The organism is Streptomyces sp. NPDC024687 (assembly GCF_055559055.1).
The window spans coordinates 1-54,556 of record NZ_JBVHLJ010000019.1; the positions used below are offsets into that span (position 1 = coordinate 1).

The 54,556-nt window shown below is 69.1% G+C and carries 55 protein-coding genes, 1 tRNA gene and 4 pseudogenes (1 of these 60 cut by a window edge); 26 read left to right on the top strand and 34 right to left on the bottom strand.

All coding sequences use genetic code 11. From position 1 onward, the window contains the following. A pseudogene (locus ACZ39I_RS40505) lies at positions 1-429 on the top strand (glycosyltransferase family 2 protein); the annotation flags it as partial. A gap of 386 nt (positions 430-815) precedes the next feature. On the opposite strand, the gene ACZ39I_RS40510 reads toward ACZ39I_RS40505, so the two are convergent. Continuing rightward, positions 816-1,937, bottom strand: a complete 1,122-nt coding sequence (locus ACZ39I_RS40510) for an FAD-dependent oxidoreductase (protein WP_467250599.1) — start codon at positions 1,935-1,937, stop codon at positions 816-818. 53 nt (positions 1,938-1,990) lie between these two features. On the opposite strand from ACZ39I_RS40510, the gene ACZ39I_RS40515 reads away from it, so the two are divergent. The 3 genes from ACZ39I_RS40515 (at position 1,991) to ACZ39I_RS40525 (ending at position 4,798) form a co-directional block, all read left to right on the top strand. After that, on the top strand, positions 1,991-2,683 hold the full coding sequence (locus tag ACZ39I_RS40515) for a TetR/AcrR family transcriptional regulator (protein WP_467250601.1): 693 nt from the start codon (positions 1,991-1,993) through the stop codon (positions 2,681-2,683). A 221-nt stretch (positions 2,684-2,904) separates the two neighbouring features. Beyond that, positions 2,905-3,357: a peptidoglycan-binding domain-containing protein gene (locus ACZ39I_RS40520; RefSeq protein ID WP_467250603.1), complete on the top strand. Its 453-nt coding sequence runs from the start codon at positions 2,905-2,907 to the stop codon at positions 3,355-3,357. A 541-nt stretch (positions 3,358-3,898) separates the two neighbouring features. Continuing rightward, the gene (locus ACZ39I_RS40525) at positions 3,899-4,798 is read left to right on the top strand and encodes a hypothetical protein (protein WP_467250605.1); all 900 of its coding nucleotides are present in this window, start codon (positions 3,899-3,901) and stop codon (positions 4,796-4,798) included. Between the two features lie 103 nt (positions 4,799-4,901). Here ACZ39I_RS40525 and ACZ39I_RS40530 read toward each other — a convergent pair whose 3' ends face one another. Both ACZ39I_RS40530 and ACZ39I_RS40535 read right to left on the bottom strand, forming a co-directional pair. Beyond that, on the bottom strand, positions 4,902-5,282 hold the full coding sequence (locus tag ACZ39I_RS40530; RefSeq protein WP_467250607.1) for a VOC family protein: 381 nt from the start codon (positions 5,280-5,282) through the stop codon (positions 4,902-4,904). Positions 5,283-5,297: 15 nt separating this feature from the next. Further along, the gene (locus ACZ39I_RS40535; RefSeq protein WP_467250609.1) at positions 5,298-6,116 is read right to left on the bottom strand and encodes an SAM-dependent methyltransferase; all 819 of its coding nucleotides are present in this window, start codon (positions 6,114-6,116) and stop codon (positions 5,298-5,300) included. 352 nt (positions 6,117-6,468) lie between these two features. On the opposite strand from ACZ39I_RS40535, the gene ACZ39I_RS40540 reads away from it, so the two are divergent. After that, entirely contained in the window at positions 6,469-6,624 is a 156-nt protein-coding gene (locus ACZ39I_RS40540) for a DUF6131 family protein (RefSeq protein WP_467250611.1), read from the top strand. 576 nt (positions 6,625-7,200) lie between these two features. Here ACZ39I_RS40540 and ACZ39I_RS40545 read toward each other — a convergent pair. After that, complete coding sequence (locus tag ACZ39I_RS40545) at positions 7,201-8,211, bottom strand: ArsR/SmtB family transcription factor (RefSeq protein WP_467250613.1); 1,011 nt, start codon at positions 8,209-8,211, stop codon at positions 7,201-7,203. 124 nt (positions 8,212-8,335) lie between these two features. Here ACZ39I_RS40545 and ACZ39I_RS40550 point away from each other — a divergent pair, with 124 nt between their 5' ends. After that, a complete protein-coding gene (locus ACZ39I_RS40550; protein ID WP_467250615.1) occupies positions 8,336-9,295 on the top strand; it encodes a LysR family transcriptional regulator in 960 nt (319 codons plus the stop codon). Between the two features lie 483 nt (positions 9,296-9,778). Here ACZ39I_RS40550 and ACZ39I_RS40555 read toward each other — a convergent pair whose 3' ends face one another. Both ACZ39I_RS40555 and ACZ39I_RS40560 read right to left on the bottom strand, forming a co-directional pair. Further along, positions 9,779-9,982, bottom strand: coding sequence for a cold-shock protein (locus ACZ39I_RS40555; protein WP_007379522.1), 204 nt, complete (start codon positions 9,980-9,982; stop codon positions 9,779-9,781). 250 nt (positions 9,983-10,232) lie between these two features. After that, entirely contained in the window at positions 10,233-10,586 is a 354-nt protein-coding gene (locus ACZ39I_RS40560; protein ID WP_467250616.1) for a VOC family protein, read from the bottom strand. A gap of 420 nt (positions 10,587-11,006) precedes the next feature. Here ACZ39I_RS40560 and ACZ39I_RS40565 point away from each other — a divergent pair, with 420 nt between their 5' ends. Both ACZ39I_RS40565 and ACZ39I_RS40570 read left to right on the top strand, forming a co-directional pair. Beyond that, entirely contained in the window at positions 11,007-11,303 is a 297-nt protein-coding gene (locus tag ACZ39I_RS40565; protein WP_467250618.1) for an STAS domain-containing protein, read from the top strand. Beyond that, positions 11,300-12,229 carry an anti-sigma factor RsbA family regulatory protein gene (locus ACZ39I_RS40570; RefSeq protein ID WP_467250620.1) on the top strand — a complete coding sequence of 310 codons (930 nt, stop codon included), beginning with the start codon at positions 11,300-11,302 and terminating at the stop codon, positions 12,227-12,229. The genes ACZ39I_RS40565 and ACZ39I_RS40570 overlap by 4 nt, the downstream gene beginning before the upstream one ends. 42 nt (positions 12,230-12,271) lie before the next feature. Here ACZ39I_RS40570 and ACZ39I_RS40575 read toward each other — a convergent pair whose 3' ends face one another. After that, on the bottom strand, positions 12,272-13,099 hold the full coding sequence (locus ACZ39I_RS40575) for an SCO6745 family protein (protein WP_467250622.1): 828 nt from the start codon (positions 13,097-13,099) through the stop codon (positions 12,272-12,274). A gap of 163 nt (positions 13,100-13,262) precedes the next feature. Between ACZ39I_RS40575 and ACZ39I_RS40580 the strand changes: the two are divergent. Together ACZ39I_RS40580 and vanX are read left to right on the top strand one after the other, a co-directional pair. After that, positions 13,263-13,907, top strand: a pseudogene (locus ACZ39I_RS40580) (lipid II:glycine glycyltransferase FemX); the annotation flags it as partial. Between the two features lie 68 nt (positions 13,908-13,975). Next, on the top strand, positions 13,976-14,539 hold the full coding sequence (vanX, locus tag ACZ39I_RS40585) for a D-Ala-D-Ala dipeptidase VanX (protein WP_467250624.1): 564 nt from the start codon (positions 13,976-13,978) through the stop codon (positions 14,537-14,539). Between the two features lie 104 nt (positions 14,540-14,643). Here the strand turns inward: vanX and ACZ39I_RS40590 are convergent, their stop codons facing one another. The 8 genes from ACZ39I_RS40590 to ACZ39I_RS40625 all read right to left on the bottom strand — a co-directional run bounded on the left by ACZ39I_RS40590 (position 14,644) and on the right by ACZ39I_RS40625 (position 22,907). Continuing rightward, positions 14,644-15,861, bottom strand: coding sequence for an acyl-CoA dehydrogenase family protein (locus ACZ39I_RS40590; RefSeq protein ID WP_467250626.1), 1,218 nt, complete (start codon positions 15,859-15,861; stop codon positions 14,644-14,646). Position 15,862: 1 nt separating this feature from the next. Further along, positions 15,863-16,825 (bottom strand): 3-hydroxyacyl-CoA dehydrogenase NAD-binding domain-containing protein, encoded by a 963-nt coding sequence (locus ACZ39I_RS40595; RefSeq protein WP_467250628.1) that lies wholly within the window; start codon positions 16,823-16,825, stop codon positions 15,863-15,865. After that, on the bottom strand, positions 16,822-17,571 hold the full coding sequence (locus ACZ39I_RS40600) for an acetoacetate decarboxylase (RefSeq protein ID WP_467250630.1): 750 nt from the start codon (positions 17,569-17,571) through the stop codon (positions 16,822-16,824). Before ACZ39I_RS40600 ends, ACZ39I_RS40595 begins: the two co-directional genes overlap by 4 nt. 5 nt (positions 17,572-17,576) lie before the next feature. Further along, positions 17,577-18,353, bottom strand: a complete 777-nt coding sequence (locus tag ACZ39I_RS40605; protein WP_467250632.1) for a crotonase/enoyl-CoA hydratase family protein — start codon at positions 18,351-18,353, stop codon at positions 17,577-17,579. A gap of 33 nt (positions 18,354-18,386) precedes the next feature. Continuing rightward, positions 18,387-19,562 carry a CaiB/BaiF CoA transferase family protein gene (locus tag ACZ39I_RS40610; protein WP_467250633.1) on the bottom strand — a complete coding sequence of 392 codons (1,176 nt, stop codon included), beginning with the start codon at positions 19,560-19,562 and terminating at the stop codon, positions 18,387-18,389. 154 nt (positions 19,563-19,716) lie between these two features. Next, positions 19,717-20,628, bottom strand: coding sequence for a LysR family transcriptional regulator (locus ACZ39I_RS40615; protein WP_467250635.1), 912 nt, complete (start codon positions 20,626-20,628; stop codon positions 19,717-19,719). Positions 20,629-20,733: 105 nt separating this feature from the next. Further along, positions 20,734-21,966, bottom strand: a complete 1,233-nt coding sequence (locus ACZ39I_RS40620; RefSeq protein ID WP_467250637.1) for a GNAT family N-acetyltransferase — start codon at positions 21,964-21,966, stop codon at positions 20,734-20,736. A 170-nt stretch (positions 21,967-22,136) separates the two neighbouring features. Continuing rightward, positions 22,137-22,907: an MBL fold metallo-hydrolase gene (locus tag ACZ39I_RS40625; RefSeq protein ID WP_467250639.1), complete on the bottom strand. Its 771-nt coding sequence runs from the start codon at positions 22,905-22,907 to the stop codon at positions 22,137-22,139. Between the two features lie 384 nt (positions 22,908-23,291). On the opposite strand from ACZ39I_RS40625, the gene ACZ39I_RS40630 reads away from it, so the two are divergent. Both ACZ39I_RS40630 and ACZ39I_RS40635 read left to right on the top strand, forming a co-directional pair. Further along, a complete protein-coding gene (locus ACZ39I_RS40630) occupies positions 23,292-23,663 on the top strand; it encodes a hypothetical protein (RefSeq protein ID WP_467250641.1) in 372 nt (123 codons plus the stop codon). A gap of 133 nt (positions 23,664-23,796) precedes the next feature. Continuing rightward, entirely contained in the window at positions 23,797-24,180 is a 384-nt protein-coding gene (locus ACZ39I_RS40635) for an MmcQ/YjbR family DNA-binding protein (protein ID WP_467250643.1), read from the top strand. 119 nt (positions 24,181-24,299) lie between these two features. Here ACZ39I_RS40635 and ACZ39I_RS40640 read toward each other — a convergent pair whose 3' ends face one another. The 3 genes from ACZ39I_RS40640 to ACZ39I_RS40650 all read right to left on the bottom strand — a co-directional run bounded on the left by ACZ39I_RS40640 (position 24,300) and on the right by ACZ39I_RS40650 (position 27,373). After that, positions 24,300-25,196, bottom strand: a complete 897-nt coding sequence (locus ACZ39I_RS40640) for an NAD-dependent protein deacetylase (protein ID WP_467250645.1) — start codon at positions 25,194-25,196, stop codon at positions 24,300-24,302. Between the two features lie 42 nt (positions 25,197-25,238). Further along, positions 25,239-25,886 carry an HAD family hydrolase gene (locus ACZ39I_RS40645; protein WP_467250647.1) on the bottom strand — a complete coding sequence of 216 codons (648 nt, stop codon included), beginning with the start codon at positions 25,884-25,886 and terminating at the stop codon, positions 25,239-25,241. 290 nt (positions 25,887-26,176) lie between these two features. After that, positions 26,177-27,373 carry an MFS transporter gene (locus tag ACZ39I_RS40650; RefSeq protein WP_467250649.1) on the bottom strand — a complete coding sequence of 399 codons (1,197 nt, stop codon included), beginning with the start codon at positions 27,371-27,373 and terminating at the stop codon, positions 26,177-26,179. A 142-nt stretch (positions 27,374-27,515) separates the two neighbouring features. On the opposite strand from ACZ39I_RS40650, the gene ACZ39I_RS40655 reads away from it, so the two are divergent. Next, positions 27,516-28,208, top strand: a complete 693-nt coding sequence (locus ACZ39I_RS40655; RefSeq protein WP_467250651.1) for a VOC family protein — start codon at positions 27,516-27,518, stop codon at positions 28,206-28,208. 130 nt (positions 28,209-28,338) lie between these two features. Here ACZ39I_RS40655 and ACZ39I_RS40660 read toward each other — a convergent pair whose 3' ends face one another. Further along, on the bottom strand, positions 28,339-29,313 hold the full coding sequence (locus ACZ39I_RS40660) for a GlxA family transcriptional regulator (protein WP_467250653.1): 975 nt from the start codon (positions 29,311-29,313) through the stop codon (positions 28,339-28,341). 135 nt (positions 29,314-29,448) lie between these two features. Here ACZ39I_RS40660 and ACZ39I_RS40665 point away from each other — a divergent pair, with 135 nt between their 5' ends. The 3 genes from ACZ39I_RS40665 to ACZ39I_RS40675 all read left to right on the top strand — a co-directional run bounded on the left by ACZ39I_RS40665 (position 29,449) and on the right by ACZ39I_RS40675 (position 31,335). Next, on the top strand, positions 29,449-30,087 hold the full coding sequence (locus tag ACZ39I_RS40665; protein ID WP_467250654.1) for an HD domain-containing protein: 639 nt from the start codon (positions 29,449-29,451) through the stop codon (positions 30,085-30,087). A 60-nt stretch (positions 30,088-30,147) separates the two neighbouring features. Continuing rightward, entirely contained in the window at positions 30,148-31,068 is a 921-nt protein-coding gene (locus ACZ39I_RS40670; RefSeq protein WP_467250656.1) for an NADP-dependent oxidoreductase, read from the top strand. A 190-nt stretch (positions 31,069-31,258) separates the two neighbouring features. Continuing rightward, positions 31,259-31,335, top strand: a tRNA-Trp gene (locus ACZ39I_RS40675). Positions 31,336-31,517: 182 nt separating this feature from the next. Here the strand turns inward: ACZ39I_RS40675 and ACZ39I_RS40680 are convergent. Continuing rightward, positions 31,518-32,435 (bottom strand): LysR family transcriptional regulator, encoded by a 918-nt coding sequence (locus tag ACZ39I_RS40680; RefSeq protein WP_467250658.1) that lies wholly within the window; start codon positions 32,433-32,435, stop codon positions 31,518-31,520. Between the two features lie 100 nt (positions 32,436-32,535). Here ACZ39I_RS40680 and ACZ39I_RS40685 point away from each other — a divergent pair, with 100 nt between their 5' ends. From ACZ39I_RS40685 to ACZ39I_RS40695, 3 genes are all read left to right on the top strand, one after another. Next, a complete protein-coding gene (locus tag ACZ39I_RS40685) occupies positions 32,536-33,558 on the top strand; it encodes an NADP-dependent oxidoreductase (protein ID WP_467250660.1) in 1,023 nt (340 codons plus the stop codon). Positions 33,559-33,756: 198 nt separating this feature from the next. After that, positions 33,757-36,312, top strand: coding sequence for a discoidin domain-containing protein (locus ACZ39I_RS40690; RefSeq protein ID WP_467250662.1), 2,556 nt, complete (start codon positions 33,757-33,759; stop codon positions 36,310-36,312). Positions 36,313-36,875: 563 nt separating this feature from the next. Further along, positions 36,876-37,121: a DUF5133 domain-containing protein gene (locus ACZ39I_RS40695; protein ID WP_467250704.1), complete on the top strand. Its 246-nt coding sequence runs from the start codon at positions 36,876-36,878 to the stop codon at positions 37,119-37,121. Between the two features lie 134 nt (positions 37,122-37,255). On the opposite strand, the gene ACZ39I_RS40700 is transcribed toward ACZ39I_RS40695, so the two are convergent. The 3 genes from ACZ39I_RS40700 to ACZ39I_RS40710 form a co-directional block, all read right to left on the bottom strand. Beyond that, on the bottom strand, positions 37,256-37,765 hold the full coding sequence (locus ACZ39I_RS40700) for an ATP-binding protein (RefSeq protein WP_467250664.1): 510 nt from the start codon (positions 37,763-37,765) through the stop codon (positions 37,256-37,258). A 276-nt stretch (positions 37,766-38,041) separates the two neighbouring features. Continuing rightward, positions 38,042-38,305, bottom strand: a complete 264-nt coding sequence (locus tag ACZ39I_RS40705; protein ID WP_467250666.1) for a GlsB/YeaQ/YmgE family stress response membrane protein — start codon at positions 38,303-38,305, stop codon at positions 38,042-38,044. A gap of 129 nt (positions 38,306-38,434) precedes the next feature. After that, positions 38,435-38,875: a TetR/AcrR family transcriptional regulator gene (locus tag ACZ39I_RS40710; RefSeq protein WP_467250668.1), complete on the bottom strand. Its 441-nt coding sequence runs from the start codon at positions 38,873-38,875 to the stop codon at positions 38,435-38,437. Between ACZ39I_RS40710 and ACZ39I_RS40715 the strand changes: the two are divergent. Then, positions 38,843-40,165, top strand: a pseudogene (locus ACZ39I_RS40715) (putative Ig domain-containing protein); the annotation flags it as partial. The gene ACZ39I_RS40710 and the pseudogene ACZ39I_RS40715 sit on opposite strands and share 33 nt — an antisense overlap. A gap of 80 nt (positions 40,166-40,245) precedes the next feature. On the opposite strand, the gene ACZ39I_RS40720 reads toward ACZ39I_RS40715, so the two are convergent. After that, on the bottom strand, positions 40,246-41,181 hold the full coding sequence (locus ACZ39I_RS40720) for a helix-turn-helix domain-containing protein (protein WP_403661140.1): 936 nt from the start codon (positions 41,179-41,181) through the stop codon (positions 40,246-40,248). 128 nt (positions 41,182-41,309) lie between these two features. On the opposite strand from ACZ39I_RS40720, the gene ACZ39I_RS40725 reads away from it, so the two are divergent. Then, positions 41,310-42,353, top strand: coding sequence for a saccharopine dehydrogenase family protein (locus tag ACZ39I_RS40725; RefSeq protein ID WP_467250670.1), 1,044 nt, complete (start codon positions 41,310-41,312; stop codon positions 42,351-42,353). Positions 42,354-42,873: 520 nt separating this feature from the next. On the opposite strand, the gene ACZ39I_RS40730 is transcribed toward ACZ39I_RS40725, so the two are convergent. The 4 genes from ACZ39I_RS40730 to ACZ39I_RS40745 all read right to left on the bottom strand — a co-directional run bounded on the left by ACZ39I_RS40730 (position 42,874) and on the right by ACZ39I_RS40745 (position 46,160). Then, positions 42,874-43,992 (bottom strand): ferritin-like domain-containing protein, encoded by a 1,119-nt coding sequence (locus ACZ39I_RS40730; protein WP_467250671.1) that lies wholly within the window; start codon positions 43,990-43,992, stop codon positions 42,874-42,876. A 271-nt stretch (positions 43,993-44,263) separates the two neighbouring features. Continuing rightward, positions 44,264-44,641 carry a fic family toxin-antitoxin system, toxin component gene (locus ACZ39I_RS40735; RefSeq protein ID WP_467250673.1) on the bottom strand — a complete coding sequence of 126 codons (378 nt, stop codon included), beginning with the start codon at positions 44,639-44,641 and terminating at the stop codon, positions 44,264-44,266. Beyond that, positions 44,641-44,880, bottom strand: coding sequence for a hypothetical protein (locus ACZ39I_RS40740; RefSeq protein WP_403661065.1), 240 nt, complete (start codon positions 44,878-44,880; stop codon positions 44,641-44,643). Before ACZ39I_RS40740 ends, ACZ39I_RS40735 begins: the two co-directional genes overlap by 1 nt. A 107-nt stretch (positions 44,881-44,987) precedes the next feature. Continuing rightward, entirely contained in the window at positions 44,988-46,160 is a 1,173-nt protein-coding gene (locus ACZ39I_RS40745; RefSeq protein WP_467250675.1) for an epoxide hydrolase family protein, read from the bottom strand. A 102-nt stretch (positions 46,161-46,262) separates the two neighbouring features. Here ACZ39I_RS40745 and ACZ39I_RS40750 point away from each other — a divergent pair, with 102 nt between their 5' ends. Continuing rightward, positions 46,263-46,832 carry a CGNR zinc finger domain-containing protein gene (locus tag ACZ39I_RS40750; protein ID WP_467250677.1) on the top strand — a complete coding sequence of 190 codons (570 nt, stop codon included), beginning with the start codon at positions 46,263-46,265 and terminating at the stop codon, positions 46,830-46,832. 651 nt (positions 46,833-47,483) lie between these two features. Then, the gene (locus ACZ39I_RS40755) at positions 47,484-48,521 is read left to right on the top strand and encodes a LacI family DNA-binding transcriptional regulator (protein WP_451476289.1); all 1,038 of its coding nucleotides are present in this window, start codon (positions 47,484-47,486) and stop codon (positions 48,519-48,521) included. Between the two features lie 21 nt (positions 48,522-48,542). Here the strand turns inward: ACZ39I_RS40755 and ACZ39I_RS40760 are convergent, their stop codons facing one another. Beyond that, positions 48,543-48,773: a class II aldolase/adducin family protein gene (locus ACZ39I_RS40760; protein ID WP_467250706.1), complete on the bottom strand. Its 231-nt coding sequence runs from the start codon at positions 48,771-48,773 to the stop codon at positions 48,543-48,545. 379 nt (positions 48,774-49,152) lie between these two features. On the opposite strand from ACZ39I_RS40760, the gene ACZ39I_RS40765 reads away from it, so the two are divergent. Both ACZ39I_RS40765 and ACZ39I_RS40770 read left to right on the top strand, forming a co-directional pair. Further along, positions 49,153-49,425: a hypothetical protein gene (locus ACZ39I_RS40765; RefSeq protein ID WP_467250679.1), complete on the top strand. Its 273-nt coding sequence runs from the start codon at positions 49,153-49,155 to the stop codon at positions 49,423-49,425. Positions 49,426-49,591: 166 nt separating this feature from the next. Next, positions 49,592-50,296 (top strand): DUF4232 domain-containing protein, encoded by a 705-nt coding sequence (locus ACZ39I_RS40770; RefSeq protein WP_467250681.1) that lies wholly within the window; start codon positions 49,592-49,594, stop codon positions 50,294-50,296. 80 nt (positions 50,297-50,376) lie between these two features. Here ACZ39I_RS40770 and ACZ39I_RS40775 read toward each other — a convergent pair whose 3' ends face one another. The 5 genes and pseudogenes from ACZ39I_RS40775 to ACZ39I_RS40795 form a co-directional block, all read right to left on the bottom strand. Continuing rightward, a complete protein-coding gene (locus tag ACZ39I_RS40775; protein WP_467250683.1) occupies positions 50,377-51,510 on the bottom strand; it encodes an alpha/beta fold hydrolase in 1,134 nt (377 codons plus the stop codon). A 29-nt stretch (positions 51,511-51,539) separates the two neighbouring features. After that, a pseudogene (gene fmdA / locus ACZ39I_RS40780) lies at positions 51,540-52,788 on the bottom strand (formamidase). A gap of 58 nt (positions 52,789-52,846) precedes the next feature. Next, the gene (locus ACZ39I_RS40785) at positions 52,847-53,128 is read right to left on the bottom strand and encodes a zinc ribbon domain-containing protein (protein WP_467250685.1); all 282 of its coding nucleotides are present in this window, start codon (positions 53,126-53,128) and stop codon (positions 52,847-52,849) included. Positions 53,129-53,230: 102 nt separating this feature from the next. Beyond that, a complete protein-coding gene (locus ACZ39I_RS40790) occupies positions 53,231-53,416 on the bottom strand; it encodes a hypothetical protein (RefSeq protein WP_467250687.1) in 186 nt (61 codons plus the stop codon). A 15-nt stretch (positions 53,417-53,431) separates the two neighbouring features. Further along, on the bottom strand, positions 53,432-54,316 hold the full coding sequence (locus ACZ39I_RS40795; protein WP_467250688.1) for a substrate-binding domain-containing protein: 885 nt from the start codon (positions 54,314-54,316) through the stop codon (positions 53,432-53,434). 109 nt (positions 54,317-54,425) lie between these two features. On the opposite strand from ACZ39I_RS40795, the gene ACZ39I_RS40800 reads away from it, so the two are divergent. Then, a protein-coding gene (locus ACZ39I_RS40800) for a MarR family winged helix-turn-helix transcriptional regulator (protein WP_467250690.1) crosses the window boundary here: on the top strand, positions 54,426-54,556 show its beginning. 310 nt of this gene lie beyond the right edge of the window; only the first 131 of its 441 coding nucleotides appear in the window; it begins with the start codon at positions 54,426-54,428; the stop codon falls past the right edge of the window.

Here is a 54,556-nt window from a genome sequence, read left to right on the forward strand (position 1 = left end):
GAGACAGCCATCGACCCCCTCACCCTGGCCGGCGGCCGGGCGATGGAAACCGGCACCCACGTGGTGTGGGCAAGCGCCCAACTCCTCGGCGTGGGACGCAGGGCGAGAGTGACACGCAGCGACGACGCCACGCGCAGTGCCGCTCCGGACCTCGGTCTCGGCGCGGGCCTGGGTGTCGGCTTCGGCTCGGTCAGGGTCGGAAACCCGCCCCACCTGGTGATCCCGGCCTGGGCCGGGGCGGCCGGCCAACTCCGCCTCTCCGTCCGCCCACCGGGCCAGGCCACACTCCCGCACCGCCTCTACCTGCGCACCACATCGGCCCCGCCCCTGCGCCGGGCAGCCCGCACGGTCCTCCACCGTCTGCCCCCGGACGTACGGCGCCGGGCGAAGAAGCTGGCGCGCAGGGCGGATCCCTGGAGCGGCGCCTGAGAAGAGGCGAAGGGGGGAGGAGAGCAGGCATTCCGGCCCTCGCTCCGATCTCTCCTCACCAGTGCCGGCACCAGGCGACGTTCGCATTGTCTGGTGCCCGGCCGAGGTGGCTGTGCACTGCGCAGGGACGTGAGCGATGAGTTTCGGCGGCGGATCGGGTCTGCCCCGGCATGACTCGGATCAGCGCTGACATCTCGGTCTCGAGGCTCGACTGCACACCCCGCTGGCGCGCGAGGTCCCCGGAGCACAACTGCTGGTCCTTGAGGAGGCCGCCACCGCGATTCCGGACGCGGCGATCGGTGAGGTCACCGAGGCGATGCTCACGCTCGCACAGAGAAGGGCGGGTGGTACCGCGCGGGCCATGCCTCCGCTCTCGCGCCGGGCGGTCAGGACGGCTGGACCTGGTCGAAGAGGGCGACGGCTTCGGCGGGGTCCGGGCTCACCAGGCGTTCCAGACCGGCAGCCGTGATCTTCGCCCACCTGCCGGCCCGAGCCCACATCTGTTCCTCGAAGGCGCGGACGGCCTCGTCCAGATCTCCGGATCCGGCGGCGGCGATGGATTCGGCGAGTTCGGCTCCTTCGAGCATCGCGAGGTTGGCGCCCGCCCCCAAGGGGGGCATCAGGTGCGCGGCGTCGCCCAGGAGCGTCACCCCGGGCACGTGGGTCCAGGTGTGGGACACGGGCAGGACGTGGATGGGGCGGTGGACGAACGCGGTGCCGTGGCGGAGGAGGTCGAGGACGGGGGCGGCCCAGCCGTCGAACAATGCCAGCAGGCTCGATCGCGCCGCCTCGACGTCGTCCAGGTCGAGGTTCGTGTGCCAGTCCAGCGGCGCGCGGAACTTGGCATACACCTTGACGTGGCCGCCGCTGTTGCGCTGCGCGGTGAGGCTTCGGTTCACGCCGTACACAGACAGGGAACCGTCACCGATCAGCCGGGCGAGGTCAGGGTGGCGGTTGTCGACGTCGTCGAGGGAGGTCTCGATCGACGTGACGCCGGTGTAGTGGGGCGTCACCGGCGAGACCGCCGGGCGGACCCGGGACCAGGCACCGTCCGCGCCGACCACGAGGTCGAACGTCTCCTGTCGTCCGTCCGCCAAGTGGACCCGTACGCCATCCCGAGTCCCCGGCACCACCTGCGTCACGCCCAGGCCCCACCGGACGTCGAGAGGGCCGAGCAGCAGGTCACGCAGTTGCCCGCGGTCGATCTCGGGATTGGCCAGGTCATCGGGGCGGGGCCGCCAGTCGCGCAGGACGGTCCCGTCGGTGTCCAGGATGCGCATGGCCTGCCCCTCGGGGCGAGACAGTGCCTGGAACTCCGCCAGCACCCCCGCCTTGTCCAGCGCGAGCTGACCCAGCCCCTCATGCAGGTCCAACGTGCCGCCCGGGGGACGGGCGTCGGGGGAGGGGGCGCGCTCGAGGACGGTGACGGGGTGGTCGTGGCGGTGCAGGACGCGAGCGAAGGTCAGGCCGGCAGGGCCGCACCCGACCACTGCGATGCGATGTCTCATGTCGATACACTGTATTGGTTCTGTACGGTGCATCGCAACGGTACGGTGTGAGCATGACTGTGTGGGACCGGCCGGAGCCGCTGCCTCGCCCTGTGCCGCTCGACCGAGAGCGGATCGTCGCCGCCGCCATTGCGCTGGCCGACGAGGGAGGGCTGGAGGCCGTGTCGTTGCGCAAGGTTGCGGCCCGTCTGGATGCCGGCCCGATGCGGCTGTACCGATACATCTCCACCAAGGAGGAGCTGTTCGACCTCATGGTGGACGAGGTCCAGGCCGAGATTCTCCCCGGGGAGCAGCCCGGTGACTGGCGGGAGGCGCTGCGCGCCCTCGCCCATCGCACCAGGCAGGCCGCTCTCCGTCATGAATGGCTGGCCGACCTGCTCGGCGGCCGCCCGGCCCTGGGCCCGAACGGCCTCGCCGTGACCGAGGCCACGCTGGCCGCCCTCGACGGCCTCGCTGATGTCGACACCGTCATGCGCGCCGTGGAAACCGTCAGCGCCTACTTCATCGGCGCGATCAGGCGCGAGATCGCGAACCTGCGGGCCGAGCGCGCCACGGGCCTGTCCAAGCGTGACTGGCAGCGCGCCCACGGCCCGCGCGTGGCGAGCATGTTGGCCACGGGCCGCTTCCCGGCGCTGGCCAAGGCTGTGTACGACGGCACGGACGTGGACGCCGAGACATCCTTCGCAACCGGCCTGGACTGGGTCCTCGACGCCGTGGCCACCAAACTCACCACGCCGTCGGTATAACGCTTTGTTTCACGTGGACGTTGGCCGGAATTCAACTGGACTCTTTCTGGCGGAGTCTTCTGCGCAGGTGACTGCGATATGGCCTGAAGCTGGTCATACGAAAAAGTGGAGCGCATTTTCACGAGATTTGGGCGCCCGATCCTGGCACGCTTGCGGCGGCGCAGGCAGCAGGTAGGAGCTGTCGCGCCGGCGCATTCATTGTCGATCGGAAAGAGGAACCCATGCGAACTTCTCTGACCAGGGCACTTGTTGTCGCGAGCGCCGTCGTCGGCATGGCCGCCGGAGGACTTGCGGGTGCCAGTGCGAGTGTGGCGGCTCCCCAGCACGCCACCAAGCCTGCGGTCAGCAGCCCGCGTGCCTCGATCCTCGCGGTGAACAACCTCGGTCTGAACACGGCCCGGGCCAAGAACTGGCAGAACTGCCTGAACGCCTGGGGCTTCAACGCCGGTACCGAGGACGGCCAGCTGGGCACCAACAGCTGGAAGGCCGCACAGAGGATGCTCAACGCCTGGGGCTTCAACGCCGGCACTGTCGACGGGGTCGTCGGATCCAACACGATCACGGCGCTGCAGAAGTTCTTGAACGACGTCGGAGAAAACGCCGGAACTCCCGACGGAATCGCCGGACCGCAGACCAGGGCGGCGTTCTGGAATTACAACGCCACCGGTTGCTGAGCCGATCCCGCATATCGCTTCGGGCTGGTCCATCGGGGAATTCCCTGATCGACCAGCCCGGAACGTGACCGGTCAGGGCCGGCCGCAATGCAGGGGCGCGGCCTCTCCGGCGAAGTCCACTTCCACCGGTAAGCACGGTAAGCCCTACGCGTCCTGCTCGGAGACGCCCGCTCCGGGTTCGGAGACGGATGTTCCGGCGTCCGCGAAGCCGGCGCAGCCTTACATGCCGGGCTCCGAAACGGACGTCCTCGCCACAGCCAAGCCCGCCATGACCGCCGCGCCGGAGCAGCCGTGGGGCCGAATCGACGGCGTGGGAATCGCGCCCGGAGACCGGGATCCGAGCGCACGACGCCGACACCAGGGGTTGGCTGAAACATCAACTCATCACACCTGAAACGCAGTTGTCGTACAGCCCTCTGGTTGGCAGACTCACCTCGCCGACCAAATTATGCGGACATGTGTGCGAATCCGTGCGCCGAAACATCACGTCGGCGAACCGGAATCACGTGACCAGACAGGGGGAACATCCTTGAATCTCAGCATGCCCAGACGCGTCCTGGCCCGTGCCACCGCCACCCTCGGGCTGGCGCTGGCCATGGCCACCGGTACCACCGGCCTGCTCTCCGGCACCGACGCGCACGCCCTGCCGGTCGCCCAGGGCTCCTTCAGCTTCAGCGGCGACGAGGGCGACTACATCAGCGGCGGCCAGTCCTACGCCTACACGACGGCGTCCCAGGACCGCATGAACGTATCCGGCAACACCGACAACAGGGTGGTCTCCGTCTCCGTCGACGGAGCGAACGGCGACTGGTGGTACCTGGACCTCGCGGCGCCGACCGGCAAGACCCTGACACCCGGGACGTACACGGGAGCCACCCGCTACCCGTTCAACGACGCGACCGAGCCGGGCCTGTCGCTCAGCGGCAACGGCCGTGGCTGCAACCAGCTCACCGGCACCTTCACCATCTCCGCGGTGGAGTTCGGCCCCCAGGGCTATGTGAAGAAGCTCGACGCCGACTTCGTGCAGCACTGCGAGGGAGGCACCCCGGCCGCGCGCGGCGAGATCCACATCGAGAACCCGGCCCCGCCGGCCGAACTCGGCCTCGACCTCGACATCGCCCTGAACGGCACCGCGAGCTCCCTCAACGGCAAGGCCACCTTCAACGGCACGGTGAGCTGCAACAAGCCGGTACAGGTGACCGTGGCGGGCGACGTCACGCAGGTGAAGAAGCGGGACCTCATCCGTGGTTCCTTCTCCACGTCGGTGTCCTGCACCCCGGGCGCCCCGGTCGCCTGGACCGGTACGGCCGTACCCACCGGCTCGGTCCCCTTCCAGAAGGGGGACGTCGAGGTCGAGGGCCGTGCGACGGCGACGGACCCGGACTACGACCGGCCGTTGACGGTCAGCGAGACAGTGGCGGTCCGCCTCACCCGGGTCTGACCCTCGCGTCGTAACGCACAGCCAGTCAGTCAGCCACAGCCACACCGCCCGGCCCGGGCGGTGTGGCTGAAGGCAACACCGATCGTCTGCCGCAGACCGTGTGCTACGGCCAGACGGTGGCCTGCGCCTCGAAGACCTCGGGATCACTGTCCACGGGCACCACGCAGACCAGATGCCCACCGGGTACGCGAAGCACGTGACACTCCAGCCACTGTGAGATCTGCTCCGCACCCAGGCCGATCAGGCGCGCGGTTTCCGCCTCGACGTCGTCGGTCTCGATGTCCAGATGCATCCGAGGCGCGTCGTCGACGGCCTGCACGGAGGTGATCAGTCCCGGCAGAGCCTCATGGAGCGTGGTGAACTGCGGCGCCGGTGGAAACGGCTTGGCGACGACGCCGAGAGCCGCCGACCAGAACTCTGCCGCCCGGGCGGCCTCGGCTTCGGGCGTGTCGATGATGACCGCGTATACACGACTTCTGTGCACGTACAGGACCTTCCCTCAGGGTTTGCGGGCGAGGGCGGCGGCGATGAGGTGTTCCCAGACGGTGAGTTGCCGTTCTCCGCTGTTGTTCCAGGGGGTCTCGGTCTGGTCCGGGCGCCACAGGGGCGCCGGGACGATACCGGGGTCGAGGATCTCCAGGCCGTCGAGGAGAGAAGCGATCTCCGCATCGGTGCGCCACCGGCCGCGGCCGAACGTCTGCTGCAGGACCTTCTCGGCCTCCTGCGTCTCCGGGTTGTTGCCGGAACGGAAGTGGCTGACGAAGAAATAACTTCCCGACGGCACGCTCTCGCGCCAGTAACGCACAATGCCCGCCGGGCCCTCGTCGTCGTTGACGTGATGAAGGATGGCGCTGAACATGACAGCAACGGGCCGGGTGAAGTCGATCATGTCCCGGGTGTCGGGGTGCGTGCGGATGGCCTCGGGGTCGCGTACGTCCACCGCGACGACCCGGGTCCGGTCGTCCTTCTCCAGCAGCGCACGGCCGTGGACCAGGACCTGGGGGTCGATGTCGACGTAGACGACCCGGGTGTCGGGGTCGTGCCGCTGCGCGACCTGGTGGACGTTGTCGGCGGTGGGCAGGCCGCTGCCCAGGTCGATGAACTGCCGGATGTCGGTGGTTCGCACGATCTCCCCGACCGCGCGGGTCAGGGCCGCGCGGTTGGCGAAGGCGATGGCCACCGAGCCGGGCAGGTCCCGTTTGAACACGTCGCCGATCTCTCGGTCCACGGCGTAGTTGTCCTTGCCACCCAGCAGGTAGTCGTAGACACGGGCGATGCTGGGCCTGGACGGGTCGATGGAGGAGCCTTCGTACGTCATGCCGGCCATTTTTCCCTGCAACGGCCCCTGCTGACCACGGTTTTCGGATCCTGGACCGACTCCCGTGCGGGCGGCCAGGTCTTCGTGCCATGGGGGAACGGGGGGCGTGCGCGCGGTCGCGGTGATCCGGGGCGATGTGCCGCGGCGCGTGCGGCTTGACGTGGCCGGGTAGAGCGCTCGGCGGCCCGGGTCCGCGCCGGACAGGCTGCCGGCGTGCGCCATCACAGGGTGTAGTGCGACGGCGGTCCGGCCGGCACGGCGCTTGCCGACTTCTCGGTTACCGGGGGTGGGTGATGTTGCCGCTTCGGGGCATTCGGGAGGTAACACGTCAGCCAACACCAGGAGGAACGTCATGATCGCCCTCGGCATCATCCTGCTTGTCGTCGGTTTCCTCACCGGCATATCGATCCTGTGGACCATCGGCATCATCCTGGCCGTTCTGGGTGCCATTTTCTGGGTCCTGGGGTCCATGGGGCACGCGGTCGCCGGCCGACGTCACTACTGGTGACCGGGTCTGACCTCGGACGGCGTCTGACTCAAGGCCTGCCTGTCAAGAGAAAGGCTTTCTCAGCTGAACAGCCTCGGCGGCTGGGCCGACCAAGGCGCAAACCCCCTGATGCCCGGGCCGGCCGCCCGGGCATCAGGGGGTTTTGTGTACGGACAGCGCCTACTGATAGCAGGGATTCCCGCACCGGACGGTGACGGTGCCGATGTGTCCGCCTGTGGCGACCGGGACTGCCGTGACCGCTGAGATTGCTGGGACCGCTGGGACCTTGCTGGTTTCCCACGGCATCGGCACCGCCATGGCGGGCGCACCAAGGGCACCCAGGGCGGTCGCTGCCAGGAACGCCACGGTGATCACACGCTTGCGCAGGTTCATGTGTTCCCCCTTGAGACTGCTCTTGTTTCCACCCGCTAGCGCGCCGTGATCGTCACCCGCTGAGTCGGTGTCGACCCTGCAGCCAGGACCGAGCAGCAGCCGAGCACCAACAGTGCGATCAGCGCTGCCTTCACGGCACGCCCCATGTGGATCCCCCCGTAGTTCAACGGTTGCGAAGACAGTGCCACGCACCCGTACGAGCCGCTATGTTTTCGATCCCCTTCGAAACGTCGTCCCCGTGCCCGCGAGCAGGTTGAGAGCCAGCGAAGTCGCCGTGTGCTCGACGTGCTTGCCGTCGCGCCTGCTGACTACGAGTCCCGCCCCGCGCAGGACACCTATCTGGTAACTCGCGCTGGCCGGTGCGAGTTCGAGGGCCTGCGCCACCTCGGTGGTCGTCCGTGTGGAATGGCCTGCCACGTCGACGAGAACCGCACTCCTGGTCCGGCCGAGCAGTCGCTCCAGCCGTTCCTCGCCGGCACGGGCGAGGTCGAGCGGCTGCTTCCTGACGGGGTAGACAAGGACGGGATCGAGACCGGGATCGGCAAGCGCCGTGGGCCTGCCCCAGCAGAAGTACGACGGTACGAGCATCAGCCCCCGCCCCTCCAGCCGCAGCTCCCGGTCGACGGGATAGTCGACGTCCAGATACGGCGGGTTCCACTGGGCGAAGGGGCGCAGGCCCTCAAGGAGGCCGGCGGTGCCTCCGTCCACGACCGCGCGGGTGCGGACCGACACGTCGTCACCCACGGCCGAACGGACATGCCGCCAGTAGGGCTCCAGCAGTGCCCGGAACGAGGCCCGCAGCGCCTCGGAGACCAGCTTGAGCGAGGAACCGGGTCGTTCATGGGGGCCATGCATCCAGCTCGGTACCGGTCGCGAGCCGGCGAAGCGGCTCAGTTCCGCAGTCAATCGGTCGCGGGGCGTTGCCCGTAGCCTTTCGAGCCCCGCGTCCAGGCACTCGCCGGTGACCGGGGGCGTCAGGAAGTCGGGGATGTAGCCGGAGGCCGGGATGACGGTGCGCAGGGTGCCCAGTGCATGAGAGGCCCGACGGTCGCGCGCCAGCCGCTGACCTGTCTCCCGGCGCCAGTGCCCGAACTCCACGACCCCCTGACGCGTCTGGAGACGGCAGACCGCGCACATCAACTCCCACAGGGAATCGGGCTGTTGAGCTACCCGGATGTTCTCTAGATCGCGCCAGCCGAAGTGGATACGAAGCAAGTGACTCCTCGAGAAGGGCGCTGCGGGCACAACCGCCGTCGCCCATCGATCCTGATGGAGTGGGCCCGGCGGGGAAAGACGAGCGCGAGAAGAGGATGACCGCCTTGTCGATAACCTTTCAGCTATGAGTGCCGGTGGCGGATCCAGTCGTAGGCGAGAGCCGAGCCTCCATCAACTCCGACTCTTTCTGATCCTGTCCCAGGAGCTTCACTTCGGGCGCGCGGCAGCGCGGGTCTACGTCTCTCAGCCCGCCTTCAGCCAGCAGATCAGGTCACTGGAACAGCGGCTCGGCGTCGTACTCGTCGAGCGCGGCAACCGGAACGTGCGGCTCACCGCGGTCGGCCAGTCCATCGCCGAGGAAGCCAGGACCGTGGTGGCCGCCATGACCCGACTGCGACAGGCGGCCGACCGGCATGCCGGCACGGCGCGTGGGCTCCTGAGGATCGGCAGCCTCGGGGCCGAGGCCGCCATGCCCTACGCGCAGGCCGCCCTCGCCCACCTCCGCGGTCACCACCCCGACCTGGAGATCGAGGTCCGCAACCTGACCTTCGTCGAGATGTTCAGCACCCTGCTCAGCGGGGAGGTCGACGCCGCCTTCCTCCGCGGTCCGCTGCCCGGCGGGATCCAGTCCCTGCACCTGGCGTCCGAGACACGGGTGGTCTGTCTGTCCGACGACGACCCGCTCGCCGACCGGGACATCCTCACGCTCGGCGACCTCGCCGATCGCAGGGTCGTCGACATGCCTCCGGAAGTGCCCCGCTCGTGGTGGAACCACCTGACGGTCAATCCCCGCCCCGACGGCACCAGGGTCCGCTTCGGGCCTGTCGTCAGAGACACCGAGGCCATGGTTCTTGCGGTCACCCAGGGCAGCGCCATCACCTTCCTGCCCGCCGCGGCCCGGCGTCTGTACCCGCGCGCCGGCATCACCTACGTCGACTGCCCGGAGCTGGGCCTCTCGACGTCCGAACTCGCCTGGCTTCCCGACAACCGCGACGAACCGTCCGTCTCCGCCTTGCGCGAGGCGGCCCGCGAGACCCTCCGGAAGACCGACAGCCCGGTCCGCGACTCCGCGTCCGACGACTGACGGGGCGGGTCCACCGGAGCGACAGCGCAGGGCATGAGGATCACGGCACGACCGGGCGAGCTGCCGCCGCGTTTCTGCAAGCGCGGGGCGACGAACGCGTGCCCGTGGTGCTGGTGCGGTTCGCCAAGGGGGACTGCTTCGTGGGCGCTTGGATCGTCCTGCGGCGGTGGGGATGGCTGCGCGCGAGTGGCGTCGGCGTGCCGGGCGCCGCTGGTGGCTGGTCCTGCCGATGCTCGTCACGGTCTGGTCCAGCAAGTCCTCGCCCCGCTCGGCCCGATGAGGGCGGCGATCGGCTCGGACTTCTGTTCGGAACCGGACCGACGGCGGCCGAGGACGCGGGGCGCATGCACGATCGCGTGACGGCGTAGCTGATGGTCGTGTCCGGTGCGACGTCGGCAAGCCCCCGGCCTGCTGACGATCGCTGCGGGCGGCAAGGCCGACATCCCGGAGTCCGGGACGCCGGGCCTTGCCGCAGCAGCTAAATCAGGCGGGACGGATGTTCTCCGCCTGCGGGCCCTTCTGGCCCTGGGTCACGTCGAACTCGACCTTCTGGCCTTCCTGCAGCTCACGGAAACCCTGGGCGGCGATGTTCGAGTAGTGGGCGAAGACGTCGGGGCCGCCGCCTTCCTGCTCGATGAAGCCGAAGCCCTTTTCGCTGTTGAACCACTTGACAGTGCCCTTGGCCATAACCGTCTCCTTCGAGGGAAACCGGGCCCGCGACCTGCGCGCCCGGAGGTGATCGCCCTGGTCCGGAGAGGCGCTGACACGCAAGAACGCCCGTGACGGCGATCACGGGCGAACAGGACTTCGGAACCACGACTGCTGAATCATGACGCTACACCCGAGAAGTGGCAGCCGCCACCGACACGGCGCGGGACTCGCCATCAGCTGAGCGAGCCGGTGCTGCTCCATGATCGCTGAACCTGACTTTGGCGGGTCAGTAGTAATGGACCAGGCACAATTCGTGCTCTTCGGGATCGGCCATCACGACGACCACACCTTCGTCGTAGTCGTGGCGTTCCCCGGTGAACCGGCCCCCGAGGGCGATGACCTGCGCGATGCCTTGGTTGATATCGTCGACCGCGACATCGAGGTGCAGGCGTACCTTGTCGTGCTTCGGCTCGGTCACGGGCTGGAAGGTGAGCCGGGGCTGCGGGTCCCCCGGGCGGCCGAGGTAGACCCAGCCGGGGCGGGACGGCACTGGCGGGCGGTCCAGCAGTGCGCTCCAGAAGCCCGCGGTCCGTTCCACGTCGAGGCAGTCGATGGTCACTCCGACCCAGCGGTTCGTCATGTCGGCAGCTCTCCTGTTCGTCGTCATTGTCGGGCGAAAGGCCGGCAGCTCGGGCTTCCTACCTTGGCGACCGCGCTGCTGGGCGAGTTTCCTGGCCCCGTCAACCGGAGTGGTCCCGTGGGTCCGGGCCGTGCGGAAGACCTCTCGCAGTGTCGCCCGGCACCTGCAGCGCGATGCGCGGCAGACCAACCGCGACCTCGCCCGCACCCTCGGCATCGCCCCCTGGATCTGTCTGGAACCAGGTACGCGCACCCCTCACCCCCTGACCGGACGCGGCCTCTCCTGCTGTCGCCGTTTACACTCCACCGGTGGGAGATACTGGGAAGCAAGACGTGGGCAAACAGGGGTGACGGCGTGGACAGTTCAGGGGAGGCGGACGCGCCGTCGGCTTCGCCGGCCCAGCCGGCGGGAGCCCTGCGCGTGCTGCCGCTGACGGACCGCCCGGGCTGGCAGGCGGCCGGCGAGGTCAGTCTGCTCACGCGCCCGGCCTGGGAACAGACGCTGCACCGCCTTGCCCGGAGCGACGAAGAGACGTGCCACTTGGAACTTTCCGCCGTTACCTTCGTCGATGTGGCCGGCGTCTCCGCCCTCGCGATGACCGCCCAGGGCCTTCCACGGGGGCGACGCATCGTGCTCGAAGAGCCGCCTGCCACCCTGCAGCGCGTACTGGACTTGTTCTGGCCGGACCTGCTCACTGTCGAGGTGATGGGGCGATGATGGAGCCCAGCACCGAACCGTTTGTTCATCCCGCTTTGTTCTACCAGGGCGAGAAGGAGTACCTGCACGGCACGGTGCCTTTCATCCGCGACGGTCTGAAGGCCGGGGAGCCGGTGGCGGTGGCCGTGCCCGGGACGAACCTCGCACTTCTCAAGAGGGCCCTGGGTGAGGACGTCGCCCAGGTGAAGTTCCTCGACATGACCGAGGCGGGGCGCAACCCGGGACGGATCATCCCCCGGGTGCTGCGCGCCTTCGCGGACTCCCATCGCCACCAGCGGGTGCGGATCATCGGCGAGCCGATCTGGGCCGGTCGCAGCACGGTGGAGTACCCGGCCTGCGTTCAGCACGAGGCACTGATCAACCCGGCATTCCAAGGGCGGGACGTCACCATCCTGTGCCCCTACGACGCCGACCGCCTCGACGAGCAGGCACTCACCGACGCCCACGCGACCCATCCCGTGATCATCTCCGGCGGCAGGGAGCGGCCCAGCACCGCCTACGCCCCCGAGCATGTGGTCGCACGCTACAACCAGCCCCTGGAGCGGCCGGCGACGGGCGAGGAACTCGACTTCCGGGCCGGCGAACTGCCGACAGTCCGGCAGTTCGCGGTCGAACAGGCCGCGCGGTGGAACCTTTCGGGTGTCCGTCTGGAGGACGTTGCCCTGGTCGTGGCCGAGCTGACCACCAACAGCGTGGTGCACGGCGGGGGATCCGGCACTCTGCGGGTGTGGGCCGAAGACGGCCATGTGGTGTGCGAGGTACGGGACAAGGGGCACCTGAACGATCCGCTGGCCGGCCGTCGCCCGCCCGCACAGGACAAGCTCGGCGGCCGGGGTCTGTTGCTCGTGCACACCCTCGCCGACCTCGTACGCATCCACACCACCCCCGACGGAACGACCGTTCGCTGCTACATCAGTCAGCACTGATCCGTTCCGCCGGGTGGTCATCGCCCCGCCGGTCGCCGCTCGTCACTGCGACCCGGCGGCCACCAGTGTCGCGGTGATGGGTTCGAGCTCGGCGACCAGCTCGTCGAGCTCGGCGGGGGACAGGGCCTCGTATGCCGGGGCGGCGAGCTCGTCGGTGAGGGCTTCGATGCGCTGCTTGGTCTCGCGGCCGGCGTCGGTGAAGCGGCCGTCGGCGTCGACGAGCCCGCGTTCGCGCAGCCCGTCCATGACCGTGGCCAGCCGTTCCTTCGGCAGGTGCTGGACGCGCCCGAAGGACTCCGGGGGATGGATGCCCATGTCCAGCGCGGAGAGAATGTGGGCCTCCGTGCCGCCGATACGTGCTCCCACCAGGGCGGCGACATGTCCGTCACCGCGGTGCTCGCGCAGCATGGTCGCCGAATGCCACAGTCGGGTGACCGGGTCGCCCGGCACCGCGAGGGTGCGCATCCCCGCGTACATCACGCGGCCTTCCATGGGCGCGCTCGTCGCGGCTTTGGTGGTCAGGTCGGCGGCGCGCACCAGGCCCGGGGAGTCGGCCAGTTCGGCGCCGAGGATCCGTCGCAACGAGGCCGCGCTGCCCCGCTCCCGCGCCGCGACGGATGCCTCCGGCGGAATCCCCTCCCACGCGCTCGGGATGTGCCGCGCGGCCTCCCCGTCGGCGAAGCTGTAGAACGCCGCGTGCACGACTTGCGCGGGCACCCGCCCCAGCGGCGCGGCACGGCTGGCGAAGTAGCCGTCCCAGTAGGTGCGGTGGCCGAGCGCGGCCAGCTCCTCATTGCACTCGTCGGCGAAGAAGGTGACCAGACAGATCGGCTCCAGGAGCTCGAACATGCGGCGGGCGCTGTGAGTCATTGCCACATCATGCCTGCGCTCACGGTCCCGTGGACCGGTACGGGCCGAGGCCCACGACCGGGGTCGGACCGATCCCCCCCCACACGCTACGGGCTCACGCATGTCCTCGGCGTATCGAAAACCGCATACGGACCGGCAACACCGCCCTGCCTTGGATGGCGGGATGTCCTACAGCGAATCAGCGGACGGCGGACCGGATGGCCGACCAGTGAGTGGAACCAGGCCCAACCGCGAGGCCGCGGGCGGGAGCCTGAGCATCGGGCCGATCAGCGCCGCCGAGCACTCGGCGTTCGTGCGAGCACAGCCGTCGGTCAGCTTCCTCCAGACCCTGGCGTGGGCCCGCGTCAAGACCGAGTGGCGGGGCGAGTCCCTCGGCTGGTACGACGGCCGGCAGCTGGTCGGCGCCGGGCTCGTCCTGCACCGCCCGGTCCCGCGGCTCGAGCGCTTCACACTGGCCTATCTGCCCGAGGGCCCGGTCGTCGACTGGACCGGTGAGATCAACGCGTGGCTCGACCCGCTGGCCGCCTATCTCAAGGCGCACGGGGCGTTCACCATCCGGCTCGGCACGCCGGTGCGCACGCACACCTGGAGCGCCGCTCAGGTCAAGGAGGGCATCGCCGATCCGGACGTCACGCGGCTCACCGAGACGTCCGGGCAGGCAGACCCGGTCGGCGTCCGCGTGACTGGTCGACTCAGGGACGCCGGCTGGCTGCCGCGGAGCCCGGAGAACGGCTTCGGAGTCGGGCATCCGCAGTTCAAGTACGAGATTCCGCTGGCCGGCAGAACCGAGGACGATCTGTTCAGGGGCACCGCAGGTCTTCCGCTCACCAAAGTGATCGACCGTCTGGTGTCACTGGCCCTGCCGGGGCAGCCGCGATGAACGAAAACTTCGCCTTCGTGGACGAGCTCGTTCCAGGAATACGCTGGGACGCCAAGTACGCCATCTGGGACAATTTCACCGGTAAACCGGTGGACGGTTACTTGGTGAACCGCATCGTCGGCACCAAGTCCCTGTGTGCGGCTCTGGAAAAGGTGCGGGACAAGGCAGAATCCCTCGGCTTGGGCCTGCTGCTCTGGGACGGCTACCGTCCACAACGCGCCGTGGACTGCTTCGTGCGCTGGTCGCAACAGCCGGAGGACGACCGGACGAAGTCGCGGCACTATCCGAACATCGAGAGGTCCGACATGTTCGAGAGGGGATACGTGGCCACCAAGTCGGGCCGCAGCCGGGGCAGTACCGTCGACGTGACGCTGTATCACCTGGACACCGGCGAACTCGCTCCCATGGGCGGGGGCCATGACCTGATGGATTCCCGCTCCCACCATGGGGCAACGGGAATCGAGCAGGCCGAAGCGCGAAACCGTGAGCACCTGCGTTCCGTCATGGAGGATTGCGGCTTCAGCGCGTACGCGTGCGAATGGTGGCATTACATACTGTAGGACGAGCCTTACCCGGACACCTACTTCGACTTTCCTATCGCGTAGAGAACGCCGATGGCCCCGGGGCCTTCAGCCCCGGGGCCATCGACCTGACGGGTCACTCCTCACACGAAGGCGCTCTGGCCGGTGATCGACTTGCCCACGATCAGGGTGTTCATCTCGCGGGTGCCCTCGAAGGAGTAGATCGCCTCGGCGTCGGCGAAGAACCGGGGGATGTCGTGGTCCAGGAGGATGCCGTTGCCGCCGAAGATCTCCCGGCTCCAGCCGACGACCTCCCGCATCCGCGAGGTGACGAACGCCTTGGCCAGGGAGGAGTGTTCGTCGCGGAAGATGCCGGCGTCCTGCAACCGGGCGAGCTGGACCAGCAAGCCCCAGGACGCGGTGATGTTGCCGAGGCTCTTGACCAGGAGGTCCTGCACGAGCTGGAAGCCGCCGATGGGGCGGCCGAACTGCTGCCGTTCCCGGGCGTAGCCGAGGGCCAGTTCGTAGGCGCCGGTCATGACACCGAGCGCCTGCCAGGCCACCCCGGCGCGGGTCGCGCGCAGGATCTCGGCGACGTCGCGGAAGGCATTGATGTTCTGCAGGCGGTTGGCCTCCGGGACGCGGACGTCGGTCAGGGTGATCTCGGCGTTCTCGACGATGCGGAAGGCGAGCTTGTTCCGGATCTTCACCGGGTCGAAGCCGGGTGTGCCCTTCTCGACGAGGAAGCCCTTGACGTGGTTGTCGTCCTCGTCCCGCGCCCACACCACGACGTAGTCGGCGAAGGTGGCGTTGCCGATCCACTTCTTGGCACCGTTCAGGACCCAGGTGTCGCCCTCGCGCCGGGCGGTGGTGCGCATGCCGCCCGCGACGTCGGAGCCGCCGAGGGGCTCGGTCATCGCGAACGCGCCGATCTTGTCCATCGCGGCCATCGCCGGCAGCCAGCGGTCGCGCTGCTCCTGGTCGCCGCCGGAGTGGACGGAGTACATGGCCAGCCCGTTGTGGACGCCGAAGAAGGTGGCGACCGAGGCGTCGGTACGGCTCATCTCCATGGCGAGCATGCCGGTCAGGAGGTTGCTCGCGGCGGGCTTGTGCTCGCCGTAGCCCTCGTAGGGCAGTCCGGCGAGGCCGCTGTCGCGGAACAGGCCGATGAGCTCCTTGGGGAACTCGCCCCTGGCCCAGTTGTCGTTCACGAGCGGCTTGACCTGGTCGCGCATGAGGGAGCGGGCACTGAGCAGGATCTTGCGCTCCTCGTCCGGGAGCAGCGACTCGTAGTGGTAGAAGTCGGCGGTCAGTTCGTCGGCGACGGGGCCGGGGGTGGTGGGCTGCGTGGTGGTGGTCATCTCAGTTCTCCTCCTTCGAGGCGGTCGTCCCGGCGCTGTCCAGCGCGTCAAGGACGGCCAGTTGCTTGCGGTCGCGCGTCTCGGCGAGTTCCGGGTACGTGGCGTAGCCGTAGGCCTTCTCCACGGCTTCGATGAGCCGTTCCCGCTGGTCTGGGGTCTGCGTGGGGCGGCCGAGGCTGTCCCCCATGTCCTGCATGGAGGCGCCGATGTGTTCCATGAGGTGCCGGTAGCCGCCTGGGCCGCCGCCCAAATGCGAGCCGAGGAACGGGCCGACCGTGGCCCAGCGCAGGCCCAGGGAGTTGGTCACGACCTTGTCGAGGTCCTCGGGAGTCACCACGCCCTGCTCGACGAGATACACCGCCTCGCGGCTGAGCGCGTTCTGCAGGCGGTTGCCGACGAAGCCGGGGATCTCCTTGCGCTCGACGACCGGGGTCCGCCCGACCGAGGCGTAGAAATCCGACGCGGCCTGTACGGCGTCCTCGCCGGTGCGTTCGCCGGGGACGACCTCGACCAGCGGGACCAGGTGCGGCGGGTTGAACGGGTGGCCGATCAGGACGCGCGCGGCGTCCTCGTCCGCCAGCTCGCCCGTGAACGCGGTCGCTGGGATCGCGGACGAGGAACTGAGCAGCAGCGCATGGGCAGGTGCCTCACGGGCCAGCACGGCGAACAGGTCCTTCTTGAACTCGACACGCTCCGGACCGTTCTCCTGTACGACGTCCACGTCCCGGACCGCGTCGGTCACGTCGGCCGCGATGTGCACCCGGTCGGCGAGGCCGGTCACGTCCAGGCCGCGGGCGGCCAGGTGCGGGGCGTACTGCGCCAGGGAGTCGGCGACGGTCTCCGCGAGGTCCTCGCGCGGGTCGCTCACGCGGACGGTCAGGCCGTACGCCGCGAACAGCGCCGTCCAGGACAGTCCGATGGTTCCGGCGCCGATGACGGCGGTCGTACGGAAGGGGCGGGTCATGAGGATGCGCCTCCCTCGAGGTAGTCGTGGACCGGCTCGACGCCCGACAGCGTCAGGTCGGTGAGGATGTGGCCGGCGGAGACGACCTCCAGCACCGGCAGGTCCGCCAGCGGGGCGAGCACGTGCTGGAAGAGCTGGAGCCGGGCCGGGCCGGTCCAGGCGCCCTTGACGGTGAGGTCGGTGATGCGGGTGCGGACCAGTTCCTGCACGCGCGGCAGGCCGTCGTAGCCGGGGATCGTCTTGAGCATGAAGGTCGGTACGGCGATCTGCGCTTCGGCCTCGCGCCGGTCCAGCTCGTGGTGCTTGTAGCCCATGGTGGCGGTGGCGACCCGCAGCGTGCCGTAGTCGAGGGTGCCGACGACCGCGCCGGAGTCGACGTACAGCGACGGGGAGCCGATGACCTTCGGGTAGGCGGCGACCTCGCGGCCGGAGGCGGTGGCCGGGAAGTTGTCGAGGTACATGGCGTGCAGGTACTCGCCCTGCTCGCCCTCGAAGCTGACGGGGATCGCCTGCCCTGCCTCGGTGTAGGGGCCGTAGCCGCTGACGTCGCCCATCTTCATGATCTCGAAGCGGACCAACGGCTCGTCGATGCGCAGCGGTTCGGGGACGACGGCCCGCAGTGCGTCGGGGTCGGTGCGGTAGACGATGTTGAGGTACTCGCGGTCGGTGAACCGGGGGACCATGGGCGCGAACGCCGGGCTGGTGAGCGGGGTCGTCAGGTGCTGTCGTACCTCCTGTGCACGCATGGCCGTCACCGCCCCGTCCAGCGCGGGGCGCGGCGCTCGGCGAAGGCGGTCATGCCCTCGCGTACGTCGTCCGAGGCCATCAGGGTCTTCATCTGCGTGCGCTGGAAGGCGAACGCCTCGGTGTCGGGGGCGCCGTCGGCGGCACGGACCACACGCTTGACGGCCGCGAGGGCCAACGGGGCGTTCTCCGCGAGGCGTTCGGCCAGCCGGAGGGCCTCCGCGACGGTCTGCCCCTGCGCGGTGACGCGGTTGGCCAGGCCCAGGTCGCCGGCGCGGCGGCCGTCGATCGGCTCACCGGTCAGCAGCAACTCCATCGCGAGGTGGTGCGGGATGCGCTTGGGCAGGCGGATCACTCCGCCGCCCGCGGCGATCAGACCGCGCTTGACCTCGGGCAGGCCGAACCGGGCGTCCTCGGCCGTGACGATCAGATCGCAGGCCAGGGCCAGTTCGAAGCCGCCGCCCATGGCGAAACCCTCCACGGCGGCGATCAGCGGCTTGGTGGGCTCGGCCTCGGTCAGGCCGCCGAACCCGCGGCCCTCGACCTCGGGTGACTCGCCGCGCAGCGCGGCCTTGAGGTCCATGCCGGCGCTGAACGTACCGCCCTCGCCGGTCAGGACGCCGGCCCGCAGGGTGGGGTCGGCCTCCAGTGCGTCGAGTGCGTCGGCCAGGGCGGAGGCGACCGCGGCGTTCACGGCGTTGCGGGCCTCGGGACGGTCGAGGGTGATCAGCAGGGTGGAGTCGATGCGTTCGGTGCGGACGACGGTGGGTGTGGGGGTGCTCATGCTGGTTCTCCTGTGGCGGCTGGCGGCTGGCGGTCAGCGGGTGGCGGCGTCGAGTTCGGCGAGGACGTCCTCGGTGTCCTGGCCCGCGACCGGCGCGAGTCGGCGGATGGAGCCGGGGGTGGCGGAGAACCGCACCGGGATGCCGATGGTGCGGACCGTGCCCTCGGTCGGGTGCTCGACGCTGTCCAGCAGATGGCCGTCGCGGACGTACGAGTCCTCGTGGGCGCGGTCCAGTTCCAGCACCGGGGCCATCGGGATGCTGTGCTTGGCGCACACCTCCGCCCACTCCCCGGTGGTCAGCGCCGGGGCGCAGGTCTCCAGGAGAGCGGCCAGGTCCTCGTGGTCGGCGCTGTCGATGGCCTCCCCGTTGACGCGCGGGTCCTCGGCGAGGTCCGGGCGCCCGGCGGCGGTGAGGAAGTCCCGGTAGTTCTGCGGGTTGTACGGCATGACGCAGGCCAGGCCGTCCTTGGTGCGCACCGCCTTGTGGCCCTTGAGCATCGACAGCGGAAAGCCGGTGGGGCCCGTCTCGGGCACGTGGGTGTGACCCGCCAGGTGCTCGACCAGGTTGAACGCGATCAGCGTGTCCGTCATCGGGATCTCGACCTGCTGGCCCCGGCCGGTGCGGTCGCGGTGCAGCAGGGCGGCGAGGACGCTGTAGGCGATGGTCAGCGAGGAGACCTTGTCGCCGATGATGGTCGGCAGGTAGACGGGCTCGCCGAGCGCCCGGTCGGCGATGTCGACGAGGCCGGAGGCGGCCTGCACGGTCTCGTCGTACGCGGCGTTGCCGGCCCGGTCGGAGTCGCTGCGGAACCCTTGGGCGTGCGCGTAGACCAGGCGGGGGTTGCGGGCGGCGATGTCGTCGTAGGACAGGCCCAGGCGGTGCAGCGCGCCGGGACGCATGTTGGTGATCAGCACGTCCGCGGTGTCGATCAGCTCGAGCGCCCGCTCGCGGTCGGTGTCGTCCTTGAGGTTGAGGGACACGCTGCGCTTGTTGCGGTTGACGTTGAGGTTCAGCGGGGTCATGCCCGGCGTGGTGCGGTAGTGGCCGACGCGGACCGTGTCGGCGGGCGACTCGATCTTGATCACGTCGGCGCCGAGGTCCCCGAGGATCTGGGCGGCGTAGGGCCCCATCACCACGGTCGACAGGTCGATCACGCGGATGCCCTCCAGGGGCCCGGTGGCGGTGACGGTGTCTGCGAGGTCCGTCATGGCTTTCCTTCACTCCTTCTTCCGTGGTTTCCGTGTAACTGGAAACTAAGCTACAGCGAAAGGTGTCGGAGAAGAAAGCTCAGGGAATGACCGAATAAGGAAAGGCGGTATGACCGCAGTGGTCATGCCGCCTTTTGTGAAGGTTTCCCGGTGATTATGAGTCGAGCGGTTCGGTGAACACCTCGCGGGCTGCCGCCACGACTTCTTCCAGGTCACCGCCCTTGGCTCGGTCCTTGCGCCAGATCAGCCCGGTCTCCAGCCGGGGATGGAAATCAGAGAACGGGAGAATGGTGACATTGTCCAGGTGGTAATTCTGGACGGGGCTTCTGGGGTCCAGCATGGAAATGGAGAAGGCGAGCCCGCTGGACACTATCTCGGAAATTCCTTCGAATGCGGCACTGTTGATTTCGATGCGTTTCTTGATGCCGAGTTCGGACAGCTGCTGGTCGAGTCCGCGGAAGTAGGCGTTGGTGACGGCCGCCGGGGAGACGACGTAGGCGAGATCGGCCAGTTCCGTCAGGGCGACGGACTCGCGCCCGGCGAACCGGTCCTTGGGGACGACCGCACCGAGCCGTTCCGACATCACCGGCAGCAGCTCCAGCGCGGGATCGCCACCTGCGGGGAGGCGGGCCAGGGTCAACGCGAGTCTGCCGTCGCAGACGGCGTCGACGAGCCGGTCCGTGCCACCCGGCCAGCGCTTGATCTCGAACCGGTCGCGGACCCGCTCGGCCAGGGCGTCCATCCGCTCCCGCAGATCCGGATGGATGCCGCTGGGCACACCCAGCAGCAGGGTCGCCCGCCGAGGCCGGGCCGTCTCGTCGAGGCGCCACTGGATGGAGTCCACCTGCTCCAGCACGCCCCGCGCGATCGGCAGCAGGACGTTGCCGGCCTGAGTGAGCGTCACATGGTGGGTGTCGCGGTCGAACAGCCGGTGTCCGAGTTCGTTCTCGAGATCCTTGATCCGTCTGCTCAGCGGGGAGGCCGCCATGTGCAGTTTGCGGGCCGCCACGGAGAAGTTCAGTTCCTGGGCGACAGCGACGAAGTAACGCAGATGCAGGAGTTCCACGGTGCCCACGGTAAAGGGCCGACCGGTGGCTGTGATCAAGGCCTTGGGCGAGCCGGGAGTGAGGTCGGAGGCTTGGGTGGGGTGGCCGAGGTCGCCAGGGCGTGGTCAGAACCAGTGCAGGCAGTGCGGGGGGCGGTCGGCACGGAAGAGGGCGTCAGCGACGGTGGCCGCGTCCGGGCGGTGGGCCCGGATGTGTCCGGCGCGCACGAGCGTGCTGGGGGCGGTGCCGCCGAGGTAGACCGAGCCCAGGTCCCTCACGTCCAGGGACAGGTCGGGCTCCCGGTCCGTCGGGACGCACTCGGCCTTGCCGTCCCGGACGGTCAGCAGATAGCGGCCGTGCTCGCCGAGGAAGGGATCCTCGACGTCGAGGACGAGCTCGCCGTCCGTGAACCAGCCGCGCGCGGTCAGCGCACGCGGGACGTCCAGCAGCCGTACCCAGAGCCAGTCCATGTCGCCGCCCAACTCGCCGGCACGGTAGTCCGCGAGCTGCAGGCGCAGCGGATGCTGGGGCGGGACGTGGTGGAACACGACCTGGGAGACCAGGTCGTGGCCGAGCACGAACCGGGCCAGGGCCGTGAAGACGGCGTCGTCGCCGGTGATGGTCTCGTCGACGGCCAAGGACCCGGACTCGTCGATGGAGTAGCTGGCGTACCCGTCCGGTACACCGTCTGCGTCACGGTGAACGGCGACGTAACGTTGCGCCGGCGAGATCGGCGGCTGCCCCGCGCGCAGGGCCCACCAGCGGTGCGGCCGGGACAGCGCACCGGGCTGGGCGCGGCGGTACCGGTCGTAGACGTCTTCCAGGATCTCGCCGCACTCGGCACGACGCAGCACCTCGACCGAGCCGTTGTCCGCACCGGTCGCCGATGCGTCGGCCGTTCCGCGTGCCCGGGGGAGAGCGAGGGCGGCCCGGTGGCGCTGCACGGTGAGCCGCTGCGTGTAGGTCGCCGGTCCGTAGCCGAACCTGCCGTAGATCGTGGCCTCGGAGGCCAGCAGCACGGAGAGGAACTCCCCGTCGGCCCGCAGCTCGGCGAGCTGATGCCGCATCATCGCGCTGAGCACGCCCTGGCGTCGGTGGGAGGGCAGGACGCCGACGGCGGTCACCCCGGGGGCCGGGACGAGGGTTTCACCGGGCAGGGTGAGCTCGAAGGGGTACGTGGCCGCGGTGCCGACGGGCCGCCCGTCCGGCGTCAGCGCGAGCAGACAGCGGTCCATCTCGAGCGCCGACCACCAGAGCCCGCCGCCTTCGACCGGGGTTTCCGGGAAGCGTCCGAACGCGGCGTGGACCGTGTCGACGAAGACGTCGAGATCCTTGTCGGTCGTGGGACGTATCTCCATCGCTGCACTGCCTCCTCGGAGTACCGGCACCACGACTGGTGGCGGCTGGCCACAGTGCATCGTCGACTCGTGTCCAGGTCAAACGAATTACGCCTCAACTCGCGGCCGGTCACGGCTCAGTTGGCGTGCAACTGGACACGGCCCGGGGCCCCGAGCCGTCACAAAGGCTCCTACCGCCCAGCTCCTCGTACCTGCTCCAGGTTCGACCGGTGAGGGACGTAGAGCCAGTCCGCATGCGGTCCCAGACGCGCGTCGACCGGTTCCTCCCCACGCCGGAGCGCGTCGATATAGGCACGATCCGCGGCGAGGCGAGCCGCCACCTGGGGACCCTCGGCAACGGCGCCATGGCCGGGGACCAGGACATCGACGCGCCCGGCGGCCTCATCCAGCCGGTCGAGGGCCGCCTCGTAGGCGTTCACCTGATCGTCCTGGCGGATGTCGAGGAGCGGGATCAGGACGTCGGAGAGCATGTCGCCGGCGATCAGGACGCCACGGTCGGCGAGGAGGATCGCGGCGTGGCCGACGGCGTGCGCCTGATGCTCGATGATCTCACCCGGCACAGGTCCGCCGTCCCCGGGCAGCGGGGTGAGGAGCCCGATCAGCTCGAGGGGGACGCCGGACGCGCTCTCCGCCGCCATCGCCTGGGCCCGCTCGCGGGCCACACCGGCCAGGTGGACAGCGGCGGGGGTGGCGTAACGCGGCACGTCGCCGAATCGGTGATGCCAGAGCAGGTGGTCCCAGTGCGGGTGGGTGCAGAACCCTGCGATCACGGGGATACCGAGTTGCTCCACGGCATCGGCGAGCTGGTCCAGCTCGGAGCCGTTGATGCCGGGATCGACGATGATCAGCCCGTCGTCTCCGCGCACTACGACGGAGTTGCTCCAGACCCATTCGCTCTGCCGGACCCAGACGCCGTCGGCCACCTCGGTCAGCTTGTCCATCTCCACTCCCCTTCCCATCGGTCGGTCACAGTGCTGAGACTGTGATCCGCGGCCGAACTCATCGCAGGTGCCGGGGTGAGGCGTGGTGATTTTTGTAGACCGGTGGGCTGCGGCGCACGCAGGCCCTGCCCGCTCACGTGTCCCGTGTCGTCTGTCGAGTCGTGTAGGCGGCGGGCGTGAAGCCGGAGCGGTGACGGAAGAAACGGCCGAAGTTTGCGGCGTCGGTGAAGCCGAGGTGGGTGGCGACCGCGTGGGCGGTCCACTGGGCGTGGTCGAGGAGACGGCGGCCTCCGAGTAGTCGCCGTTCGTCGATGACGTCTCGTCCAGGAAGCGTTCGTAGGCGAGGTGGCCTTCGGTGCTGTCTGAGGAGTCGGTTCCGGGAGCGTGGGCGAGGCAGAGCAGCAGGGGCTCCAGCCAGGGCACGTCGTCGGGATGCGGGGTCAGGACGGCGAGGGCGTCGTGCGAGGTGAGCGGAGCCAGGGGGCGGGCGGTGTCGGGCCGGAGCACCTCTGGTTCGAAGAGGGTGAACGGCCCTCGTGCGGTACGGAGATCGTGCCGGCACTGCCCATGCCCGGCACGTACCCACAGCCACTGCCCGGGCGTGACGGCACGGGTGGGTTCCAGAACCAGTCGTCGTGGTGGACGGAGAAGTCCTCGACCGTGGTCACTTCCAGGCCGTACGGCGTGCCGACCGGTGGCCTGGAAGCCGTACAGCGGGACATCGGCCGAGGGCCGCCCCGGCTCCCGTCCCAGTGAGTGTCGTCTGGTGACCATCATGTGTCCGCAGTCCACGGACCGGATGGTCGACCTTGAGGACAGGATCAGGACGGGAGGCCACCCGCGCGAACACACGAATGCACGAACCCACGAATGAAGGAGTTCATCCCCCATGGACGGAACAACGCTGCTCAAGACCGCGGCCGACCACACCGAGGAACTGCCGGGAAGCGGCTTGGAGCATCCCTTCGGCCCGGACTGGGAGGTCTACAAGGTGCGTGGCAAGGTCTTCATGCTGATGACCGAGGTGCCCGGCCGCCCCGTCGTGATCCTCAAGGCGGACCCGGGCGAGGCCAAGGCCCTGCGCGAGGAGAACGGTGACATCACCCCCGGCTATCACATGAACAAGAAGCACTGGATCACGCTGGAGGGCGGGGAGGACATCGACGAGGCACTGCTCAAGGAGCTCGTGACCGAGTCGTACCGCCTCGTGGTCGCCCAGCTCCCCAAGTCCCAGCAGCCCGTGGACCCGCACACGTACGGCCGTAGCGGCTGACCCGACCACCGCGACGAACTCGGCGTCGCCCTCAAGGCGGAGCCGGACTACGGCCCGACCAACGGGCCTCCGTCCTGGGGCGCAGCGAGCCCTGGGGTGCGAACGCTGTCACGGACCGGTCAGGGGGCCGTCTGTTCCTCGGGCAGGTTCAGCGCGTCTGCGACCGAGGACAGGGCGGGGCCCAGCGGGAGGCCGACGCGGGTGTGGGCGAGTTGGTCACCGCGGGTGGGGTCCCGGTTGATGATGAGGACCCGTTTGTCCTCCTGAGCGGCTTGGCGGACGAACCTGAGACCGGACATCACCGTGAGAGACGAGCCCAGAACCAGCAGTGTGCGTGCCGCACGGACCAACTGACGGCAGTGCTCGATCCGTTGCGCGGGCACGGTCTCGCCGAAGAATACCACGTCGGGCTTGAGGATGCCGCCGCAGTCCGCGCAGGGCAGGACGCGGAAGCCGGCGACCTGTTCGTCGGAGAGGTCGGCGTCACCGTCGGGGTTGACTCCCGCGGCCACCGGCTCGAATGCCGTATTGGCCGCTTCCAGCCGTACGGCGAGATCACGGCGCGAGGTGATGGCGTCGCAGGCCAGGCACCGAACCCTCGCCAGGCTTCCGTGCAGTTCCACGACCCCCTCCGCGCCGGCGGCCTGGTGCAGACCGTCGACGTTCTGGGTGATCACACCCGAGAGCAGACCGTGCCGAGCGAACGTGGCGACGGCCTGGTGTCCGGCGTTGGGACGGGCGCGGCCGAAGGTACGCCACCCGAGATGGCTGCGTGCCCAGTATCTTCGCCGTGCGTGCGCGCCGCCGGTGAAGTCCTGGTACGTCATCGGCGTGTGCCGACTCAGGCTCCCGCCGTCGCCCCGGTAGGCGGGGATGCCCGACTCCGTCGAGATGCCCGCCCCGGTGAGCACCAGCACACTGCCGGCGCTCAGCGCGTCCACCACCGGCTCGAGGTCGGTGGTGCCCGGAGGCAGGTCCGGGGGAGGGGTCCAGTGAAGCGTGGGACGGGTCCGCATGCCTGCCAGGGTACGAAACCGGCCCCTGTCAGCCCTCCTGGGCTATGCCGAGTCCTGGTCGAGCAGGTAGCCGATGGCTTCGACGACGTCGTCGACCGTGTGGTGCGGCGTCACCAGTCCGTCGGGCCAGGGGCGGCCGGTGACCCATATGGTGCGCAGTCCCGCATCGTGGCCGCCGGCGATGTCGGTCTCGGGATTGTCGCCGGTCATCCAGTCCCCGGGAGTGAGCTGCGTGCCGCACCGTGCGGCCGCGAGTTCGAAGAGTCGTGGGTCGGGTTTGCGGATGTCGATGTCGCCGGACGCGGCGATTCCGTCGATCAGATCGGAGAGGCCAGTGGCTTGGATCTTGGCCCGCTGGATGTCGCTGGAGCCGTTCGTGGCGACCCCGACGCTCCAGCCTGCCTCCTTGAGACGCTCCAGGCTGTGCAGAACGGCAGGGCGGCAGTGGATGGACGCCGCCATACGGTCGATGTAGACGCGCCACAGATGGTCGGCGCTCTCGCTGACGGGGAAGGCGGCGCGCAGCCGGTCGAAGTCACCGCGCTCGGCGTGGTCGGCCAGCTCGGTCAGCAGCCACCGTTCGACCTCCGGGCCGTAGCCGTGGTCCTGGCTCAGGGAGGCGATGGCATCGGCGAAGGCGCCGGTGCGGTCGACCAAGGTGCCGTCCAGATCGAAGATCGCGAGTCTCACGATGAGGGACCCTACTTGCCGCGGTGAGCGACCGGTACAGGCCTGTCCTGCTCCGGCTGCTGTGGGGTCGGTCGGTCACGGTCCGCGCTGCCGGGAGAGCGAGTAACTCGCGCTACGGGAGGGAACGGCGTAATGCGGCCCGCGTCCCGTTGAGCAGATGGGGCTGATGCGTCACGACACCGTGCGCCCGTAGCGCTCGGGCGGGAGATCGGCTCGTGAAGCCACCCGACACGCGCGCCGGTGCGCCGCGGACTTCTGCCGGTCCCGCACCGGCCGGCGCCACGGCAGCGTCACACGTCCAGCGTGGCAGGGACTCGGTCGCGGGTGTCGGCGGCGGGGGCGATGAAAATGGCCGAGGCGACGAAAACCAGGACCGCGATCATGGCCGTACGCAGCCCGTAGTGGTCGCCCAGGAAGCCGAGGGCCGGCGGGCCGACGAGGAAGGCGATGTAGCCGATGATGGCGACCAGGGAGACGCGGGCGGTCTGGTCGGGCCCCGAGTCTCCGGCCGCGGACAGGGCCACCGGGAAGCCGAGCGAGGCGCCAAGTCCCCAGAAGACAACGGAGGTTGCCGCGACGGCCACGTTGTCGGAGAAGATCACGAGAACGAGGCCGAGGGCACCCGAGAGGGCGCTCGCACGCAGGACGGTGGCACGCCCGAAACGGACGAGGAAGAACGTGCCGCAGAAGCGCCCCAGTGTCATCGCGGCGGCGAACCCGACGAAGACGAGTGAGCCGACGGCCGCGTCCAGGCCGTGGCCGTCCACCATGAGCAGCGGCAGCCAGTCGTTGGCCGCTCCTTCGGCCAGGGCCATGGCCAGCACGATGGCGCCGATGAGGAGCAGTTTGCGGTCCTTCCAGACCTGCGGTCCGGAGCGCTCGGCCTGCCCGTGGGACCGATGCTGGGTGCTGAGACCGACACCCGTCGGCAGCGCGCGTGAGGCGTGGATCAGCATCCCTGCGGCGACGAGTGTGATCACGGCGAGGTGCCATGGGACGGGAATCCCCGCGGCCGTGGCGGTCATCCCGGCCAGGCCGCCGACCACTGTGCCCAGGCTGAAACAACCGTGCAGTGTGGGCAGAACCGGTGTGCCGGTGATGCGCTCGACGTCGGCCCCGTCCACGTTGATCGCCACCTCGCCCGACCCCATGCCTGCGCCGAACAGGAAGAGCCCGGCAGTTACCAGCGCAGCCGACGGAACGGCGCTGCCGACGCCGATGACGATCGTGGCCGAGATGATCAGGGCGGTGGCGAGCACGATCACGGGCCGGGTGCCCAGGCGTTCCACGAAGCGGCCGGAACACAGGATGCCGATCATGGAACCCACGGACAGGCCGAACAGGATCAGCCCCATCTCCGCGGTGGATGCGCCCAATTGGTCCCGTACGTCGGGGGTGCGCGTGACCCAGGAGGACATGGCGATACCCGGGAGGAAGAAAAAGAGGTACAGGGCTCGGCGGCGCCGGCGCACGGCGGGGTCGGTCAACAGGAGGCTCCGCGGGGCTCGGGAGAATGGGCCGGCAGGCGGCGGGCCCCCAACCATCGATTTTGTACAAATGTACATAACTGCTGGGTGCAGGAGAAGGGGAGCCGGGCCGCGCCGGTGACCGGGCTGCAAGGATGCCGCCATGGAGCAGGTATTAAGTCGGCAGGAAGCATCAGAGGCGGTCCAGGACTACGGGTGGCGCTTCTTGCTGGGCACTTTGCAAACGTCGGTCCGGGTGGGATCGCTGGCTCAGGCGATGGGCCTGGCGGCGGACGCTGTCGCGGTGTGCGGCGACGACGCCGATCGGCACCTTCGGGTCGATGCCCGCCCCGATCGGATCGTCTTCACTCTGCAGTCGTTGGACCACGCAGCGACTACCGCCCGGGATGTCGAACTCGCGCGTCAGATCTCCGCCACGGCTGACAGCTCCGGTTTTCTGACAGAGCCCGAAATCGCAACGGGGGCACCACGATCCGTCCAGGTTCTCGAGATCGCGATTGATGCATTGAACATCGCGGGGATTCGGCCGTTCTGGAAGTCGGTGCTGGGCTATACGGATGAGGCGGGTGCCGAGGGCCCGGAGGATCCGCTCATCGACCCGGTCGGGCAAGGCCCTGCCATCTGGTTCCAGCAGATGGACCGGGCGCGCCCGCAGCGCAATCGCATCCACTTCGACATCTGTGTTCCGCATGACGAGGCACCCCGGCGGATCGAGACCGCACTGGCGGCCGGAGGGCGGCTTGTGTCCGCGACCCGTGCCCCCGCTTTCTGGGTACTGGCCGACCTGGAGGGGAACGAAGTCTGCGTCACCACATGGCAGGGTCGCGACGGCTGAAAACGGTGATGCGGGACATCGAGGGCAAGAGTGCCGTACCGATTGAGCGAGCCCTCGTACGACCGAACGCAGAACGCAGTCGCACGCGTCCCCACACCGCTGCCCCGTCGCTGCCGCTGCCGCCGGGACGCTACTCGGCCGGTTCGCGGCGGGCGGTCGCGAACCGGCGCTGGTAGGCGGCGGGGCTGATCGACAACTCCCTCGCGAAGACGCGGCGCAGGCTCTCGTACCTCGGGAAGCCGGCCATGGATGCCGCCTGTGTGGCGGTGTGCCCCTGGTCAAGCAGCGATTTCGCGATGTCGAAGCGGATCGACTCGACGTACCGGGTGGGCGAGGTGCCCAATTCCTCCCGGAACAGCCTGGTGAGGTGGCGCGTACTGACGTTGAGCCGTCGTGCGAGTGCGGTCAGGGAGTAGTCGGCGGCGGGATCCGCGGTGACCAGGTCGACGACCCTGCGCAGGGCGGGCGACCGGGGCGGTGGTCCTTGCAGGGGTGCGGAGAACTGCGATTGGCCGCCCGCTCGCTGCAGATAGACCACCAGGGAGCGGGCCACCTCCCGGCTGATGTCAGGGCCGTGGTCCTCCTCGACGAGCGCCAGCGCGAGGTCGATGCCCGCGGTGACGCCCGCCGATGTGTACATCGTGCCGTCGCGCACATAGATGGCGTCGGGCTCGACGCGGGCCTTCGGGTATCGGGTGGCGAGCTCGCCGGCGATCTTCCAGTGGGTGGTCGCTCGCCTGCCGTCCAGAAGACCCGTCGCGCCGAGGACGAAGGCACCGGAGCACACCGAGGCGACACGGCCGGCACGGGCTGCCAGGCTCCCGGTCGCTTCGGCCAGGTCGCGCGTGACCGGAGTCCTGGGGTAGATGTCCCCACCCGGCACCAGGAGTGTGTCCGGGGCCCTCTGCGTGGCGGCGCTGCCGTCGACGGCGATCCGCATGCCGATCGAGGAGGTGACGTCGGCGCCCGTCGCCGACAGGAGGATTATCCGGTAGTCGGCACCGAGCAGGTTCGCCTCCCCGAACACCTCGGCCGGTCCGGCGACGTCCAGCAGCTTGACCCCGTCGTAGACGAGGATCGCCACGCGATGCGGGTCGGAGTTCACGGGGCCACCCTGGGATGACCGGATTCGAGGGGTTGATGGCCGGACCGGGGCAGCGCCGAGGGGCCCGCGGTCGGCACTGTGGACAACGGGCGCACCGTCCACTCGTCGTACATCGCATGGGAAAGCGCGGACATCATGACCGACATCATCGCAGGAGTGGAAATACCCGGGACCTCGGCTGTCGCGGAGGCCACGGAGTTTCTCCGGGAGAGGACGAATCCGCTGATCTTCCATCACTCTCGGCGTGTTTTCCTCTTCGGTTCCCTCCACGCACGTGTCAGGGACCTGCGGCCTGATCCCGAGCTGCTCTACATCTCGGCGATGTTCCACGACGCGGGTCTGGTGATCCCTTTCTCCGAGGCGCAGCAGCGTTTCGAACTGGACGGCGCCGACCACGCGCAGAATTTCCTGCTGGAACGGAGGTTCTCCCAAAGCTCCGCCGAGGTGGTCTGGAGGGCGATCGCCCTGCACACCACACCGGGGATTCCGGGCCGAATGGACCCCGAGGTGGCCGCCACGAACTACGGCGTCCTGACCGACGCGATCGGCTGGGGGATGGGCGAGCTGGAACGTGACCGGACGGACGAGATCATCGCCGCTCATCCGCGCGGCGATTTCAAGAAGGAATTCCTGCAGGTATTCGTCGACGGTCTCAAAGACCGCCCGGACACGACGTACGGGACTGTCAATGCGGACGTCCTGGAACACTTCGTTCCCGGATATCGCCGTACGTCCATGGTGGAGCGCATCCTCGATGCTCCCTGGCCACGGTGACCGGGCAGCAGGCATGGTCGAGCCGATGGTGCCGATCGGCACCGTCTGAAAGGAATACTCGTGCGAGCCATAACTGTCCGGGACCGCGAGGCCGGGATCTCAGGGCTGACCTTCGAAGAACTTCCCCATCCCCACGCGGCCGAGAACGACGTCATCCTGCGGGTGCACGCCGCAGGCTTCACCCGAGGCGAACTCGACTGGCCCGCAACCTGGACCGACCGCGCCGGCCGTGACCGCACCCCGAGCGTGCCCGGCCACGAGGTCTCCGGGGTGGTGACGGAACTCGGATACGGAACGACCGGCCTCACCATCGGCCAACGGGTCTTCGGACTGGCCGACTGGACCCGCAACGGCTCGCTCGCCGAGTACGTCGCCGTGGAGGCCCGTAACCTCGCCCCGCTCCCCGCCGATGTCGACCACACGGTGGCCGCGGCACTGCCGATCTCCGGACTGACCGCGTGGCAGGGCCTGTTCGACCACGCCCGTCTCACCACCGGCCAGACCGTCCTGATCCACGGTGCCGCCGGCGGCGTCGGCTCGATCGCCGTCCAGCTCGCTCACGAAGCGGGCGCCCGCGTCGTCGGCACGGGCCGCTCGGCCGACCGCGACACCGTCCTCGACCTGGGCGCGCACACGTTCCTCGACCTGGAAGGCGACCGGTGGGAGGACACAGGTCAGGTCGACGTCGTGTTCGACGTCATCGGCGGCGACGTCCTCAACCGCTCGGCCGCCCTCGTGCGACCGGGCGGCACGCTCGTCAGCATCGCTCACCCGCCCGCGGTGCGCCCCGCTGACGGCCGAGCCGTCTTCTTCGTGGTCGAACCCGACCGCGCCCGCCTCGCCGACCTCGCCCGGCGTCTGCGGGACGGCCGGCTGCGGGTACGCGTCGGCGCGGTGCGGCCGCTGACCGAGGCACCCGCCGCCTTCACCTCACGACAGCGCGTGCCCGGACGCACGATCATTCGCGTCGCCGAGGACTGAGGGGGAGGGGGCGATGGTGTCGTAGACGGATTGACGGCCACTGCGGCTCCGCCGGACGTCAGGGCGAGCGCCATGGGGGCGGCCAAAGCCGTCCTTCCCCCACGGCCTGCGCATCGGCCGGCCCCGCTTCACGATGACAGAAATCTCTTGGCGACGGGCCTGTCGGTCATGCCAAGCTGTCAACTGCCGAAGGGGTGTAGCTCAGATGGCCAGAGCGCCGGTCTCCAAAACCGGATGCCGCAGGTTCGACTCCTGCCACCCCTGCCACAACCTGAGTGCGGCTGCGGCTGCGGCTGCTCACTATGCGCGCCGAGGCCACCGGCATGATTGTCCGGGCCGAAGTCGCTGCCCGGAGTGGCCGTAGCCGCAGCCGCCGCCGCCAGGCCGTGCCGATCGCCGCGTCCAGATCCAACGGCGCAGCCGTCCATCGCTACCGGTCACCGACCTGCTCAGGCAACGACGTTGAGAAGCCGCGCCCCCCGGGGAACCGTGGTCCGCAGTTCTCGCACCAAGGCGCGCACGACCGCGGATCTGGCCAGTTCGGTGGTGGTGACATAGCCGACCTGGCGAGTCGGACGCTCGGGGCCGAGATCGGTGAGCGTGACCGAGTTCGGTGCTCCGACCAGGGAGAGGGCAGGCATGATCGCCATTCCGTGGCCTCCGCTCACCAGGGAGAGCACCGCTCCGTCATCCTCGGCCTCGACGGTCGCCGTCGGGATCCAGTCCTGTGCAGCCCACCAGTCGCGGGTGTACGAGCCGCAGTTCTCGGCCCAGTCGACCAGCGGCAGCGAACGTGGGGCGACGTGATGCGCCGCGTGGACCAGAGCGTACGGATCCTCGAAGAGTCCGCTCGCGACGAGTCCCGGGGAGATCGGGGCGGACCCAGCCAGTGTGGCGATGCCTATGTCGGCTTTTCCGTCGGCCACTTCGCCCGCGGTTCCGCGCCCCACCTCCCGTACGATCCGCACCCGCGGCTCGATCCCGGGATGCCTGGCGCGCAGCCGCTGAAGGACGGCCGGCAGCAGGTGGAGAGCCGCACTGCGGAAGGCCGCGATCCGCAGCGGCCCCTCCGCCACGTCGGACCGAGCCGCACTGCGTGCCTCAGCGGTCAGGACGTCCAGCAGGCGCAGGATGCGGCGGGCGTGTGCCACGGCCTTCTCTCCGGCAGGGGTGGGGCGGGCGCCGGTGCGGCCCCGTTCGAAGAGCACGGCACCGATCTTGCGCTCGCTGCCGCGAACCGAGTGGGAGACCGCGGACTGAGTCAGGCCGAGTGTCCTGGCCGCGGCCGAGAAGCCGGCGGTGTCCGCGACCGCCAGGAGGACGCGCAGTTCGTGCGGGGCGAGATCGGAGTCGGTCGCGCGGGCCACGGGGCGCTCACCTCAACGTATGAGAACTGCTCATGGAACGGGGTGTCGCATGAGCTCAACTGGCTGCCCACCAGGGCTATTCCTTCCCTACGGTCCGGTCATGAACGAGACCGCGATCACCGTGCACCAGACCGCCCGTCCTCATGGCTTTCCCGCCGCCGAGCACTTCACCTTCGTCGAGTCACCGCTTCCCGATCCCGCAGCGGGCAGCGCGCTCGTGGAGAACCTCATCTGGTCCGTCGACCCCTATCACCGTGAGTTGATGGACGACGTGCCCGGCGGCTTCGCGCTCGACGCGCCGCTGGAGGGCCGTACCATCGGGCGGATCGTCGCCTCGCGCACACCTCGTCTGGCCGAGGGTGAGATCGTGTTCCACCGGCAGGGCTGGCGCACGCACGCGGTGGTCACCCCCGAGGAAATCCGGCGGCTGCCCCGCTTCGACGGGGTGCCGCTGACCGCATACCTGAGCATCCTCGGCGGCACGGGTCTGACCGCCTACGTGGGCCTGACCCGGATCGCCCGGCTCCGGGAGGGCGAGGACCTTTTCGTGTCGGCCGCCGCGGGCGGGGTCGGCACTGCGACCGGGCGGTTCGCCCGGCTGCTCGGCGCCGGACGGCTCGTGGGCAGCGCGGGCTCGGCCGCGAAGGTCGACCATCTCACGCGGGAGGTCGGGTATGACGCTGCCTTCAACTACCACGACGGGTCGGCCGCCGAACTGCTCGGCAGGGCCGCACCGGACGGCATCGACCTGTTCGTCGACAACGTCGGCGGTGAGCAACTGGCCGCAGCGGTGGGAGCGTTGCGCGAGTTCGGGCGCGTCGTCCGCGTCGGTACGATCAGCCAGTACAACACCCCCGACGCGCCGCCGCCGCGCTTCAACTACGCGGACATCGTCGAGAAGAGCCTCCGTATGGAGGGCTTCCTGGTCAGCAACTACCGAGATCTGCAAAAGGAGTTGTACGAGTTCGCCGTGCCGCATCTGCAGAGCGGCCGACTCGCTCCGGACGAGACGGTGGTTGACGGGTTCGAGCACATCGTGGACGCCTTCCTGGGAATGCTGAGCGGTCAGAACACCGGCAAGATCATCGTGCGGGATCGCGCGCAGGCCCGATCTGCGCACTGATAGCGGCTCGACGCTCCTTGGCGTCACCCACTGAAGGCTGCCGCCGGGTCAAGGGGCCGCCGGTGTGCACAAGTTGCACGGAATCTGATGTCACAGGGGTTGCCGAACCACTCAAGTCAACATTTAAATCAAGGTCTGAACTAAGTACGAAGTGGCCTCTCGTGACCATCCTTCATCCACCCGCAGGGGAGACTTGGCATGGGTCTCAGATCTCTCGGTGTCGCGCTTGCCAGTACGGTGGCGCTGATCGCCCTTCCCGTCGTCGCACCACCCCCGGCCCTCGCGGCCGACGCCAATCTGTCGCAGGGCAGGACGGCCGCGTCGTCCTCGACGGAGAACGCAAGCACGCCTGCCGCCGCCGCAGTTGACGGTGACACGGGCACCCGTTGGTCCTCGGCCGCGGCCGACGACCAGTGGCTCCAGGTCGACCTGGGGGCCACGGCCTCGATCAACCAGGTCGTCCTCAGCTGGGAAGCGGCCTACGCCGCGGACTACAAGATCCAGGTCTCGCCGGACGGCGGTTCCGGATCCTGGACCGACCTTCGGACCGTCACCGGAGGGGACGGTGGCACCGACACCCTCACCGTTTCGGGCCAGGGCCGCTACGTGCGTATGCAGGGCATCCACCGGGCCACCCCATGGGGTTACTCGCTCTGGGAGTTCCAGGTGTTCGGGACCCCTGGCACCACCCAGCCCGGCAGCTGCTCGACCGCCAACTCGGCGCAGGGCAGGACCGCTTCGGCGTCCTCGACGGAGAACGCCGGCACCCCCGCGTCCGCGGCATTCGACGGCAACGATTCCACTCGCTGGTCCAGCCAGGCCGCTGACCCGCAGTGGCTACGCGTCGACCTGGGCTCGTCCCAGGACATCTGCAGGATCGACCTGAACTGGGAAGCCGCGTACGGCAGAGACTTCCAGCTCCAGGCTTCCGCCGACGGTCAGAACTGGAGCACCCTCAAGACCGTCGCCGGCGCGACCGGAGGCCGTGCGTCCTACGACGTGAGCGGCACGGGCCGCTACGTCCGCGTTCTCGGAACGGCCCGCGGCACGGCCTACGGCTACTCGCTCTGGGAAGTCGCCGTCCACACCACGTCCGGCGGCACCGGAGGCCCGGTCCAGGGCGGCGGTGACCTCGGCCCGAACGTGATCGTCGTCGACCCCTCCACCCCCAACCTCCAGCAGAAGTTCGACCAGGTCTTCACCCAGCAGGAGTCCGCGCAGTTCGGCTCCGGGCGCTACCAGTTCCTCCTCAAGCCGGGCACCTACAACGGCATCAACGCCCAACTCGGCTTCTACACCTCGATCTCAGGTCTCGGACTGAACCCCGACGACACCCAGATCAACGGTGACATCACCGTGGACGCGGGCTGGTTCAACGGCAACGCGACGCAGAACTTCTGGCGCTCGGCGGAGAACCTCGCGATCACTCCGTCCAACGGCACCGACCGCTGGGCCGTCGCCCAGGCCGCGCCCTTCCGCCGTATCCACGTCAAGGGCGGCCTCAACCTGGCACCCAACGGCTACGGCTGGGCCTCCGGGGGCTACATCGCCGACTCCAAGATCGACGGCACCGTGGGCCCGTACTCGCAGCAGCAGTGGTACACCCGCGACAGCTCGGTCGGCGGTTGGACCAACGGTGTGTGGAACATGACGTTCTCCGGTGTCCAGGGCGCCCCGGCGACCAACTTCGACACCGGCCCGTACACCACGCTGGACACGACTCCGGTCTCCCGCGAGAAGCCGCTCCTCTACCTCGACGGCAACGACTACAAGGTCTTCGTCCCCGCCAAGCGCACCAACGCCCGCGGGGTGTCCTGGCCCGCCAATGCCGGGACCTCGCTCCCGCTCAGCCAGTTCTACGTCGTCAAGCCCGGCGCGACCGCCGCCACCATCAACACCGCACTGGCCCAGGGCCTCAACCTGCTCTTCACCCCCGGCGTCTATCACCTCGACCAGACGATCAACGTCACCCGGTCCGACACCGTGGTGCTCGGGCTGGGCCTGGCCACGCTCGTCCCCGACGGCGGCATCGACGCCATGCACGTCGCGGACGTCGACGGCGTCCGGCTCGCCGGATTCCTCATCGACGCCGGCGCGACCCGGTCCGACACGCTGCTCCAGATCGGACCCGCCGGCGCGGCCTCGGACCATTCCGCCAACCCGACCACCATGCAGGACGTGTTCATCCGCATCGGCGGCGCGGGCCCCGGCCTCGCGACCAACTCCGTAGTGGTCAACAGCGACGACGTCGTCGTCGACCACACCTGGATCTGGCGCGCCGACCACGGCCAGGGTGTCGGCTGGGAGACCAACCGCGCCGACTACGGCCTGGTGGTGAACGGCGATGACGTCCTCACCACCGGCCTGTTCGTCGAGCACTTCAACAAATACGACGTGCTGTGGAACGGCGAACGGGGCCGCACGATCTTCTTCCAGAACGAGAAGGCCTACGACGCCCCCAACGCCGCCGCCATCACCCACGACGGCATCGTCGGCTACGCCGCCTACAAGGTCGCCGACACGGTCAACGTGCACGAGGCGTGGGGCCTGGGCAGCTACTGCAACTACACCTCGGACCCCTCCATCGTGCAGCGTCACGGCTTCCAGGTGCCGGTCAAGCCCGGCATCAAGTTGCACAGCATCCAGGTGATCTCCCTGGGCGGCAAGGGACAGTACGCCCACGTCGTCAACGACACCGGCGCGCCCACCTCCGGCACCGACACCGTCCCATCCAAGATCACCCAGTTCCCGTGACCTGCGGCGGGTGAGCGGGACCGCCACCGACCAGGACACCGACCCGGCGTGCTGGGACCGCGCTCACGGTCCCAGCACTGTCCTACCGGGCTTTCCCGCCCCGGCCGGGCCCAGCTGGAGATCGCTCACGAAGGCCAGTCGGAGGCGGCGGGCCGGGTCTTCGGCGGGGTCGTCGGCGACCAGCCCGCGGCGTAGGGCGCGTCGAGGAGGACGCTGTGGCGCTGTCCGACGGGCTGCCGGAGTCTCCTGATCCGTCCGAACAGGCGGCAAGTGTCAGCAGCAGGGCTGCCGTGGAGATGAGCGCTGCCGTGGTCCGCATGGCCCTTGCCCCCAGGTGTTGTTGAAGAAAGAGGAAGCCTTCTTCGACATCCAAGCGATAGCCCACAGCCACGGGTCACAGGAATTGGATCGGAGCACGGTGGCATGGACATCCGAGTGCGGGGCACTTGAGGCCTGCCTGACGTGCCCGGTGGTGAGCCGTGGGTGTCAGAGCTCGGATGCAGCCAGGTGCTCGCGGTGCGGCCGGCCGCCCTGCGAGAGGGGTTTGAGGGGAAGGTATGACTGTGATCATTCCGGCGGAGAAGGAACTGCGCGCTGTACTGGCCCGGTTCGCTCAGGCCCGTATCGAACATGACGTGCTTCCCAGCGGCCGCACCAGCCGTGCTCTTGAAGACTCCACTTACACGCTGTGCGTGATGACCGGAGCCCGCACCGCCGAGCAGGCTCTGCGCGCGGCCGATGCCCTGCTGGAGCAGTACAGCAGGAGCCGTGCAGGCGTCTTCAAGGAGGATGAGACGCTGGCCGCGTAAGAGGGACGACTCTTCGCCCTGCTGTTGGGTCAGGTCACTGCCGCGTGCACAGGCAGCGGCAGTGACCACGTCGATGAACGGTTCATTCAGCACCCGCCGTCCGATCCGGCCCGAGCAAGGACCCAGGGACTTCTTCACCTCCTTGGGACCTCGCCCGGTGAAGACAGCACCACCCGATGGTCGGCCAGGTCGCCGACTGGATCGTCACACCACGTGACTGTCGCGACCACCCGCTTGCCCACCGGCTCACGGTGGACCTCGAAGCTCCGGGAGACGGCCGTGACAACCTCCAGACCGTGCCGTCCCACCCGCTGAGGGTCTCTGGCCAGGATCACGGGCAGCTGCGGCTCGGTGTCCCACACCGCGACCGCGACGGCCTCTCCGGTGAGTTCCAAGGTCAGCAGGAAGGGGCCCAGGGCGTATTTCCGCGCGTTGGTCACGAGCTCGCTCACCACGAGCTCCACCGTGCCCATCGCTCGATCCGACACCGGCAGGGCATGTCCTTCTCGCAGGTCCGTCAGGAAGGCCCGGGCCACAGAGCGGGCCTCGCCGATTTCCTCATCGCTGCCCTCGAATGCGGCGGACATTTCCACTCGATGGTCCGCAAGCGGCTGCTGCCCCTGATCTTGCCCAGGCAGGTCCATACAGTCCGCCTCACGTCCGAAGCGCCGCTCATTGCCCCGACCGCCTACCCCCGAAACACCATCACAGTCACCACCAACGAGCAGCCCCAACGGCTACCGTGCGCGAGCTGCGCTCATGCCTGCGCCGGCCGCGGGTTGTCCGCGGCCGGCGCCTGGGCGGTCGTGTGCGTGCTCGTCGTTACCGGTGTCCTTCTTCCTGTGGCGGGCCCGCGCCGGCTGCCGGGGCCGCGTCGGGTGCTGTGAACCGGTGGCGCTGGGACGCACTTCGGGCTGCGGTCAGTGACGGACCTTCACCTTGCTGAGGGCCGCTACGCCGACGGCGGCGAGGGCGATCTGGATGAGCCACTCGATCCAGTCGACGCCGTTGGTGTCGGCGACGCCGAGGCCGGCGGCGATGGCGGCGCCGATGAACGCGGCGATGATGCCGATCAGGATCGTCCACAGGACGCCGATGTGCTGGCGTCCGGGGATGACGAGTCGGCCGAGAACACCGATCACGATGCCGATGACGATCGCGCTGATGATGCCTGAGATCTCCATGGGCGGTCTGTCACTCCTCGGTTCAGTCGTTGGTGACATGCGAGTGCCCGTTCGATCCGAGACCACTCTGCCCAATGTATGAGACAGATAAAGAACTTCGTGTTCTATAGGTGCGGCGTGAGCGGATTGTCAGCGCACGTCCGCCGCATCGAGCAGGGCGGCCACCGTGGGGGTGATGAGGCCGGTCAGGCTGTCGGCTCCGATTCCTGCGCGGGCGCTGGCGCCGTCGAAGACCAGGCTGAGCTGTCGGGCGAGCAGGTCCGGATCGGCGGCTCCGCCCTGTTCGGCCTCCGCCCGGAAGAAGGCTGTCAGTTGGCCCTTGACTCGGTGGGCCACCTGGCTCGCGGGGTGACTCCGGTCCTTGAGTTCGATCTGGGCGGACAGGTATCTGCATCCTCGGAACTCGGGCGCCCCCGCCTGCCGTTCCACCTGTTCGAAGACGTGCAGAGTCCGCGCGCGAGGTGAGCGGCCGTCGCCCGCCTCGGGCAGGAGTGTCGCGATGAAGGCGGAAGCGCGTTCCTCCAGGCTCGCCGCCAGCAGTTCGCCCAGGACACCTCGTACTTCAAGCACCCGGGTGTCGCGATCACCGTCTCCTCCGGTGACTCCGCCTACGGTGCCGAGTACCCGGCAACCTCCCAGTACGTGACGGCAGTCGGCGGCACCGCCCTGTCCACATCCTCCAACTCCCGCGGCTGGACCGAGTCCGTGTGGAAGACCAGCTCCACCGAGGGCACCGGCTCGGGCTGCTCCGCCTACGACCCCAAGCCGACCTGGCAGACCGACACCGGGTGCACCAAGCGGATGGAGGCCGACGTCTCCGCGGTCGCCGACCCCGCGACCGGTGTGGCCGTGTACGACACCTACGGCGGCTCCGGCTGGGCGGTCTACGGCGGCACCAGCGCCTCGTCGCCGATCATCGCGGGCGTGTACGCCCTCGCGGGCACCCCGGGCTCCAGCGACTACCCGGCGAAGTACCCCTACTCCCACACCTCCAACCTGTACGACGTGACCAGCGGCAACAACGGCTCCTGCTCCACCTCGTACTTCTGCACCGCGACCACCGGCTACGACGGCCCGACCGGCTGGGGCACCCCCAACGGCACCAGCGCCTTCGCCTCCGGCACCACTTCCGGCAACACGGTGGCCGTCACCAACCCGGGCAGCCAGTCGACGACGACCGGCGGCTCCGTCAGCCTGCAGATCAGCGCGAGCGACAGCGCGGGCGCGACCCTCACCTACAACGCCTCCGGGCTGCCGACCGGCCTGTCCATCGGCAGCTCGACGGGCAAGATCACGGGAACGGCGTCCACCGCGGGCACCTACCAGGTCACCGTCACCGCGAAGGACTCCACCGGCGCCTCCGGCTCGACCTCCTTCACCTGGACCGTCGGCTCCGGCAGCGGCACCTGCACCTCGACCCAGCTGCTCGGCAACGCCGGCTTCGAGTCGGGCAACACCACCTGGACCGCCGCCGGCGGGGTCATCACCAACTCCACCAGCGAGGCGGCACACGCCGGTTCCTACTACGCCTGGCTGGACGGCTACGGTTCCGCGCACACCGACACGCTCTCCCAGTCGGTGACCGTGCCGAGCGGCTGCAAGGCCACCTTCACCTTCTACCTGCACATCGACACCGCGGAGACCTCGACCAGCAGCGCCTACGACAAGCTGACGGTCACCGCGGGCTCGACGACCCTGGCCACCTACTCCAACCTCAACAAGGCCTCCGGGTACGCCCAGAAGTCCTTCGACCTGTCCTCGTACGCCGGCTCCAGCGTCACCCTGAAGTTCAACGGAGTGGAGGACTCCTCCCTCCAGACCAGCTTCGTCGTGGACGACACCGCCCTGACGACCAGCTGACCCATCCGAGGGGAACACCCGATCCCGCACGCGGAGACCGTCCGCGTGCGGGACACCCGTTGTCCACCCGGTGTGCCTTGTCAGGGCCGGAAGGTGCGGCGATAGGTGTCGGGTGGGACCCCGACGCTGCGGTGGAAGTGGCGGCGCAGCGTGGTGGCGGTGCCCATGCCGGTGGCCGCGGCGATGGTGTCCACGGTGGCGTCGGTGGTCTCCAGCAGTTCCTGGGCGTGGCGGATGCGCTGGGTGTGGAGCCACTGCAGTGGTGTGGTGCCGGTGAGAGTTTTGAAGTGCCGAGCGAGGTGGCGTGAGCTCATACGGGCCCGGCGGGCCAGGTCCTCCACGGTGAGCGGTTGGTCCAGTCGCTGCAACGCCCAGGGGATGAGTTCGCTCAGGGGGTGGTTGCCGGGAGCGGGCAGGGGGGTCGCGATGAACTGGGCCTGGCCACCGTCGCGATGGGGTGGGACGACCAGACGCCGGGCGATCTTGTTGGCGTTGGCCGAGCCGTGGTCGAGGCGGACCAGGTGCAGGCACAGGTCCATGGCGGCGGCCTTGCCCGCGGAGGTGAGGACGTCTCCGTTGTCGACGTAGAGGACGTCCGGATCGACTGTGGCCGCGGGGTGGCGGCGGGCCAGTTCCCGGGTGTGAGCCCAATGTGTGGTGGCGCGCCGGCCGTCGAGCAGTCCTGCTGCGCCCAGAATGAACGCGCCTGTGCACAGGGAGGCCACGCGGGCGCCGGCCGCATGAGCGGCACGCACCGCGTCGACCAGTTCGCGGGGCGGTTCGTGATCCGTGTCGGCCCAGCTGGGGACGATCACCGTGTCCGCGTGCGCGAGGTGGTCGAGTCCGTGGTCGGGTTCGAGGCGGAAGCGGTCGACTCGGACCGGGCCGTTGCCGCAGAGGAAGAAGTCGTACCAGGGGTCGACGACGTGGGTGAGGTCGGACCCGAAGATCTCGACGGCCACGGCCAGTTCGTAGTGGAGCATGCCATCGGTGACGGCCAGTGCGACGGTGGGCATGTCCGAAACTGTACGCGGCATGTCGTTTCCGACACTCATGCGGAGCGCTGCCGCGAGGACAGGATGGGGGTGTCAGGCCGCAGCGGATCAGCATCGTGGCGGGTCTACGAATGTAGGGGAGCAGTCTCATGGGGTCAGGTCAGCTGGTTGCGGTCTTCGGGGCGTACGGTCACACGGGGCGGTTCGTGGTCGCGGAGCTGGCCGCGCGGGGGTACGTCCCGGTGCCGTCGGGGCGCAACGCGCGGGTGGTCGAGGAACTGGCCGGCGAACACGGGCTGGAGGCCCGGGTGGCGTCGGTCGGGGACCCGGCTTCGCTGGACCGTGCTCTGGCAGGAACGGTGGCGGTCATCAACTGCGCCGGGCCCTTCGCCTCGACCACCGGCCCCGTCATCGAGGCCGCGCTGCGCGCGGGCATCCCCTACCTGGACGTGGCCGCCGAGCTCGAGGCGAATCTCGACACCTTCACCCACTACCGCGAGCGAGCCCGGGACACGGGAGCGGTGATCGTTCCGGCCATGGCCTTCTTCGGCGGTCTGGGCGACCTGCTGGCCACCGCGGCGATGGGCGACTGGACCGAAGCCGACGAGGCCCACATCGCCTACGCGCTCAGCAACTGGCATCCCACCAACGGCACCCGGCTCTCGGGCGCGGTCTCACGCGAGCGGCGCGGTGACCATCGCCTGCGCTACCGCGGCGGACAGTGGGAGCACCGCACCGACCAGGCGCCCACCTTGGAGTGGACCTTCCCGAACCCGATGGGCCCCCGGCAGGTGATCGGGGAGTTCACGATGGCGGACGTCGTCACCGTCCCCCAGCACCTGTCCATTCCCGATGTGACCACCTACATGACCGCCGAGGCGGTCCGCGACATCGCCGCCCCCGACACACCGGCCCCGACCGCCACCGACAAGACCGGGCGCTCGGACCAGACCTTCCTCGTCGACGCCGTCGTACGCGCGGGCGGCGCCGAACGCCGGGCCACGGCCAGTGGCCAGGACATCTACGCCGTCACCGCACCCCTGGTCGCCGAGGCCCTCGAACGCGTCCTGACCGGCCGCATCCGGACCACCGGCGTCGCCTCCGCCGGGGAGATCTTCGACGCCCCGGACTTCCTGCGCGCGCTCGCCGCGCACATCACCCTCGACCTGGGCCCACAGAAGCAGCTCGCCTGACCTCGCCCCCGCCACCCGCGAGGCCGTCGTCTGCCGTGGAGAACAAGTACACGCCGCCAACACGCCCTGCCCGCGATCACCCGCCCACGCGGTCCGCCGATGCCCAAGGGCTGCCTGTGGCCCGGGACGCCTCTTGCCCTCTCCATCCCGAGGCGAGCCTCGTACTGTCCTACGGGATGCCGACCTACCGGGTTGGCAACCGAAAGCTCCATGTCGGGGTGTGGCAGCACGAGGTCTCGGTCTACGGGTGGGACAAGGACCGGGGCGCGGACTTCACCTCCCGCCATCCGGACCTCGTCAGCGGGAAGGGGACCATCCGGCTGCGCCCCCGAGATGCGGCGGACGTGACCGACGACGAGTTGGGCGATCTCATTCGCGCTGAGGTGGGACGACCGGGGCGTCGGCGTGCGGGGCAGGCTCCCGTCGGTGCACGCGGCGGGGCTGCCATGCGCGTATCCGACGGCCTACGGTGCGCCCGCGGACGCGGGGCGGCTGGGCGACGGTGAGACGGTTCTGGGCGTCAGGGGAGGGCATGGAACTGGGGGCCGTATGTGCTGTGAGTGCCGGGAATCTTGGTCTCCATCAGTCGTACGGCGGGCTCTTCCAGGGAGCGCATGGCGTGGATGGCCGCACCCAGGGAGCGGAAACCGCCGTCGCCCCAGGCGGCGTCGAGGGAGTTGAGCAAGGTGGTGTAGGTGGTGTCGAACCGGTGCAGGAGCTGCTGCACGGGCGCCGACGGGCGGGGCCAGCCGCCGGCCGGGACCCGGGCCATGGGACGTGTGTCGGGGAAGGGGACGGGCGGCCCGCTGAACGTCCAGCCCGCGTCGGTCTGTTGCAGTTGCCGGCCGTGGTAGATCTCGCCGAAGGCGTAGTAGTGGGCCGGGTGGTCGTCGGCGAAGGAGTCGGCCGGCGAGCTGCTCGTGCCTTCGCCCTGCTCCCTGATGATGTCGATGGAGCGCTCCACGTCCGGGAGGGTCTCGACCGGCCGCAGTTCGTCGGACCCGATGTGAGCGCTCAGCTGCCCGCGGGCAGACAACTGCGGGGCCACGGTCATGAAGCACTCCAGAACGGCGCCGTAGAAGGCGCCGATGGTGGGCGGGGCGCTGTCCCTGAGAGCGAGCGGTTCCTCGGGGGCTTCGACGGCCATCATCACGTCGTGCACGTAGGACCTGGTCAAACCCGACAGATACACGGTCACGCCGGCGCGTACGCCACCGGGCAGCGGGCCGGGGTAGGTGGGTGCCGCCGCCCTGATCCGGGGCCTGCCCCCCACGGCCACGAGCAGGTTGCACACCAGGCCCAGGTGGTACATCTCGTCGTCGATGATGCGCCGGATCAGTCGCGCGGCATCCGCGCCGCGGTCCCTGATGGACCACCAGCCGCACAGGTACGGCGGGATGGTGGACAGTTCCAGTCCCACGGCGACTTGTAGCGCCGACCTGAGCCAGTCGATGCCGCGGCCGGCCTCGGGCATGGCCAGCAGGCGCGCCACGGAATCGAGAGGCCCGGGGTCGGCCGGTCCGTCGTGGGAACCGGCGGCGGACGCCGGTGCGGCTGTCGCGGCCGTCACGGCGGCAGTGGCCAGGAACGTCCTGCGCTTGAACGGAGCCGTCGCCGGCCTCTCAGCATCTTCCCTCACGCCAGTCTTCCTCGCCTCGCAGTCGTGGCCCTGCCTCCGCCGCAGGCGTACGGGACCATAGATCAGCTGGCGAAGCTAGCAGTCATCACCGCAGATGAGAGGCGTGACGGGCAGACGTGGTGCCACGGCCACCCTGTCAGACCAATCCGATGAAAGCCCGGGAGGCAGCCCACCCGAGTCAGTAGCCCGGCCTCGCTGGGCAGCCCGAAGGCTCATGGCCGGATAGCGTGCAAACCCGCGCATCTGGCGGGCGATTCGCTTGGTCCGTGGTTCAGGTGGTGTGCGGCCAGGCGCGCATCAGAACGGCGATTCTCTTGGCCGTACATGCGGGATCAAGCAAGAGGTCGCGCAGGGCAACGGCGTCTTCGCGGCCGGGCTTTACCTGGATGCCGGAGGCTTCCAGATACATCACGCCGGTCGCGGCGGCGACGGCCATGTTCGACCACTCGAGCCAGCGGCAGCGGCCGAGGACGTGCACGAGGGCGGCCGCACGAGCATAGGGACCGTCGTAGACGGGAGTTTCCAGCAGCTCGGCCCGGTGGCCGGCGACAGCTGCCACCGGAACGCCGTAGTCGTCGGGGGCGGGATCTCCTGCGCCTGCCAGCTCGGCGACCTGGAGGATCCAGGGAACGTCGATGAGCAGGTCCATTACGCGGCGTGCGCCCCTGATGCGTGGTGATCCACGTCTTCCACCTCGTCGAATACCGACTGGTGCTCGTCGAGGAACCGCCTGGCAGCGTCCAGACCCCGCTGCTTCAGCCCTTCCGTGTCTTCCCGGACGAGGGCTGCAATGTAGTCGCCGAGGCTGAGGCCGCGATCAGCCGCACGGGCTTCAGCCAACGCCTTGACCTCACGATCAACACGCGCACCCAGCTGTGTCTTCGCCATAGCCTGATGGTAACAGCCGTTACCACGGGGGTCTCCTCGCGTCCGGCAGGGTTGCTCTCGTCGGTGCCGTCCGCTTCTCGGAGGAATGGGCCGACACGCGTGTCGGCCTACGAGCGGGCGGCCAGCACTGCCGCGAGGCCCTCTTGTAGATCTTTGACGAAGTACCCGGGAACCTCCAACGACGGGAAATGGCCTCCGCTTTCTGGCGCCCTCCATCGGACGATCTGCCGGTACCGCTCCTGTGCCCAGGGGCGTGGGGACTTCTCGATGTCGCGGGGATACATGGTGATCGCCGACGGGACGTCGACCCGAAGTCCGGGGTCCAGGGAGTTGTGGCTCTCGTAGTAGATGCGGGCCGCCGATGCGCCGGTCCGCGTCAGCCAGTACAGGGTGACGTCGTCGAGAACCCTGTCCATGGAAATCGTCTCGAACGGGCTGTCCTCGGTGTCCGACCACTCGGCGAACTTGTCGAGGATCCAGGCGAGCAACCCGACCGGTGAGTCGACGAGCGAGTAGCCGATGGTCTGCGGTCGGGTCGCCTGCTGCTTCGCGTACGCCGCGCGGTGATGCCAGAAATCGTGGGTTTCCTCGGTCCACCTGCGCTCGATCGCTGTCAGCCCGTCCGTCGTCAACCCGGGCGGTGCCTCGGCGAACGTTGTGTGGATGCCGAGAACGTGATCCGGGAACCTGCCGCCGAGAACCGTGGTGACATTTCCTCCCCAGTCGCCGCCGTGGGCGGTGAACCGGCTGTAACCGAGCCTTGCCATCAGTTCCACCCATGCGGCCGCGATCTTTTCGGTCCCCCACCCGGTGGTGGCCGGCTTGTCGCTGTAACCGAAGCCGGGTAGCGACGGGATCACGACGTGGAACGCCGGCGTGTCTGCATCCTTCGGATCCGTCAACTCGTCCACGACATCGATGAACTCGGCGATGCTGCCTGGCCAGCCGTGCGTCAGGATCAGGGGAGTGGCGTCTGCGCGCGCGGACCGGCGGTGCAGGAAGTGGATTCCCAGATCATCAATGGTCGTGCGGAACTGGCCGATCCGGTCAAGGCGCTCTTCGAACGACCGCCAGTTGTACCCGCTGCGCCAGTAGTTCACGACATCGGCGAGGTCGGCGAGAGGAACGCCCTGTTCCCATCGGTGAGGTCCGCGCCCGGCGTGACGAACCGTCTCGGCCTCCGGCAGCCGGGCTGCGGCCAGTCGCGCCCGCAGATCGTCGAGGTCGGCGTCGGTTGCGTGGGCTTCAAATGCTTGCACGTCGCTGGTTGGACGGGGCATGAGACCTCCTGGCCATCGTGGAACCGGCCGCGAACCCGGCGAACCGGCTTAGACGGTTCTACCATGCCTTCCTGTCGATATGGAACCTGCTAAGGTGGTTCCATGCGCTCTGGGTTTCCTGACTTCCGTCTCGGCAACGTGCTGGCGACCAGCTTCACGGGGACCCTGTCGGAGCGTTACGGCAATGCTGTGGAGCGCATTGCCACACCGCACCGACTCGTCGACTGGCTGGCGGTGAACGGCCTCGCCGTGGACTCCTGCACCCCGGCCCAGCTCGAACTCGCCCGGGAACTAAGGGAGTCCATTCACGCCGCTGCGACAGCGGCCGCGGTCCAGGACGCTCTTCCTGCGTCTGCTGTCCGAGTCATCAATGAGCGCAGCGCTCAGGGTCGAGCTGCGGCTGTCCTGACACCCGAGGGTGAGCGCCGATGGCTACTCGGCTCGGCTTCCTGCGTGGAAGACGCCCTCAGCGTGATCGCCGCCGACGCGATCAGCATCATCGCGGGCGAACGAGACGGAAAACTGGCTTTGTGCGCATCACCCACCTGCCAAGCCGCCTTCTTCGACACCAGTCAAAGCCGTACTCGCAAATGGTGCGACATGAACACCTGTGGGAATCGACAGAAGAAAGCGCGCTTCAATGCCAACCAGCGCAAGCAGCCCACGGAGTGATCGGTGCCCCGGCCCCGCACATCAGGGCGCCTCGCTGAACTCCGGGGGCAGGAGCTGCACCACCTCGGCGAACATGGGGTGACTGGTCTCGTCCTCGGACGGTCGACATCGTGGCCGTCTTGTCCGAGTGTCTGTCGTCATTCGGGTACTGGACGCCCGCTGGTGCGTCGTTAACTCCTGCCATCCCCACTTGGAACAGCACAGCCCCGGGGAAGTGCCGTGGACCGGCCGAGCGAAGATCCACCGCTGCTCGGCTCCTGCCGCCGAACTCTCAGTCGCCGCCACCAAGGCTGCGGATCATCCGGCTCCACAGGCGCGCCCGGCAGCGCCGAAAAGGCGCCGGCCTTCGCGTGCCAGCCGTGGAACACGCCCCGGAACACCGGGTGGGGTTCGTGCGGTAGAGGACCCCTCCATAAAGCCATTGTGCTCTCCTTCGCTGCTCCGTGACTGCGGACGTTACCGTTGACGTGACCGGTAACGTGACCGTTAACGGGATTCTTGCCCAAGGGTGCGGATCCCGTCAACGCCCCGCCGCCCACGGCCCGCGATCCGCCGCTGACCTCCTGGCGTGACGGCGTGACGGCGTGATGGCCCGGTGGGGCCGGTGAACCTGATTGACTTGGGCACAGGGCGGCACAGAAACAGAAGTGAGTGGGCAGCGTGGCCGGACAGCGGGAAACGGAAGACCAGCGGGCGCGGGGTGTGAGAGCCGTCAAGCGCGTCACGCTCCGCGACGTTGCTCAGGCGGCAGGCGTGTCCCATCAGACCGTGTCCCGAGCGATCAACGGCAAGGGGGAGATCGACCCGGGGACTCAGCAACGCGTGCTCGACGTCGCACGGCAGTTGCGGTACCGGCCCAGCCGGTTCGGCCGGGGGCTGGTCCGACCGGACGTCGTATCCGTCGGGCTCATCGTCCCGGACGTGGTCAACCCCTTCTTCCCGGAGTTCATGGCAGGAGTGATCGCGGCCGCGGACGAACGCGACTGGCAGGTGCTCGTGGCCAGCACCGAGAATGATCGGTCCCGCGAGTTGGCCCTGGTCCGCTCACTCGGCCAACAGGTTGACGCTCTTGTCGGCTACATCAGCCACACCGATGCGGAACTCGAGCCGTACGCCGGCGCCGTGCCACTGGTTCTGGTCGATCGCGGGCTGGACTCGTCGCACCACGCGTTGGTCCACATCGACACCGCGGCCGGATTCCGGGCCGGGGTGCAGCACCTCATCGACCGGGGGCACCGCCGGATCGGCCTCATCGACTGCGAGTGCCTGACCGCCCCGCTGGTGCGGCGCCGCACCTTCCTCGAAGTCGTCCGCGAACATGCGCTGCCCGTCGACGAGGGCTGGGTCGTCATGGGTGAGCAGTCCCCGGCAGGGGGCGCCGCGGCGTTCGAGGCGCTGCGCGCCGCGCACCCTGACCTCACCGCCGTGGTCGCCTTCAACGACCTGGTGGCGATGGGCGCGCTCCGGGCCGCCCGTCGGCTCGGCGTCCGGGTACCGGACGACTGCGCACTGGTCGGCTACGACGGGCTGAGCGTCGTCGATCTGGTCGACCCGCCCCTGACCACCGTCCACCTCGACAAGAGACGACTCGGTGAACTGGCCGTCCGCCAGGTCGACCAACTCCTCGCGGGCGAACTACCACCTCCTATCGTCCTGACACCGAGCTTGCATGTCCGCGGCACGACGTGACCTACCTTTGACCTCGATCCGTCAGGACAGTGGGACACCGAGCCAGTTCGTCCTCAGGCGGGGTGCCACCACCACTCGATGGAGAGAACGCCCCTCAGGGCCTGTATACCGACCTGGGCGGCGGCCTCGTAGGTGAAGAACCAAGTGCACCGCCTCGTCGACCGAGCCGCCGACGGTGATCAGCCCGTGGTGGCGCAGCAGGGTCGCCCGTTTGTCGCCCAGGCGGGGGCGAGGTGAGGAATGTCGGCGCAGGGCTGTTCGACGACTCGGCCGACGACCAGCGCGAGCAGATCGGTCGTGTCGGCAGTTCGTCCGACAGGCCGGTGCTGGTCGCGGGACGGTCGTAGATGTGGTGCTGGCGGGCCGGCTTGTCGAGGGCGCCGTGTGACCGTTCAGCCCGGGTGCCGCGGCTGAGGTCGGTGGCCACGGGTATCCGCCATCACATGTCCAGGCGCGTCCTGTGACAAGGACTGGTGGCCGGTACCGCCGGAGGGTCGCCATGACCCTCGGCGAGGAGTATCGAGCAGGGCGTCACCGGCCGACCCGGCTCACACGTCCCGGCGCGGGTCGTGCAGCGGCTGACCGGGCTGAGTGAGGCCCCTGCGAACAGTCGCGGGCGGCCAACTGGGCCATGCATTACGGCCAGGCCGCCGCCCTGCTCGGTGTGCTGCGCTCGATCATGGCCCGGGCGGGACTGTGCGGACCGGTCGCCTCGGCCGAGTTGGCCGTCGTACGGCTCACCAACGACCAGATCCTCGAGAACGCCACCGCCACCGCGCCGCCGCTGGCGCCCTTGCCGCCCGCGACGGCCTCGGACCCGGACAACGCACCACGCCGCGATCTGCACCGGCCCCGTCACGCCGACGTGGGCCCGCTGTTCCGCGAGAACGCTCACGGCCGGTAGCGCAACCGAGCTCGCTCTGCCGGGGCGTTCCACGGTGGTTGTGGCCGGATTTCGTCACCGGTGGGTCACAGGTCGGCGTGCAGGAGAACTGCCGGCTCCACGGTTCTGTCTGGTTCGACGGGGCGGCGAACAGCCGTGCTCCACACAACTGCGACTCGGGGACAACATGCGATACGTGAACGGAATGCGCGGCTCGGCGGTGGCGGTCGTGGTGGCTTCGGCGGCGCTGGCGATGGCGGGATGTCAGCCGGGCGGGGGCGCTGCGGACAGCGGAGACGGCGGCGTCACTCCGTCCGGGGCCGTCAGCTCGGCGGTTTCCTCCTCCACGCCCGGCGCCCCGAAGCCGAGCAGCTCCGCCTCCCGGCCCGCGACATCTGCGCCCGCCGCCTCCGCACGCCCGTCGTCCGCACCCGCTTCGAGCAGTGCGGCGGCGACCTGTTCTGCGGCCAGTCTGAAGGCGACCGCCCGTCAGGCCTCCGTGCGGCCATCCGGTACGGGGACCGGGGCGGCCGTCGTCGAGTTCACCAACGTGTCCGGACGGACGTGCGTCCTCAAGGGGCACTCCACTGTGGCCGGCGCCGCGAACGGTTCTCCCGAGATGAACGTGCCGCTCACCGTCAAGCCGGCCGGAGCCGCGGCGCCGGTGAAGGTGGCCCCCGGCGGCAAGGCATGGGTGAAGCTGACGTTTGTTCAGGTGCAGGGAGAGGCCGACGGATACTGCGAGTCCGGTTCGGCGCCCGTGGTCTATCCCACGATGGTCGTGGGGCTGCCGGGGTCCGGGGCGCATCAAGTGGCCCTGGACGACGGGCAGTTCGCCGAGTGCGACGACACCGTGACCGTCACCGCCGTATCGGCGGTCAGCCCTTCTTGACGATTCCAGCCACAGCACCGGCACCCGCAGAAGCTGATGCAGGTCGCCGCGGACGCGGCCGGAACCGTGTGGGACCGGGGTCAGTCCGGCGAAGCCCGCCAGCCGGTCGGCTGTGTCGGACGCTGCGATGAACTCGGCTCCCAGGCGGGGCCCATGCCGGTCAGCGTCTCGATCACCCTGGCTGCCAACCCGCCCGGCTTGGCGAGCAGTTCCCTGATGCCCGTGTCGATGAACGCGGTGTCCGCGGGGCTGCTGCCGCCACCGGCGAAGTGGCCCCAGATGCCCGGGATCACGCGGAGTTCGGCGCCCGGTATGTGGCTGACGGCCCACGCCTCGTCCTCCGGCGGGAAGTAGAGGTCCTTCTCCGCGGGCATGTCGAGCGTGGTCGCCCTGATGGAGCCCAGCGCGGCCTCGGTGTCCCCGTCGAAGCCGGGGGTGAGTCCGACGTCGCCGTTCTGCCAGGTCCACAGCATGGTGAGGAGGTTGTTGGGGTCGCGGCCGTCGAGGAAGAAGCCCTCCCAGAAGCCGACCAGGAAGTCCTCGAGGGAGGTGTAGCCGAGCTTCTCGTACTCCTTCTCCCAGTAGAACGCCTGCGAGAAGCCCCATCCCGCGTACACCCGGGCGAGCGCGCGCAGTCCGGTGGTCGGCCACTTGTCCTTGTCGTACCAGCCGCCGTCGAAGACCGCGTCGGCGGTCAGCGCTGCCTTGACGCCCTCCAGGAAGACCTTGTTGTGGGCGCTGGTGCGCGGCGAGCCGCAGAAGGGAGCGATCCGCTCGACCATCTCCGGGTGGCTGACGGCCCACTGGAAGGTCTGCCCGGCGCCCATCGACCAGCCGGTCACGAGCGCGAGTCTCTCGATGCCGAACTCCTCGGTGACCAGCTTGTACTGGGCCTCGATCTGGTCGTACACCGTGATGTGCGGGAAGCGGGCGCGGTCGTACGGTGGCGGGGTGTTGCTCGGTGAGGTGGACAGGCCGTTGCCGAGCATGTTGGGGACGATGATGAAGTACTCGGCCGGGTCGAGGGCCATGCCGGGGCCGATGAGCCACTCGTTGTCCCAGTGCCGGCCGGAGTACCAGGTGGGGTAGACGATCGCGTTGGACTTGTCGGCGTCGAGTTCGCCGTACGTGGTGTAGGCGAGGTGCGCGCCGCGCAGGGTGGCGCCGTGCTGGGTGGTGAAGTCGCCCAGCTGGAAGGTGAGATGGTCGCTCATGGGGCTGCCTTTCGGGAGGTACGGGTCGTTCAGGAGGTGACGGCGCACTGGCCGCGGTCGGCCTTTCTCGGGCCCTCGGCACTCGGCCGGATGTCGAAGTCGAAGATCGCCGTGGGCAGGTAGAGGGTGCTGCACGCGTTCGGGATGTCGACGACGCCGCTGATCCGGCCCTCGATCGGGGCGGAGCCGAGCAGGAGGTAGGCCTGCTCGCCGCTGTAGCCGAAGGTCATGAGGTAGTCGACGGCGTTGAGGCAGGCGTTCTTGTACGCCATCGTCGCGTCGAGGTAGTGGTTGGTGTCGGTCTCGTGGTCGACGGAGATGCCGACGAACGAGATGAACTCGGTGTATTGCGGCGCCACGTTGCCCGGCATGAAGATCGGGTTGGTGGTGACGCCGTACTTCTCCATGCCGCCCTTGATCAGGTCGACGTGCAGGTCGATGAAGCCGCCCATCTCGATGGCGCCGCAGAAGGTGATCTCGCCGTCGCCCTGGCTGAAGTGCAGGTCACCGCCGGAGAGCAGGGCGCCGGGGACGAGAACGGGGTAGAAGACCCGGGAGCCGCGGGTGAAGTTCTTGATGTCGTGGTTGCCGCCGTTCTCCCGGGCCGGGACGGTACGGGCGCCCCTCGGCGGCGATGCGCCTGCCGACCTCGCCGCTCGCCGTGCCGGCCAGGGCGTTGTCTGCGAGGGGCGGGAGCGCCAGGGCCGGCACCCAGTGCGGGTCCGTGTCGATGAGGGCCTGCTCACGGGCGTTCCAGCGGGCCAGCAGTTCGGCGGAGGGCGCGGTGCCGAAGAGGCCGGGATGGGTGATCCCGGTGTAGCGGACGCCGGGAATGTGCCGGGAGGTGGCCTGCTGGCCGTGGAAGTCCCAGACGGCCTTGTACGAGTCGGGGAAGCGGTCGGTGAGGAAGCCGCCGCCGTTGTCCTTGGCGAACACGCCGGTGTAGCCCCAGCCCTGACCCGAGCCCTCGCCCTCCGCCTGCGGTACGGGGCCCAGGTCGAGGATGTCCACGACGAGCAGGTCGCCGGGTTCGGCGCCCTCCACGGCGATGGGGCCGCTCAGCATGTGCGCGTGGGTGAGGTCGACGTCGCGGACGTCGTTGGCGGAGTCGTTGTTGCCGATCTGGTTGTCGGTCCAGTCGCGGCACTCGATGCGGAAGTCGGTGCCGGGCTTGACGGTGACGGCGGGCGGGATGTCGGGGTGCCAGCGGTTGTGGCCGGGCACTTTCTGGTCACGCATGGACAGGGCCTGGTCGACACTGAAGACGACTTCGGGCATGGACTGCCTCCGTAATCCGGTACTTCCGTGATCGGGTACTTCGCGGTGCGCCTGGGGGTCAGGGCTTGGGGAGTCCGGCCTGCCGGGGATCGGCCGACCGGGTCGGCCGACGGCGGGCGGGGGGTACGTCGGTGACGACCCGCGGCTCATGGGCGCTGGCCTCCTGGGCGTGCAGGGCGCGGGCCAGGGGAGTGGAGGTGCGGGCGAGCATCGGGGCGGTGAATACCCGGCGGGCCGGGCCTGCGCAGTTCCCGCACGGTTCCTCGGCGAGAGCCCGGCCCAGCGGCCGGATCACATCGAAGGGGCCGCAGCCCGCGCAGCGGTACTGGTATGTGGCCATGGGCTATCAACCTCCAAAAGCTTCGAGAAAAAAGTATTTTCTTCCGAAGCAATTGGACAGAGGTCGGGTGTTACGCGCAGGTGAAAAAGAACTCCCCGCGGGTCAGGGAAGTTGCTGCAGCACGTCCCACTGCAGCCCGTCGGCCGCCGCGAGGAAAACCCGCTGCTCAAGGTGGCGGTCGCGGACCTGGACCGTGCCGCGGGAGCTCTCGTACTCCAGTCCCTCGGCGGTCGCCTGGATGCGCCGCACATCCGTGTCACCCGCCCGGCGCAGCAACTCGGTGAGCATGCGCACGCCCTCGTATCACGACTCGCCGAGGCTGTTGAGTACCGGTGCGCCGGGGCCGAAGCGGCGGAAGTAGGCGGCGGCGAAGTCGAGCCCGGCCGCGGTCGGCAGGTCCTCGAAGTATCCGGCCGAGGTCATCAGGCCCCGGGTGTTCTCCGCCCCGGTGGCCAGCAGGACGTTCTCCTCGATCAGGGAACTGAACCGGATCAGGTCGCGGTCCAGCCCCGCCGCGGTGAAGGCGCGGTTGAAGAGGACGGCGTCCTGTCCGATCAGCAGCATCAGCACGGCTTCGCAGCCGCTTGCCGCCACGCGGGCGAGGACGGGCCCGAAGTCCTGGGTGCCCAGCGGCACATACATCTCGTCACAGACCTCGCCGCCCAGTTCGCGCAGATAGCGGTGGGCGGCGCGGGCCGACGAGCGGGGCCAGACGTAGTCGTCGCCGACGATCGTCCAGCGGCGGATGTCCAGTTCGCTCGCGAACCACCGCAGCGCGGGACGCAGTTGACGATTCGGTGTCTCGCCGGTGAGGAACACGCCAGGGGAGCGCTCGCCGCCTTCGTACAGCGCCGTGTAGACGTAGGGCACCCGGCCGTCGATCCGTGGGGCGACGACCTCGCGGACGGCGGAGATGTGCCAGCCGGCCACCGCGTCGACGACGCCTCCGGAGATCAGTGCGTCGATCTCCGTGGCCACCTGCTCGGGCGCCGCGCCGCCGTCGACGAGTACCAGGCGCACCTCGCGGCCCAGCACGCCCGCGTCGGCGTTGACCTCCTCGGCCGCGAGCTGGGCGCAGCACTCGCAGGAGGGGCCGAAGATGCCGGCCGGGCCCTGGAGCGGTATCACCAGTGCGTCACGGGCCCGGTTCGCCGGGGCGCCGAGCCGGACAGACGCCTTCTCGATCATGGGCGCTCACCCTAGCCATTGCTTGCTAAGAGAATATTTCACGCCGATAAGGAAAGGACTGTATCGTGGAATCACTCCACCCGTAGATCACGACGACTCTGGCAGGGCGATGACCACGACCACCCCGGCGGCCGTAGCCGAACTCGACCTCGCGCGAGCGCTCACCCTCGTCGAGCGCAGCGTCGTCCTACGGCTCGGTGAGGCGCTGAAGGCCGAGGGCGGCACGCTCGAGGAGTGGCG

What these genes read in the sequence shown, in the direction of transcription:
- ACZ39I_RS40510 (WP_467250599.1), bottom strand. Translation starts at nt 1,937, where the DNA reads ATGAGACATCGCATCGCAGTGGTCGGGTGCGGCCCTGCCGGCCTGACC.
- ACZ39I_RS40515 (WP_467250601.1), top strand. Translation starts at nt 1,991, where the DNA reads ATGACTGTGTGGGACCGGCCGGAGCCGCTGCCTCGCCCTGTGCCGCTC.
- ACZ39I_RS40520 (WP_467250603.1), top strand. Translation starts at nt 2,905, where the DNA reads ATGCGAACTTCTCTGACCAGGGCACTTGTTGTCGCGAGCGCCGTCGTC.
- ACZ39I_RS40525 (WP_467250605.1), top strand. Translation starts at nt 3,899, where the DNA reads ATGCCCAGACGCGTCCTGGCCCGTGCCACCGCCACCCTCGGGCTGGCG.
- ACZ39I_RS40535 (WP_467250609.1), bottom strand. Translation starts at nt 6,116, where the DNA reads ATGACGTACGAAGGCTCCTCCATCGACCCGTCCAGGCCCAGCATCGCC.
- ACZ39I_RS40540 (WP_467250611.1), top strand. Translation starts at nt 6,469, where the DNA reads ATGATCGCCCTCGGCATCATCCTGCTTGTCGTCGGTTTCCTCACCGGC.
- ACZ39I_RS40550 (WP_467250615.1), top strand. Translation starts at nt 8,336, where the DNA reads ATGAGTGCCGGTGGCGGATCCAGTCGTAGGCGAGAGCCGAGCCTCCAT.
- ACZ39I_RS40555 (WP_007379522.1), bottom strand. Translation starts at nt 9,982, where the DNA reads ATGGCCAAGGGCACTGTCAAGTGGTTCAACAGCGAAAAGGGCTTCGGC.
- ACZ39I_RS40560 (WP_467250616.1), bottom strand. Translation starts at nt 10,586, where the DNA reads ATGACGAACCGCTGGGTCGGAGTGACCATCGACTGCCTCGACGTGGAA.
- ACZ39I_RS40570 (WP_467250620.1), top strand. Translation starts at nt 11,300, where the DNA reads ATGATGGAGCCCAGCACCGAACCGTTTGTTCATCCCGCTTTGTTCTAC.
- ACZ39I_RS40575 (WP_467250622.1), bottom strand. Translation starts at nt 13,099, where the DNA reads ATGACTCACAGCGCCCGCCGCATGTTCGAGCTCCTGGAGCCGATCTGT.
- vanX (WP_467250624.1), top strand. Translation starts at nt 13,976, where the DNA reads ATGAACGAAAACTTCGCCTTCGTGGACGAGCTCGTTCCAGGAATACGC.
- ACZ39I_RS40590 (WP_467250626.1), bottom strand. Translation starts at nt 15,861, where the DNA reads ATGACCACCACCACGCAGCCCACCACCCCCGGCCCCGTCGCCGACGAA.
- ACZ39I_RS40595 (WP_467250628.1), bottom strand. Translation starts at nt 16,825, where the DNA reads ATGACCCGCCCCTTCCGTACGACCGCCGTCATCGGCGCCGGAACCATC.
- ACZ39I_RS40600 (WP_467250630.1), bottom strand. Translation starts at nt 17,571, where the DNA reads ATGCGTGCACAGGAGGTACGACAGCACCTGACGACCCCGCTCACCAGC.
- ACZ39I_RS40605 (WP_467250632.1), bottom strand. Translation starts at nt 18,353, where the DNA reads ATGAGCACCCCCACACCCACCGTCGTCCGCACCGAACGCATCGACTCC.
- ACZ39I_RS40610 (WP_467250633.1), bottom strand. Translation starts at nt 19,562, where the DNA reads ATGACGGACCTCGCAGACACCGTCACCGCCACCGGGCCCCTGGAGGGC.
- ACZ39I_RS40620 (WP_467250637.1), bottom strand. Translation starts at nt 21,966, where the DNA reads ATGGAGATACGTCCCACGACCGACAAGGATCTCGACGTCTTCGTCGAC.
- ACZ39I_RS40625 (WP_467250639.1), bottom strand. Translation starts at nt 22,907, where the DNA reads ATGGACAAGCTGACCGAGGTGGCCGACGGCGTCTGGGTCCGGCAGAGC.
- ACZ39I_RS40635 (WP_467250643.1), top strand. Translation starts at nt 23,797, where the DNA reads ATGGACGGAACAACGCTGCTCAAGACCGCGGCCGACCACACCGAGGAA.
- ACZ39I_RS40640 (WP_467250645.1), bottom strand. Translation starts at nt 25,196, where the DNA reads ATGCGGACCCGTCCCACGCTTCACTGGACCCCTCCCCCGGACCTGCCT.
- ACZ39I_RS40655 (WP_467250651.1), top strand. Translation starts at nt 27,516, where the DNA reads ATGGAGCAGGTATTAAGTCGGCAGGAAGCATCAGAGGCGGTCCAGGAC.
- ACZ39I_RS40665 (WP_467250654.1), top strand. Translation starts at nt 29,449, where the DNA reads ATGACCGACATCATCGCAGGAGTGGAAATACCCGGGACCTCGGCTGTC.
- ACZ39I_RS40685 (WP_467250660.1), top strand. Translation starts at nt 32,536, where the DNA reads ATGAACGAGACCGCGATCACCGTGCACCAGACCGCCCGTCCTCATGGC.
- ACZ39I_RS40690 (WP_467250662.1), top strand. Translation starts at nt 33,757, where the DNA reads ATGGGTCTCAGATCTCTCGGTGTCGCGCTTGCCAGTACGGTGGCGCTG.
- ACZ39I_RS40700 (WP_467250664.1), bottom strand. Translation starts at nt 37,765, where the DNA reads ATGGACCTGCCTGGGCAAGATCAGGGGCAGCAGCCGCTTGCGGACCAT.
- ACZ39I_RS40705 (WP_467250666.1), bottom strand. Translation starts at nt 38,305, where the DNA reads ATGGAGATCTCAGGCATCATCAGCGCGATCGTCATCGGCATCGTGATC.
- ACZ39I_RS40720 (WP_403661140.1), bottom strand. Translation starts at nt 41,181, where the DNA reads ATGCCCACCGTCGCACTGGCCGTCACCGATGGCATGCTCCACTACGAA.
- ACZ39I_RS40725 (WP_467250670.1), top strand. Translation starts at nt 41,310, where the DNA reads ATGGGGTCAGGTCAGCTGGTTGCGGTCTTCGGGGCGTACGGTCACACG.
- ACZ39I_RS40735 (WP_467250673.1), bottom strand. Translation starts at nt 44,641, where the DNA reads ATGGACCTGCTCATCGACGTTCCCTGGATCCTCCAGGTCGCCGAGCTG.
- ACZ39I_RS40740 (WP_403661065.1), bottom strand. Translation starts at nt 44,880, where the DNA reads ATGGCGAAGACACAGCTGGGTGCGCGTGTTGATCGTGAGGTCAAGGCG.
- ACZ39I_RS40745 (WP_467250675.1), bottom strand. Translation starts at nt 46,160, where the DNA reads ATGCCCCGTCCAACCAGCGACGTGCAAGCATTTGAAGCCCACGCAACC.
- ACZ39I_RS40750 (WP_467250677.1), top strand. Translation starts at nt 46,263, where the DNA reads ATGCGCTCTGGGTTTCCTGACTTCCGTCTCGGCAACGTGCTGGCGACC.
- ACZ39I_RS40765 (WP_467250679.1), top strand. Translation starts at nt 49,153, where the DNA reads ATGCATTACGGCCAGGCCGCCGCCCTGCTCGGTGTGCTGCGCTCGATC.
- ACZ39I_RS40770 (WP_467250681.1), top strand. Translation starts at nt 49,592, where the DNA reads ATGCGATACGTGAACGGAATGCGCGGCTCGGCGGTGGCGGTCGTGGTG.
- ACZ39I_RS40775 (WP_467250683.1), bottom strand. Translation starts at nt 51,510, where the DNA reads ATGAGCGACCATCTCACCTTCCAGCTGGGCGACTTCACCACCCAGCAC.
- ACZ39I_RS40785 (WP_467250685.1), bottom strand. Translation starts at nt 53,128, where the DNA reads ATGGCCACATACCAGTACCGCTGCGCGGGCTGCGGCCCCTTCGATGTG.
- ACZ39I_RS40790 (WP_467250687.1), bottom strand. Translation starts at nt 53,416, where the DNA reads ATGCTCACCGAGTTGCTGCGCCGGGCGGGTGACACGGATGTGCGGCGC.
- ACZ39I_RS40795 (WP_467250688.1), bottom strand. Translation starts at nt 54,316, where the DNA reads ATGATCGAGAAGGCGTCTGTCCGGCTCGGCGCCCCGGCGAACCGGGCC.